The following is a 55,121-nucleotide window of genomic DNA, read 5'->3' as shown; positions in this document are numbered from 1 at the left end:
GGCGCGTTCCGCTACGGCCTGTATGACCTGGCCGACGTACGGCGCAACCGATTCGTGCCGCTGGCGGATGTCGCCCAGCCCGCGCTCTCCTACTCCTTCCAGGGCTACACCTCCTACGGTGACCGCCTCTACCTGCTGGAAGGATCCTCCTACGGCAGCGGCGGCTCCACGCCGGGCATCGGCAACACCTACCTCACCTGTGTGGACTGGGTCACCGGCGCCGTGCTCGACCGCCAGTTGGTCACCGACGCGCAGTCCCTGCCGTTCCGGGAGCCGGAGGGGTTGGCCATTCAACTGCCCGACATCCGGCGGCCGGACCTGCCGCGCCTGGCCTTCTCCTTCGCCTCGGGCGTGGCCGGTGCACGGGTGACCAGCGTCTGGTATAAGGACGTCCTGGTGTAGGACGAACGCTGTTGATCATTCCGGACCGCGGCGGGCACTTCCGGTCAGGGGCCCGGACCGGCCCGGCGACTGCCGGGAGTTGGCGGTCCGGGTGCCGGTGACGCCCCGGTTCGCGTCTGGGCGCAGTGGTGGGAGGGATCCACCTTCAGGCACCCCTCCCACCATCGACCCCACGTCCATCCCCACCGCGCGTCGGGGCAGGCAGCCGCACCGGCCGAATGCCGGTTAGGGTCGGCCGATGTCAGCGCACACTCCACCGCCCGGCCCGGTCACCGCGGACGACGTCCTGCACGTGACCCACGCGGCGGCCGACCTGCTCACCACCGCCCTCGACCTGGACTGGCGGGTGCCCGCCGGCACCCTGGACTGGGACTGCTGGGAAACGATCGAGCACGTCGCCGACGACCTCTTCGCGTACGCGGGACAGCTCGGCCCGCGTCGGCCACCCCTGGACGGGCACGTGCCGTTCGGTTTCGAGCGGCGACGGCCGGACGGGCCGGCCCTGACGATCTACGGCGACCCGAAGTACGGCAACGCGGGTCTGGTGCAGGTGCTGGAGGCGAGCGGGGCGTTCCTGGCCGCGATGGTCCGCGCCACGCCGGCGCACGTCCGCGCGCACCACATCTTCGGCGCCGCCGACCCGGAGGGGTTCGCCGCGATGGGCGTGGTGGAGACGCTGGTGCACCTGCGGGACGTGGCCGCCGGTCTCGGCCTGGACTGGCGACCCGACGCGGACCTGTGCGCGCGGGTGCGGCACCGGTTGTTCCCCGACGCGCCCACCGACACCGAGCCGTGGCCGACGCTGCTCTGGGCCACCGGCCGGGGTGAGCTGCCGGGGCGGGAGCGGCGGGACCGGTGGCGCTGGCACGGCGCGCCCGCCGCCGAACGGCAGCCGGACCCCGAGGCGTAAGACGACAGCGGGACCCGGAGACGGAGGCCGGCGGCGACCCGGGTCGACCTCGGGGCGGCGTCCGGGACCGGGTACGGGAAGACCCGGATGACCGGGAACGGTCACCCTGCCAGCCTCGGGGAATGACCGCCACCGATACCCGTGCGCCCGCACCGCTCTCCGCGTCGATCCGGCTGACCGCCGTCGCCGCCCCGCTGCTCCTGCTGCTCTACGGCCTCTGCCGGCTGGTCGACGGCCTCGACGGCGACCGCCACAACGGCCTCGCCTGGGACGTGGGGCACGTCCTGTTCCTGCTCGGCATCGTCGGCTTCGCCGCGCTGGCGGTCGGCCTGCGCCGGGTGCTGCGACCGGCCGGGTGGCGGGTCGCCGTCGACGTGGCGACGGCCGCCGCCCTGCTGGGCGCGGCCGCGTTCGGCTGGGTGATCCTCGGCGACCTGTTCACTCGCCTGGCCGACACCGCGCCGGACCCGGTGCTCACCGTCGGTCCGGCGCTGTTCCAGCTCGGCCTGCTCACCCTGCTGGTGCGGGCCGCCACCATCCGGCCACGCCTGCTGCCGGTCTGGGGACCGGTGCTGGTGTTCGTCGGGTTCGTCGCCCTCGCCGTCGACCTGGACCTGCTGCCGGTCGGCGCGGCGCTGGTCTTCGCCGGCCTCCTCCCGCTCGCCCGCGCCGGCCGCTGAGTTGCGCTACCCGTCGTGGCGGGGGCCGGCCGCTGACCGGGGCTACCCCTCGTCGCGGGGGCCGGCCCCGCGACGAGGACGAAGTGGACGGTACGGCCGGTCCGGCGGCGGCCGAGGCGGTGGGCGAGCGGGACGAGTACGCCGTGCAGCATCGGGTGCTTGCGGACCAGCAGCCGGGCAGCGCGGTCGTACTCGACGCCGGTGAGCCGGCGCGCGGTGGCCTCGACGGCCGGGCCGGTCGGTCGGCCACGGCCGGTGGACGGAGCGACGGTGACGGCGGGATCGTTCCGCAGCCGCCGGGTCTTGCCGGCCCGCTCGAAGGTGCGCACGTACGCGTGGTCGCCGTCCACGGCGATGCTCACCGCCGTGCCGACCGGGGTGCCGTCGCGGCGGAAGGTGGTCAGCAGCACGGTCTTCTGCCGGGTGAACCGCGTCCACGGTGGCGTTGCGGCACGCTCGACCGAGCCGAGCACCCCGCCCAGTTCCCGCCACCTCACCACCAGCGCCACCGCCGCCACCAACGCGGAGAGTCCGACCAGCCAGGTCTGCGCGTCACTACCGCCCAGGTGCCGGTCGACGGCGTGGGTGGCGGTGTGGGCGACCGCGCCGACCAGGTATCCGGCGAGGGCGACCGCGAGCGCGTCGGCCCAGATCGTGGCCAGCAGCAGGGTCAGGCCGATGCCCAACTGGAATGCGCCCACATCGTGGACGAAGTGGTGGCTGTCGGGAAAGCCGACCGCCGCGCTGAAGGAGTCCGGCCGCAACAGCGCCCAGCCCCCGACCAGCACGGCGGCCAGGCCGAGCAGGGTGGAGGCGGGGCGGACGATGCTTTTCATACCGACCTGACGGGCCGTCGGGCGCGGACGTCACACCCGGCGGCGGTACGGTCCGAGCATGGAGCAGCGGATCAGCCTGGTCACCCTCGGCGTCACCGACCTGCCCCGCGCCCGCCGGTTCTACGAGCGGCTCGGCTGGCGCGGCCAGGAGGTCGAGGAGACCGTCTTCTTCCAGGCCGGCGGCCTGGCCCTGGTGCTCTGGGGCCGGGACAAGCTGGCCGCCGACGCGGGCGTGCCGGACACCGGACCGGGTGCGATGACCCTGGCGCAGAACGTCCGCTCCCGGACGGAGGTCGACCAGACCCTGGCCCTGGCGGCCGAGGCGGGCGCGCGGATCACCCGGCCGGCGGCGGAGACCTTCTACGGCGGCTACGCGGGCTGCTTCACCGACCCGGACGGCCACGTCTGGGAGATCGCACACAACCCCGGCTTCCCGCTGGCCGCTGACGGCACCCTCACCGTCCCCGACTTCGGCGCCGGTTCCTGACCGCAGGACACCCCGGCCCGGCGCTCAGGTGTGGACGGTGCGGCGCACGCCCTCGTGCCCGGCGCAGGCGTTGCGCCGTCCGCCGGTCAGGCTGACCGACCCGTCCCGGCACTGCACCAGGTAGCCACGACCGGCCCAGAAGTCCTGCGCGCAGTCAAACCAGTCGCAGATCCGGTGGTCGGGTTCGCGGACCCGCCAGCCGTCGCCGCAGAAGTTGTACCCGAGCGGGTTGGCCGGCGCGCCGCAGAGCCGCTCGCGCGTCGCGGCGGGCGTGGGCGTCGGGCGCCGGGACGTCGGCGACGCGGACGGCGCGGGCTTCGCGCGGGGGGCGGCGAGCTTCGCCGGCACCGGCGTCGCGGCGGGGGTGGCGGCGACCGCGACCTCCGAGCCGGGACTGACCGGCGGGTCGGATTCGAAGAGCACCGCCGGCACGATCAGGGCGAGCGCGGCGGCGACGGCGACGGCGCGCGGACCGCCGGGGATCCGGGCGATGATCCGGGCCTGCCCGGGGGTGATGACCGGCGGCCGGAACGGCTGGGTCTGGGCGTGCTCGGCGATCAGCTCGTCGAGCTGCGCGACCACCGTGGCGCGCTGTTCGATGGCGTCGGCGAAGGCCAGGGTGAGGACGAACCGGAACTCGGCGGCCGCGTCCGTGGGCAGCAGCAGGCCGGAGGTGCGCCGTCGGTCGATCGCCTGGATCAGGGTCACCGGGGCCGCCGGGTCGTGGGACAGGCCGGTCATCTTCCCGTAGGCCCAGTCGCGCCGGCCGCGCCCGCCGAGCAGCAACAGCCGGCGGTTGGTGACCACCGCGATGCCGGCGTCGGTGGCCCGGACCCCGTCGGGAAGGCGGTGGCGCAGCGGCACCGCGTCCACCTCGACGGTGAGGTCGGGCGCGGGGAGCACCGCGGTGTGCCGGACCTCGACCAGCTGCGCGGCGGGCATCGTCCAGAGGACCGTCTCGCCGGGGGCCAGCTCCAGGGGCAGGCCGGCGCCCGCCGCCACCGTTCCCTCAAGGTCGACGGCGAGGGTACGCAGCCGCCGCAGCTCCTCGTCGCGCCGCTGCCAGGCCTGCTCGGCGCCGCGGTACGTCCGCTGCCGCTGCTCGTTCTGCCGCTGGGCCCATTTGTAACGCCAGGTGGAACCCGTCGAATCAGTTTCTGCCACGCCGACTCCTCCGCCGCGCGAGCCACCAACCGGGGTGTCGTTCGGGTCAACAGGCGAATCGGCCCGGCGGAACCGGCATTGCGAAAGTTTCATCCGATCGGTGGATCAACCAGCACGATTGGAGGAAGCGGCTGCGTCGACGTTCGGCCGCGGCACACCGGCGCTCCGCACGGGAGGCCGGTGTGCTGCGGCGGTCGTTCAGCCCCGGGGGCTGCCGCGCAGCAGCGGGGAGACCTCGACGCTCACCACCACACCCGGTGGGTGCGCAGGTTCGGGTCGGCCTGGATCTGCGCCTCGGTGTACTTGATGCTGTCCCAGCCCTTGCCGGAGTAGAGCAGGGTCTGGTCGGCGTACCAGGGCGAGTTCGGGTTGGACGACTGGCTGTAGGTGAGGATCTGCCGTCCGGACGGGCCGCCGGGGCCGAGCGCCACGGCCATCACGAAGGACGAGCCGTGCACCGTCCTGCGGTAGCCGTCACCGGGCGTCAACGGGTTGATGATCATGTTGAAGACGCCGGCCTCGGAACGTCCACCGTGGATCGGGATGCGCCGCTCACCGCGCGGCTCGGTCTGCACGTCGCCGAGCCGGGCGTCCAGCGGCACGCCGTCGAGCCTGCGCACCGCGTCAGCCAGCGCGGTGAGCACCCTCGGGTCGCCGACGGCGAGCCGGCGCGGGGTGTGCACCGGGTTGGTGACATCCAAGCCGTCGGCGAAGCGGACGCCGCCGGCCATGACGAATTCGGTGAACAGGTGCGCGCCCCGGCTGTCCAGGTCGACGTGCAGGTCCCAGCCCTTCAACACCGCGCAGGCCGCGGTCAGGTCGATGCTCACGCCGGCCGACGAGGTGGCGGTCGGGTGCGCGGTGCAGGCGGCGACCAGGTCGTCGCGGACCAGCTCCCCGGCGTACACGCGGTTGCCGAAGACGGTCTGCCAGAGCCGCTTCGTGGTGAACCCCCGCCCGGGCAGGTCGTCGGTGCCGGCGAGCCGCTGCTGCACCTGGTCCAGCCCGAGCCGGGTACGCAGGCTGCGCGGGGTGCCCTCGTCGCCGACGATCCGCGGGTAGCCCTCCAGCGGCGCGGCCGGGTTGGCCAGCCAGTAGCTGTCGTTGGAGTTGGTGACGTAGTCGTGCCGGTAGCGCACCGGCAGGTGCGCGGGGCCGAGGATGCCGGGCACCGCGGCGTCCGGGTCGGCGCCGAGCGCGCACGCCGACCGGGAGCCGTCCAGGACCGCCTGGCCGCTGGTGGCGTAGAGGGGCTTGAACGGGGCGGGGATGCAGGCGGCGGCGAGCTCGTCGGTCACCCGGGGCACCACCGAGTGATCGGCGTAGAGCGCCTCACCCTTGGCGTCGGCGGCGATCACGTTCACCCAGGGCAGGAACTGGTGCCGGTCCAGCACCTCGGTCAGCTCGCGCACGGTGCGGGCCTGCCCCATTCGCAGCCAGCCGTCGAAGGCGCGATTGTTGCCGGCGTTAACGTCGGTGATCGCGTACGCGCTGGTGGTGGTCCAGTCGAAGGTGCCGGGCACCACGACCACCGGCCCGAACCGGGTGTCGTGGAAGGTACGGCTGACCGGCACCGGGACGCCGCCCGGCCCGGGGACCTGGACGGTGACCGTGCGGCTGGTCATCTTCTCCGGCCGGCCGTCGTACAGGTAGGAGGTGGGGTCGCCGGGGACCAGCGTCAGCCGGTGCCAGGCGAAGCGGCGCGCGGTGGAGACGGTGTGGCTCCAGGCCAGCGTGCGGTTGTGCCCGATCTCCACGATCGGGTCGCCGATCAGGGCGGCGCCCTCCACGTCGTAGCGGCCGGGGACCTTCAGGTGCATCCGGTAGAAGCGCTCCGCGCCCTCCCACGGGAAGTGCGGGTTGGCCAGCACCATGCCGCCACCGTGCACGGTGGCCTGCCCGCCCAGGCCGTAGGCGTTGCTGCCGACGCCGGCCGGGGCACCATCGCGGGCGGCCACCACGGCCGCCGCGCCCGGCGCGTCCTGCGCGGCCGCCGGGCCGGCGGCGGTGGGTGGGGTGGCGGCGACGATGCCGTCGAGCAGCGCGCGCGAGCTGGCCCGGACCATGCTGGCCCAGGCGGTACGCCAGATGTCCAGCTCGGTGAGCGGGCGCAGCCACGGCTTGCCCGCGCACTTCGGGTCGGTGACCGGGGCGCGCCGCAGTTGGGCGTTGTAGCCGGCGACGAAGCCGCGGATCTGCTCCCGCACGTCGTCGGACGGGGAGTGGACGCCGTCGCGGCGGCCCTCCAGCAGCCGCTCGGCGGTCCGGTCGTCGATCGCCTTGCGGAAGAACAGGTCGCTGCGCACGTTCGGGTCGGTGGGGCCGGTCGCGCCGAACCAGCGGGAGCGTTCGGCGCTGACGGTCACCACCTTCTCGGCGATGACGCAGATGTTGTCCTCGGCCTGCGCCCAGCCGACGCCGAAGCCGAGGCCGCCGAAGTCGCGGGCGGTGATGTGCGGGACCCCGTACGAGGCCCGCCGGATCTGCGCGGCGTACCCGTGGTCACCGGCGGCGTACGCGGGCGCCGGCCCGACGGCCAGCCCCGCCGCGATCGTGGTGAGGGCGGTCAGCGCCGCGCCCAGCCGAGTCGGTCTCCCCGTCATCGCATCCTCCCCGTTGAGGCACGAACGTCACCTGCCGGCCGACATTCACGTTGATCGGCATTCTCGCCCCGGAAAGACCCTCGCGTACAGACCTGGCCGTGCTCGGTTTCATCCACCTGCAGGAGGCGGTGACCGTGGGTAACGTCAGGCGCAGCCGGGTGGCGACGGGCCGCGCGGCGCGTCGCGGGAGGTGGACCGTGGGCGACTCCGTGGTGCTCGGCGTCGACATCGGCACCACCAGCACCAAGGTGGTCGCGTACGACACCGACGGCGACCAGCTCGCCAGCCACTCCGTCGGCTATCCGTTGGACGAGCCGCACCCGGGCTACGCGGAGCAGGATCCGCAACTGATCTTCGACGCGGTCGTCGAGTGCCTCCGCACCGTGGCGGGCGAGCTGCCGGGCCGGGTCGCCGGCCTGTCGTTCAGCACCGCGATGCACAGCCTGATCGGGCTGGACCCCGACGGCAACCCGCTCACCCCGTCGGTGACCTGGGCCGACTCCCGGTCCAGCGCGCAGGCCGAGCGGCTGCGGGCCGCGCCGTGGGGGCTGGCCCTGCACCGGCGTACCGGCACCCCGGTGCACCCGATGGCGCCGCTGCCGAAGCTGGTCTGGTTCGCCGAGCAGGAGCCGAAGCTCTTCGAGCGGGTCGCGCACTGGGTCGGCATCAAGGACTTCGTGCTGCTGCGGCTGGCCGACGCGCTCGTCACCGACCACTCGGTGGCCTCCGCCACCGGGTTGATGGACATCCACCAGCTGGTCTGGGACGCCCGGGCGCTCGGCATCGCCGGCATCACCGAGGAGCAGCTGCCGCAGCTGGTCCCCACCACCACCGTGCTGCCCGGCCTCACCGCCGAGGCGGCCGCGGCGACCGGGCTGCCCGCCGACACCCGGGTCGTGGTGGGCGCCGGCGACGGCCCGCTGGCCAACCTCGGCCTCGGCGCGGTCAAGCCCGGCGTGGTGGCCTGCTCGATCGGCACCTCCGGGGCGATGCGGGTGGCCGTCGAACGCCCCGCCGTCGACCCGCTCGGCGGGGTGTTCTGCTACGCGCTCACCGAGGACCGCTGGGTGGTCGGCGGCGCGATCAACAACGGCGGCATCGTGCTCCAGTGGGCCGGGGACGCGCTCGCCCCGGAACTGGGCGAGCACCCCGAGGAGCAGCTGCTGGCGCTGGCCGAGCGCGCGCCGGTCGGCTCCGGCGGGCTGATCATGCTGCCGTACCTGCTCAGCGAGCGGGCGCCGCACTGGAGCGCGCTGCCCCGCGGCGCGTACGTCGGGTTGACCCACGGCCACCGCCGCGAGCACCTGGTGCGGGCCGCGCTGGAGGGGGTGTGCCAGCAGCTCGCCCTGGTGCTGGCCTCCGTCCGCGCGGCCGGCAACGAGGTCCGCGAGATCCGGGCCAGCGGCGGCTTCGCCCGCAGCCCGCTGTGGCGGCAGATGCTCGCCGACGCGCTCGGCATGCCGGTGCGGTTCCCCGCCGGGCACGAGGGCTCCAGCTTCGGCGCCGCGCTGCTGGGTATGCAGGCGCTCGGCATGATCCCGTCCATCGACGTCGCCGCCGACCTGGTGGAGATCGACGAGACGGTACGCCCCGAGCCCGCCGCCGCCGCCACCTACGCCGCCCTGCTCCCGCTCTTCTCCGAGCTCTACGACGCCCTGGTCCCCACGTTCGCCTCGCTGAGACGGCTGGCACCCAGCCTGCCGCCGGAACCAGCACCCACCGCGCCACCCATGTGATCGCCCGTCCCGCAGTCACGGACGCCTACCGAAGGTCGTGATAGCCGTGGTCACTCTGCTCGCCGCTCCAGCGGAACCACTCAGCAGCGCCGGTGACGCCCAACTCATCCTGGCCGCCCTGCTGGGCATCGCCGCGGTGGTGCTCCTCATCGCCTGGGCGAAGGTGCACCCGTTCCTGTCGCTGATCCTCGGCGCGGCCGTGCTCGGCGTGGTCGCCAGCGTGGCCCCCGACAACATCGTCAAGTCGTTCAGCGGCGGTGTCGGCTCCACCGTCGGCGGTGTCGGCCTGCTGATCGCGCTCGGCGCCATGATCGGCGGCCTGCTCGCCGAGTCCGGGGGCGCGGACAGCATCGTCGAACGGGTGGTCAGCCGGGTGTCCGGCAGGGCCCTGCCCTGGGCGATGGCCGGGGTGGCCGCCCTGATCGGGCTGCCGCTGTTCTTCGAGGTCGGCGTGGTGCTGCTGGTGCCGATCGTGCTGCTGGTCTCGTTGCGCACCGACGTACCGCTGATGAAGATCGGCATCCCGGCGCTGGCCGGCCTGTCGGTGCTGCACGGCCTGGTACCGCCCCACCCCGGCCCGCTGGTCGCGATCGACGCCCTCGGCGCCAACCTTGGCCAGACCCTCGCGCTGGGACTCCTGGTCGCCATCCCCACGGTGATCGTCGCCGGTCCGATCTTCGGCAACTTCATCGCCCGCTACGTGCCTGCCACCGCCCCGGAGGCGTTGCTGCCCACCCGGCGACCGCTGGTCGTCGCCGGCGGGCGGGGCCCTGCGGCCACCGGCCGCGGCCGGATCGACGTCGACGGGGACCTGGTCGACCAGGACGACCTGGTCAACCCCGGCACCGGCCGCCCCGGCGAGCCGATCGACGAGGCCGCCACCGAGGCGGTGCGGGCGCGCCGCGCGCCCGCCCTGTGGGCCGCGGTCATCACCGTCCTGCTCCCGGTGGCGCTGATGCTCCTGCGGGCGATCGGCGAGCTGGCCCTCGACGAGGGCACCGGGGGTCGCAAGACGCTGGACATCATCGGCACCCCGATCGTCGCCCTGCTGGCCGGCGTCATCTTCGCGATGATCTTCCTCGGCTACCGGACCGGTTTCAGCCGCAGCCAGGTCTCCGGCTTCCTCGGCGGGTCGCTGCCGCCGATCGCCGGCATCCTGCTGATCGTCGCGGCCGGCGGCGGTTTCAAACAGGTTCTGGTCGACGCCGGCGTGGGGAACCTGGTCGCGAACGCCGCCGAGGGCGCGAACCTCTCGCCGCTGCTGCTGGGTTGGCTGGTCGCGGTCGGCATCCGGGTGGCGACGGGCTCTGCCACCGTCGCCACCATCACCGCGGCGGGCATCGTCGCGCCGCTGGCAGCCACGCTCCAGGGACCGGAGGTGGCGCTGCTGGCGCTGGCCATCGGCTGCGGGTCGCTGTTCTTCTCGCACGTCAACGACGCCGGTTTCTGGCTGGTCAAGGAGTACTTCGGGTTGACCGTCGGGCAGACCATCAAGAGCTGGTCGGTGATGGAGACGGTCATCTCGGTGGTCGGCTTCCTCGGCGTGCTGGTGCTCGACCTGCTGCTGTAGCAGGCTGGTGCACGACCCTGCTGTTGCAGTCCGACGCGTTCCCGTGCCGGCCACCTGGTGGCCGGCACGGGCGTGTCGGGAGACGGACGCCGAAGCGGTGGAGGAACGGTGGCGCGACTGACGGGGACGGCTGTCGGACGGGCGAGGGCGGCCCACCGGCTCCTCTTCATCCTCGGCACCGACTACACCAGCGACTTCGTGCCCGAGTTCACGTCCGACCGGTTCTGCTACGCCGACCGGGACATCATCTACCTGACCAGCATCAGCCAGGTGCACGAGGCGACGGTGATCCTGGAGGCGTGGGACGGCGAACCGCCGACCGGCCCGGACGCGGAGTCGGCCGAGACGACAGAGCTGGAGCTGACCTCCGGACGGGTGTACGTCTGCGCGATGCTCGAGGTACGCGTCAGCCCGGTGCTGACCGTCGGCCCTCCGGGCAGGTACGCGATGCGCGCCGAGGTGGCGGGTCGCGCCGAGTTGCGCGAGCGTCTGGCCTACCAGGACATGACGGAGAGCCTCAACGACATCGAGCACTTCCGGGTCCGCTTCTGGCCGGTGTCGAGCGCCGGCTGACCGGTGCTCGCGCTCAGGCGCCGGGGATGTTGCTCGGCGGGTCCTCGCCGATCAGCTCCGCCGCCGGCCGCTCCGCCGGCACCGGCAACCCGAAGTCGGCGTACGCCAGGTCGAGCGCCGAGGCCCGGCCCTTGTCGCTGGCGAACTCGATCCGGTAGTGGACCAGCCGGCCCTGCTCGTCGACGCGGACGGTGAACGGCACGGCGGCCGCCCGGTCACCGAGCACCCCGCCGACGCCCTCACCCAGGACGGCGGCGCTGTCGCGCAGGTCAAGGGTGCCGGCGTACGCGCGCTCGCCGGTGCGGCGGACCCCGGCGGAGGTGCGGAGGGTGCTCGCCATCCGGGTGGTGTCCAGGCCGCTGCCCCTGACGGTCGACGCCGCGCCGACGTGCCACCAGGTGCGCCCGTCCCAGGCCGGCACGCGGCGGTCCGGGGCGGTGATCTTCACGTAGACGTCCGGGCCGGTGGTCAGTCGCTCGATGGTCACCGTCCCGTTCGGCACCGCCAGCGCGGTGGTCTCCAGCCCCCGGCGGCCCTTCGGGTCCCAGACCAGGGTGGTGCCGTCCCCGCCGGCGCCGGCGCCCGGGCCGAGGGTGAGCCGGTAGGTCTGCTGGTCGACCTTCGCCGCCGCGTCGGCGAGGACGGTGGCCGGGTCGGCCTCGGCGGCCGCCCCGGTCGAGGTCCGGCCGGGGTTCGGCTCGTCGCCGCGGTCCGCCGCCGTGCAGCCGCCGGTGGCGACGAGGACGGCGGCGAGGACCACGCCGGTGGTGGCCAGCTTCGGGTGCTTCACGGACTTCTCCCCCGTGGGTGCGCCCGCCGGCAGAGCCGATCGACGCTGATGACAGTGCGTCCGGGCAGCCTAGTGGGACCGCGTCCGGACGCCCCGGCGAGCGGCGCCCCGAAGACCCGACGAGGCCGCCGACATCATCGCCATCCGAATCGCCGACGACCGGCTCCTCGTGCGCCTGTTCCACTGCAACTCGTCCGTCACGGCACGCCCATGACATGCGCGTTGATGACGCGTACCTGGTCGGCGAGGTCTGGCATCTCGACCACCTCGACACCGGCCGCCTCGAGAAGTTCGACTCCCTGACAGTCGACGAAGAACGGCGGTTCCCGCATCGCCAGCACCACCCGACGGATACCCGAGGCCCGGATCAGCTGGGTGCAGGTTGGCGACTGGTGGCTACGGACGCTGCACGGCTCCAACGAGCTGTAGATCGTCGCTCCGGACAGGTCGATCCCGGTTCCCTGGAGCTTGATCAGTGCGGACTCCTCGGCGTGGACATGGGCGTCGGTCTCCCGGGAGTAGCCCCGGGCCAGCTCCATCCCATCGCGGTCGACCACGATCGCACCGACCGCGTACGCGGTCGCCTTCGGCGGGCAGCGCCGGGAAAGGTCGATCGCGTCCTGGAGCCAGCGGCGGTCGAGGGCAAACGGCACGGTCATGTAGTGCCGAACCGGTCCGACAACGCATACCGCAGCAACACCACGTCCCCCATCTCGCGTACCTCAGCCAGGCGAGCCCGGTGATCCGGGTTCCACGGATACCGGCCGTCACCGATGAAGCGCGGCGCCCGGCTGTCTCCCACGAAGAACGGGGCGACCACCAGGTGCAGCTCGTCGGCCAGGCCGGCCTCAAGGAACTGAGTGTGCATGCTTCCGCCGCCTTCGACCATGAGCCGGTGCACAACCCGCGCGGACAGATCCGTCATGACCCGCCGGAGGTCGACGGGTTCTCCCCCGTCCACGACGCTCGCCACCCGGCCCAGTCGCTCCCGCGCCTTGTCAAGGGCGGAGCTGGAGCAGTACACGAGCTTGTCGGTGTCCCCGGCGACGAAGAACTGCGCCGTCGGCTCCAGGTCGCCTCGACCGGTGATCGTCACCTTGACCGGCGACGACGACACGCCACGCGCCACCCGCTCGGCCCGACGAGCTTCGGACCGCACCAGCAACCGCGGATCGTCCCGCCGGATCGTGTTCGCGCCCACAAGGATCGCGTCGCAACCCGCCCGCACCTCGTCCACCCGGTCGAAGTCCGCGTCGTTGGACAACAGCAGCCGACCGTCCGTCGCGTCGTCCAGGTAGCCGTCGATCGACGTCGCGCAGCTGAGCAGTACGTACGGTCGCTCACTCACTGTGGCGCTCCCCTTCGGTGGAGATGATCTTCTCAACGAGTCGGACCAAGTCCTCCGCCTCCCGGCATGCGTCAAGGCTCTCGAACACATCGGACGGCAGCCAGGACCGCAGCAAAGCGCTGCCCGATCCACACCCTGTTCGAGGCGTACCAGCGCGACTGCCGTCACCGGCTGAGAGCATTGAACCCCATTTTGGGCGCATTCGAGCTCGTGCCACAGCGGGCGTACGCCGACCTCATCGCCGGCAATCCACCTGGAGATCAAGACCGGCTACGTTGAGGTCGACGACATCGAACAGGTCCTCACGTACGCCCTGCAGATAGGGTGGCTGGCGTGTCTGAGTCCGCGATTCGTCTTCGGTTCGCCCCTTCCCCGACGGGCATGTTCCACGTCGGAAATGCTCGCTCGCTGCTGCTGAACTGGGTGGCGGCCCGTCAGTCGGGCGGGACGCTGGTGCTTCGGATCGAGGACACCGACGCGGAGCGCTCGCGCCCGGAGTGGACCGAAGGCATCGTACGGGCGATGGCCTGGCTCGGCGTCGGCCCTGACGAGTACGAAGGACCGCTGTTCCAGTCGTCGTACGCGGCCGAGCATGCGAAGGCTGCTCAGCAGCTGTTCGATGCGGGGAGGGCGTATTACTGCGACTGCACGCGGGACGCCGTTCACGCACGTTCGGGCAACCAGTACGCCGGCTACGACGGCTTCTGCAGTGATCGTGCCCTGGAGGCCGCCGAGGGCAGAGCTCTACGGTTCCGGACGCCCGACGAGGACGTGACGGTCGTCAAGGATCTGGTGCGTGGAGAGCCGACGTTCGAGAACCGGCTGATCGAGGACTTCGTCATCGCCCGTGGCGACGGGTCCCCGGTGTTCCTGCTAGCCAACGTGGTGGATGACATCTCGATGAGGATTTCTCATGTGATCCGAGCCGAGGAGCACCTGCCGAACGCGCCTAAGCAGCAGTTGCTCTGGCAGGCCCTCGGACACCAGCCGCCCGCGTGGGCTCACACTCCGATCCTGGTCAACGAGAAGCGGCAGAAGCTGTCCAAGCGCCGGGACAAGGTCGCGCTGGAGATGTACCGCGATGAGGGCTTCCTCGCCTCGGCGATGTGCAACTACCTGATGCTCCTCGGCTGGGCGCCCTCCGGCGATCGCGAGATCGTGCCGTGGTCGGTGATCGAGGACGAGTTCCGCCTTGCTCAGGTGAACTCGGCTCCAGCGTTCTTCGACCTCAAGAAGCTGACCGCGTTCAACGGGGAATATATCCGTTCGCTGAGCACCGGGGAGTTTGTTGCGGCCTGCGCACCGTGGCTGACGGGCCCGTTCGTAACCGAGGCGGAGAAGGCCGACGCCGGGTTCGGCATCACGGCCCCGCCGTGGCAGCCGGACGCCTACGACCCGGCGGTCTTCGCGAAGGTCGCTCCGCTGGCACAGACGCGTATCAGTCTGCTGGCCGAGATCGTGCCCAACGTCGATTTTCTATTCCTCGACACAGTCGAGCTGGACGAGGCTTCGTGGGCGAAGGCGAGCAAGGACGCCGGAGTCCTGCCCGACGTCATCGCCGCGTTTGAGGCCCTACCGACCTGGCAGGCCGAGCCGCTGAAGGGGGCGTTGCTGTCGGTCGGTGAGGCGCACGGGCTGAAGCTGGGCAAGGCACAGGCGCCGGTGCGCGTGGCTGTCACTGGCCGGTCGATTGGCCTGCCGCTGTTCGAGTCGCTGGAGGTGCTGGGCCGGGATCGGGCCCTGGCACGGCTGCGCGCCGCGGCGGTACGAGCTGCCGCGTGAGGTTCCGGTATGCCGTGACCTGGTCGGCCAGGGGTTTGCGCTGTTCGGCGCGTACCCGCTCGACCGGGTCGCGGTGCTCTGCTCCGACAATGCGCGACAGCTCCCGAGTAGCAATGAGCGGGTCCAGCACGGCGGACATCTTCCGGTCGAGCGCCGCCAGCCGGGCCGCGTCGAAGTAGGAGTTGCGTGGAGCTGGCAGGACCGGTCGCAGCCGGTCGAGCAGGTGCTGAAAAGTGGGCGGTGGCGTGCCCTCGGTGAGGTAGGGCTCGGTCAGATACGAGCGGATGGTCGAGGGCCGGACGTGGGCCGACTCCGGGTGCGGGAGCAATTGTCAATACCTGTGGATCAAGATCTTTAGGCGGATTCCGACCATGTCGCTGACCGGAGCACCGATCACCGGGTCGGTCCAGCTCGCGACGACGGGGGACGCGGCGGGGCGTCCTCGCCGGCCGATCCCGGTCGTCACGGCGGTTGCCCTGCTCGGCGTGGTGGTGCTCGGCATCGCCGCGTACGTCGCCGTCCAACTGGAGGACGCGGACCGGCTGGCCCGCGACGTGGCCGAGGCCGAGGCGCGCTACCCGCATCTGACGGACAACGGCTCCGGCGGCCTGTACTGGCACGTCACCTACCTGTTCGTTGCGGCCCTGGTCACCGGCGCGGGCGTGCTGGTCGTACTCGCGGCGCTCACCTGGCGGGGCTACGGCTGGGCCCACGTGCTCGCCGCCCTCGCGGCGTTCGTCTCGGCGACCGGCGGCGCGGTCGTCCTGGGACCGTCGGCCCTGATCATCTCCGCCGACCGCGTCGAACACGGAATCGACACCAGCAGCTTCGGCTCCGCACTGTCGGGCCTGCACTCGCTGAGCCGGCCGGACTGGGTCCTGCCGCTGCTCGCCGCCGACGCGGTGGTGCTGCCGTTGGCCGCCCTGGCGGCCCTGGTCTGCCTCGTGCTCCCCGCCTCGACCACCTTCTACCGCCAGTCCCGGGCCGCCCGACCCGGTCAGCGCTGAGCCGGCACGCACACCCCGCTCAGGGGCCCTCGACGCCGGAGATGCGGTACCGGTGCACCTCGGCGCCGAGGATCGCCGCCGCCTGCTCCTCGGCCGGGCCGGAGCCGCGGAAGTCCAACAACTGCTCCAGGGTGTCCCAGCGCTCGTAGACGTTGATCCGGCCCGGCTCGACCAGGTCGGCGCTGATCGCGAAGTCGACGCAGCCGGGCGCGGAGCGCGCCTGCCGGACCACCTCCGCGCAGGAGGCCAGGTAGGCGTCCCGCCCGGCCGGGTCGACGTAGATGCTGCCGGCGACGATGAGCACTGCGGACCTCCGGTGGCCTGTCCGGTCGTGAGCGTGATACCTCAGAGTCATATTGATACCCCAGAGGCATCACGCTCACCGGCGCGTTCGCCGCCCGGCCCGTCGGTTCTCACCGAACCTTCCGGTGCGCGGTCTGTGGGCTTTCACAGCGGCAGGGCGTAGGCGAGGAACCTGCGACCGTCCCATGACCAGTCCGCCGCGGGGATGCGATGGAACCCTTCACTGGCGTACAGGCGTTGCGCGGCGGTCATAGTGGTCTGGGTTGCCAGGACTATGCGACGGGACCCACCGGACCGAGCCTTCTCGATGGCGGCCTGGATGAGGGCCCTGCCGACGCCCTGTCCGCGCATGTTCGCTGCGGTTGCCAGCAGACGGATCTCGGCCTCGTCGGCGGCCGCGAGCTGAGCCAGCGGGCTTGCGGAGGTGCACACGACGACATGGCCGGCGATGAGACCGTCGTCGCCTGCGGCGACCAGGATTGTGGTGCCGGGGGCCGCGTGGCGGGCCGCGACGTCGGTCAGGACGTCGGCGTACTGCGCAGCGGTGTACCCCTCGCCGATGTAGACCTGGCGCAGCATCACGCTCACCGCATCGAAATCGCGTGGATCGAGGTGACGCAGCCGCATGAACGGGACCTTAGTCGATCATGGCTGCGTCAGCCGATGGTGGCGAAAGGCTGGCGAGTTGTTGGTGGACTGCGGCCGTGGCGCGATCGACGTCTCCGGTGGCGAGCAGGTCGAGTAGGGCTCCGCGCAGGACGGCAAGCACCAGGGTGCGCTGAGCTGCACCGGCTGGGGTGTGACGCTCCTGCGGTGGTTGGGCGGCGGCGAGCACGTGGAGCCAGTCGTCGACGGTGGCGCGGGCGAACCCGGCCCATGGACCGTCGAGGTCGACCAGGGACCGCGCGTAGCCCTCGACCCACAGGGTGAGCAGAGCTCGATGGTCCTCGGCGGCCAGCCACCTCCACACCTCGGCGGCCACCACGTTCAACGCGGTCGGCTGCTTCTCGGCCGTCGCTTCGCGCAGGCGCGCCAGCAGGTCCAGTTCGTCGGTACGGGCCCGGGCCAGCAGCGCCCGGATCAGCGCCTCTTTACTGCCGAACAGGTAGAGCAGGACGCGAGGGCTGGATCCGACGGCGGCGGCCAGAGGTCGCAGCGACAGGTCGGCCAGACCGTGCTCCAGGGCGTATCGGTACGCGAGGTCGAGCAGCTCCGCCTGCCGCGCCGAAGGGGGTGGGCCGTCACCGGTCATGGCGCTATTCTGACAGACTGAAACAGTCGTTTCAGTAGCGCTCCGAGAAGACATGTGGGGAACCGGCATGGTTGACCGAGAAGGCACGCAAGCGGTCATCCGACCGCTGGGCCAGCCCGGCGACCTGGGCTGGGTGGTCATGGCGCACGGAGAGGTGTACGCGGCCGAGTTCGGCTGGGACTCAAGCTTCGAGGCCCTTGTCGCTCGCATCGTGGCGGACTACGCCGCCAACCGCGACCCCAGGCGCGAAGCCGCGTGGATCGCCGAAGTCCACGGGCGCCGAGTCGGATGCGTCTTCTGCGTCAACGGCAGCGACCCCGAAGGTACGACCGCGAAACTGCGCATCCTGCTGGTGCATCCCGACGGGCGCGGTCACCGCCTCGGCGGCCAACTGGTCGACACGTGCATGGGGTTCGCCCGCGCCGCCGGCTACTCGCGGATGCAACTGTGGACCAATGACGTGCTGGCCGCGGCTCGTCACATCTACCTCCAACGGGGCTTCACACTCACCCGACAGGAGAGTCACCACAGCTTCGGCGTCGACCTCGTCGGCCAGACATACACCGTCGACCTGACCAACACGTCGAGCACGCCAACCGAGGTCGAGGTTGGCCGCGGCCAGCCGTGACCGAGGTCGACTCGACAGGTCGTCAGTATGAACGGACACAGCGCCACAACCTCCGCTTCTCGGCATGACCGCGCTCGTCGCGGCCAGATGAGGGTGTCGCCGTAGAGGCGAGCCTCGGCCAGCACGGTCAGGTTCTGGCAGTAGCCCGGCCCACACCGAGGCGGCGTGCAGCGTGACTCATCGTCTGAGCCATGCGAGAGGGCAGCGAATCCGGGGCCGGAATCTGCACCGGACGCACCCGCCCGTTGTGCAATGCGGTGAACCGCCAGCCGCGATCGGTACGTACGGCGACCAGTGTCTGCCGGGACAGGCGTCGCTTGGGCAGCGTCGAGCGCCAGGGCATCAGCACCGACGCGGTGCCGTGGACGATCGCCACCCCCGCAGCGACGTGCCGGATCGACTCGACGTCACCGACGAGAGCAGAACCGGCAAGCACGCCGCGGAAGAGCCGGTCGTGAGCGTCTTGCATGTCGAGGCGCCCGATGGTGCGGGTGCCGTCGTAGGAGACGTAGTCGGAGTCCTCGGTGAAGCAGGCCCCGTAGGCAACGGCGTCGTTGTCGGTCCAGGCCTGCATGAGCCGGCCGAACAGGTCCCCGATTTCACGGTCGTCGGTGGTCATCTTGTACTCCCTGGGCTGCTATCGTTCGACTGTCGGACACTACGATAGCCGAAGGTTTCGAATGTCGAAAGATGATCTGATCCGTGACGTAGCGATGCAACTGCGCCTGCTCCAGCAGAGCTTCGACGCCTTCGACGAAGCTGCCGCCGCTCGGCTCGGTCTCAACCGCACGGACCTGCGCGCGATGGATCTCGTCCTCGCCACCGGCGGCCCGCTGTCGGCGGGGGAACTCACCAGCGCCCTCAAACTCAGCCCCGCCGCGACCACCACGGTCATCGACCGCCTGGAACGCGCCGGCCTGGTCCGCCGTACCCGAGACGCCGAGAACCGACGGCGGGTCCTGGTCATCGCAACGGACGCCGCGCACACCATCGAACAAGACATCTACATTCCGGTCGGCGCCGCCGGCGCACAGGCCCTCGGCAGGTACGACAAGGATCAGCTTTCGGCGATCCTCGACTTCCTGCAGACTGCCCGCCAGGTACAGGAAGACCAGACGGCACGGCTCAGCATGACCCCCGCGCAGCCCCAGGGCCGCTGATCCGCTCATCTGCACGAGCGACTGTCAGGTGCCGGAAGCCATGTACCCGGCGGGGCCCGCGGCCGGCGGACAGCTGGCCTGCCTCGGCGCAGCGCTCAGCTACGCGGCCGGCTTCGTTTACCTACGCAAGTACCTGTCGCCCCGAGGGCTCGCCCCGCTATCGCTGGCCGCCTCACAACTCGCCGCAGCGGAGGCGCTTCAGATACTCGTGACTCCGCCGAGCACCGGCAGACCCCACCCCACCCGTAACCGGAGACCTCGCGGCCCAGTGCGCCTGCTGAAAATTCAGTGGGAGAAGATCCAGCGAGCAGCCCTCCGGAGTGATCTCAAACCGCAGGTCACAGGCGCTGCCCACGGCAAGCTCCGGTGAGCGCGGACACGGCCGACAGGGTCAGGCACGGCTGATCGCGTTGGCGTGGATCGCCTCGCTCAGGTAGGCCGCCATCCCCGGCGCGATCTGCTCGTAGTGCGCGGTGAACCGCGGGTCGGCCAGGTACATGTCGGCCAGCCCGGTGTGGATCTCGTACGAGCAGTCGTAGAACCAGCGGCCGATGATCTGCCGGTGCTCCTCGGCCAGCGCCATCGCCTCCGGCGAGTCGGCCGGCGCGCCCGAGGCCATCACCGCGACGAGCCGCCGCCCCCAGTCCTCGTTCTCCGCCTTGATCCGCAGCCAGTCGTCCTTGGTGTAGCGGGCGGCCCGCTGGTTCGACTGCCGGTACGCGTCGCTGCCGCCCCACCGCCGCTCCGCCTCCTCGGCGTGCGCGTCCGGGTCGAAGTCGCCGAAGACCTCGAACCGCTCCTCCGGGGTCAGTTGGATCCCCATCCTTCTCGCCTCCATCGCGAGCTCGATCGCGGCGGCCATCTCCTGGAGCTTGCCGATCCGTTCGGTGACCAGCTCGTACTGCCGGCGCAGGTGCGCCGCCGGGTCCGCGCCCGGGTCGTCGAGGATCGCCGCGATCTCGTCCAACGGGAACCCCAGCTCCCGGTAGTAACGGATGTGCTGCAACCGCTCCAGGTCCGCGTCGTCGTAGCGCCGGTAGCCCGCCGCCGTGCGGCCACTGGGCGAGAGCAGCCCGATCTCGTCATAGTGGTGCAGCGTTCGGACCGTCACCCGGGCCGCCTTCGCCACCTGTCCCACCGTGTACGCCATGGTTCCCTCCCTTCCGCGACCAAGGCTCCCGCCTGCCGTTGCGTGAGGGTCAAGCCCGATTCTGCGGCTCCGGTCACACCGTCCGCGCGGATACGACCGCCCCCGGTCTCCGGAGGGGGCAGGAGATCGGGGGCGCCGGGTCTTCAGCGGGTCACGTGGTAGCCGGCTCCTTCGCCGGCTCGGGGGCGGCGAACGCCTCGGTGGTCGGGGTGCGGAAGGCGTGCACCAGGCCGGCGATCGACAGCAGCAGGAGCAGCGCCGCGCCGACGAACACCACCAGGGCCGCCTGCCCGGCCTTGCGGCCGAACTCGCTGAAGCCGTACGAGGTGAGCAGCAGGCCGCGCAGCGTCTCGCCCTTGAACACGGTGTCCCGCTGGCCGCTGACCTCCGCGAGCTGCTTCTCCAGGCCGGCCAGGGCCGGATCGTTGGCCTTCGTGGCCTGCTCGACCTGGGCACGCAGCGCGCTCTGCGGCTCGCCGAGGTCGGCGTACGTCTTGCCGCCGGCGATCGACTTCAGGTGCAGGCCGATGAACTCGTTCGCGTAGCACTCGGCCTGCTTGCCGGTGGTCAGGTCCTGCCCGGCGTACTCGACCAGGCAGTCGGCCTTCTTCTCCTCGTCGGTGAGCTGGTCGGCCGCCTTGAAGGTGATGTGCTGCGCACCCAGCTGGTCGCGTACGTAGTCGTTGGCGAAGCTGGCGTTGGTGGTGAGGACGATGCCGGCGACCAGGAGCAGGACCGCGAGGCCCAGGCCTCCGATGCTGAACAACAGGTCCACAGTGCGTCGCTTCATGTCATGCTCCCGGCGCGATGGTGGGGGGTCATCGAGGTTCGTCCCAATCGTCGGCCGGAACCGTCCACCCCGGTCAGGGCCGAACCCCCTGTACTGCCCGGGACCTTCGACTCTCCGCGCCCCGGGCCGTCCGGCCGCCGGAGTGCCCGCTCCCGAGCAGCGCCGCGACGACGCCGACGCGGCCGGACAGCGTGGGACGGGCCGGGGCCACGACGGCGCGGCTCACGTCCTGGGGCGGCACAACTATTCGCTCCGGCTCTCGCTCAGGCGTGCACCCTCGACGGTGGGGACCGGTTGCGGACGGCGAACGGCGCAAGCTTGACATCCTCCGCCGCCATGAATGGCGGGGATTCCCTCCGCGCTGCGCGCGGAACGCGCAACGCCCGGGTGGGTTCCTGCTTCACCGCACGGTGCCGGAATCGCTTCCGGCACTGGCCCGCATCCCGGTAGCCACCACCCGGTGCCGCCGCCAGAGTCGTTCGCACCCGGCCACCGGGTCGCATCAGGACGGTGACGCGCTGTCGTGCTGCCGGTAGAGGGCCACCAGGACGCCGTACCGGGAGGCGTCCTCGCCGGCCTCCTCGGCGTCACCGACGAGGTCGTCGAGGGTGGCCCGGAGCCGTTCCGCCTGGGCGGGGGTGAGCCGGAGGTGGCGCAGGTGCAGCAGCGTCTCGTCGGCGGCCGCGGCGATCTCCTCGGCGACCGCGTCGAGCAGCGCGCCGGTCGCGCCGGGATCGCCGGATTCGCCGACCAGGCGGCGGAAGCTGCGCTGGTGGTACTGCTCGGTGCCGCCGCGCACCTGGCGGGAGTGGGCGACCCGGACCATGCCGGCCTCGGTCAGCACCTTGAGGTGGTGGGCGACCGTGCCCTTGGCCGCACCCAGGTCGCCGGCGAGCTGGCTGATGGTGGCGGGGCCCGTGCCGAGGGCGAAGAGCAGCCGGTGGCGGAACGGGTGGGCCAACGCCTTGAAGTGGGCGGGGGTGCTGACCGTCAGCACCTCGTCGGGGAACTTCTCGGTCACCGCCAAAGCGTCTATTTTTCTTGACGCTTTGTCAATCGACCTGCTCTACTTCGGGCACCACGGTGGAACGGGGACAGGAGCAGCCGATGCCGCAGGAAGAACTCACCGAAGTCGTCGAGCGGGCCGCGAAACTCGTCGCCGAGCACTACGTCTTTGCCGACGTCGCCGAACGGATCGCCGTCCACCTGGGCGACCGCCTCCGCGACGGCCGCTACGCCGAGGCCGACGACCCGGGCGAGCTGGCCGGCCTGGTCACCGAGGACCTCCAGTCGGTCAACGGCGACCTGCACCTGCGACTCAAACACCACGTGCGGACGCTGCCCGAGCGGGACGAGGATCCCGACCAGGAAGCGTGGGCCACGCTCGCCGCCACCGCCATGGGCGGGGTGGCCCGGGTGGAACGCCTGGCCGGCAACGTCGGGCTGTTGGAGATCCGGCCGTACCTCTTCCCGCCGCAACTGGCCGGGGAGGCCGTGACGGCCGCGCTGCGCCTGCTCGCCGGCACCGACGCGCTCCTGCTCGACCTGCGCGGCAACCGGGGCGGCAGCCCGGACATGGTGGCGCTGGTCTGCGGCTGGTTCTTCGCCGAACCGGCGCATCTGCACACCATGTACGACCGGGGCGGCGACGGCCGGCAGTTCTGGAGCGCCGCCTACGTGGCCGGCCCGCGGTACGACGCCGGCAAGCCGGTGTACGTGCTGACCGGCGCGGAGACCTTCTCCGGCGGGGAGGAGCTGGCGTACGACCTGCAGCAGCTCGGCCGCGCCACGGTGGTGGGCGAGCGGACCCGGGGTGGCGCCCACCCGTGCGTCGGCTTCCGGACGCACCCGCACCTGGAGCTGACCGTGCCGGTGGCGCGGCCGGTCAACCCGGTGAGCGGCACCAACTGGGAGGGCTGCGGGGTGCAGCCGGACGTCGAGGTCGCGGCGGGCGGGGCGCGCGACCTCGCGTACCGGGGGGCGTTGGAAGCGCTGCTGGCCGCGGCCCCGGAGCGGCCGACGGCGGACGAGGTGCGGGGCGCCCTCGCCGCCCTCGGCTGACCGACGGCCCCGAGGGACGGGGCGGGTCGGCCACCGAGTCAAGCATGTGGATATATCGCTGCGATCACTCGCCGTCGCCCGCGGCCGGCGCGTCGTCGGCGCGCCTCGGCGGCGGGCCGCCGTGCGTCCACGGGGTCTCCTCCGGCGCGGGGAACGCCCCGGCCGGCATGAACCCGTCCGACAGGGTGGTGTAGCAGAGCCGCTCCCCCACCTCGGGCAGGCTGCCCGGCGGCGCGGTCAGCCCCCGGCCCATCCCGCCGGAGAGCTCCAGCACCACCTCGGTCTTGCCGTCGGCGGCCGGGGTCACGAAGACCACCCGGGCCTTCTGCGCCGGCCGGGCCGGCGACCAGAGCGTCGCCCCGACCGGCATCGGCACCGGTTCGGTGGTGACCACCTGGATCCGGGGCCGCAGCACCGGCCGCTTGCCGCTGTCGTCCACCCGCTTCGCATCCGCCAGGGTCACGTCCCCGACGAACGCCTCCCCGGCCAGCCGGTGCTCGGCCATGACGAGGGGGTCGTCGTAGGCGCGCTGCACCGCGTACGAGGTCAGCGCACGTTCCAGCCGATGCAGCCGCTGGGCGGCCGCGACCGCGCCGTCGCGCCGCGGCTGCGGCCCGCCGCCGGCGTCGACGTGCTCGGAGTGGCCGGTGAAGGCGTCCTTGTCGCCGTCCCACCGGCCGGCCACCCGGGCCCCCGCCGGCACGGCGCGGAGCAACCCGACGCCGCGCCACATCAACTCCCAGGTGGGCGCGAGCTGGTCGCGCAGCACCCTTTCCAGCTCCGCGTACGCCCCGGCGCGCGCGTCCGGATCGTCCGCGGCATCGGCGTACCCGGCGATGGCCGGGGCGAGCACCCGGTTGTCGAACTCCGGGTCGGTGGCCGGGCCGGCCGGTGGGCAGACCGTCGGGTCCTCCGCCCGGGCGGCCGCCTGCGCCCCGGTCGCTCCGGCCGGCGGGTCGATCCAGCCGAGCAACGCCGGCAGGTGCAGGTCCTCCACCGCGCTCTGCCCGGTGGCCCAGTGCAGGGTCAGCGCGTCGGTCATCGCCACCAGCGCCGCCGAGCCGGGCTGCTCGGCCCGCTCGGCGAAGAAGGTCAGCCAGCGCCCGAGCAGCGGCACGTCGGGGTGCACCGGGTAGTCGCCGTCCGGGCGGCGGAACCGGGTGGAGCGGCCGAGCAGCCGCAGGAAGGTGATCCCGGCCGGGTTCGGCACCAGCAGCTGCGGCGCGTCGACGTACCGGTACCGGACGTCCTTACCCCGGTCCACCGGCACCGCCTCGCTGACGCCCCGGAAACCGTCCAGCCAGGGCAGCACGATCGCGGCCAGCTCGGCGGCGAAGGCAAAGCGCTGATCCCGGTTGCGGGGCTGCGGCACGACCAGCAGCCGGGCGTCGTCGGGGGCGGTGCCGACCAGCGCGGCGAGCGGGGCGTTGGCCTCGCCGGCCATGGCCAGCGGCACCAGCACCAGCGGCCGCTCCGAGAGGTGCAGGTGCCGGACGGTGGCCACCGGCTGGGCCACCCCGGCGGCGAGCGCCTGCGCCTTGGCCAGCGCGCGGAGCGTACTCATGCCGGATTGCCGGTGAGGGCGTCGGCGCGCAGGCGGGCGGCGGACCGCAGCAGCGCGGCGGCCTCCTCCTGCTCCGGGTCGGCGGCGCGCTCGCCGGTGGCCAGCGCCAGCACCTCGTCGACGGTGCCGATGCCACCGAGCGCCTCACGGACCGGACTGCCCAGCGCCCCGGTGTGCCCGCGCGCCTCACCCCGGCAGAAGTACGCCAGCTCGCAGCTGGCCAGGCACTCCGGGGCGTAGCGGGCCTCCACCCGGGACAGCGCGGCGACCAGCGTCGACGGTTCGGCGGTCAGGTCGGCGGTGAAGTCGGCCGGTACGGCGTCGAGCAGGGTGTCCAGCCGGGCCATCCGGTCCAGCTGGCGGCGCAGCACCAGCAGCTGCTTGCGCACGTCGAGCAGGCTGGCCACCGGCCGGTTGGCGAAGTCGCGCGGACAGACCAGCACCACGTCGTGCGAGACCAGCTCCGGGTCGTGACCGGCGGCGGCGAGCAGCTCGCGCAGCGCCAGCACGTAGACGGCGGACTGGATGGCGGCGGCGGAGACCTTCGCCGGGTCGGCCTGCCCGTCGACGACCGGGAACGACTTGATCTCCACCACGTGGAACCGGCCGGCGAGCCGGGCCGCCACCAGGTCCGGTTCCAGGTGCACCCGCCGCCCGGCCACCTCCAGCCCGAGCAGCGGATGGTCGAACAGCGCCGCCTCCGGCCCCGTCGCGATCAACGCCGCGCGGGACCGCTCCTGCCGGTCCGGCAGATCGTCCGCACCGCCCAGGTCCGTCCAGCTCGCCCGCTCCGGCACTGGTACGCCCAGCCGCTCGGCGACCAGCCGCAGCAGCTCCACCCCGCCGTCGGCCTTCACCTGCGCCTCGAAGGCGTTGCCCCGGGTGATGGCGAACCGGGACTGCCCGAAGCGAGCCGGGAAGCCGATCAGCTCGACCAGCTTCGGCTTGTCCACCCCGGCGCCGTCCAGCACGGCCCGGCGGGCGCAGCCGGGGTTGCCGGTCAGCGCGGCGATCGTCCGGGCGTTGTGCCGCTTCGGCGGCACGTCGCCGCGGATCTCGGCCAGGCGTCGGGCGGTGCTCGTCATGATCCGCCAGGATAGGCGCTCATCGCCGGTTCGGCCCGGAGCGCGCCGCGCCGGACCAGCACGGCGGTGAGCACCGCGGCGGCCAGCGCCACCGCGGCCATCGACCAGAGCACCGTACGCAGCCCGCCGGTGAAGCCGGGGTCGGCGAGCCGGCCGGCGGTGGTGCTGGCCAGCACCGCACCGACCACCGCGATGGCGACCGTCTCGCTGGCCAGCCGGGCCGTGTTGATCATGCCGGCGCCGGTGGCCGCCCGCCCCGGGGCGACACTGCCGATCGCCAGGGCGTCGAGCAGGCCGATGGACAGCCCCACCCCGACGCCGATGGTGAGCAGCGGCCCCGCCAGCGCGGCGGCGCCGACGTCCGGGCCGAGCACGGTCGCCCAGGCCGCGCCCACCGCGACCACCGCCACCGAGGTCACGATCACCACCGGGGCCGGCACCAGCCGGGTCAGCACGCCGGTCAGCAGCGGCAGCACCAGGGTCGGCGCGGTCAGCAGGATCAGCGTCGCGCCGGCCGCGCCCGGGCTCATCCCGACCACCGTGGTCAGGTACGACGGCAGGTAGACCAGCAGCGGCACCAGCACCGCGACGATGGTGGCCGCCGCCAGGCAGATGCCGAGGAAGCGGGGGCTCGCCAGCAGGGCCAGGTCGAACATCGGCTCGGCGCGCCGCCGCTCCACCCGGACGAAGGCCACCAGCAGGGCGAGCGCGGCGCCGAAGGCGGCCACGATCACCGGCGCGGACCAGCCCAGCTCGGGGCCCTGCACGAAGCCGAAGATGAGCAGCAGCAGCGCGGCGGTGAAGGTGAACGTCCCCGCCCAGTCGATCCGGCCGGCCTGCGGCTGGCGGGACTCCGGCAGCAGCGGGGTGAGCGCGAGCACCGCCAGCGCGGCCAGCGCCGGCGCGGCGAACACCGCCCGCCAGCCGAAGACGGAGATGAGCAGCCCGGCGATGGAGGGGCCGAAGGCCAGGCCGACGCCGATGGTCGTACCGAAGACGCTGAACGCGCGGGCCCGGGCCCGGCCCTGGAACGCATGGGCCAGCATGCCCGAGGCGCTGGTCGCGGTGGCGGCCGCGCCGACGCCGGCGAGGGCGCGGACGACGTCGAGCAGCACGATGTTCCCGGCGACCGCGCCGAGCAGCCCGGACCCGGCGAAGATCGCGAGGCCGATGGCGAAGACCCGGCGCCGGCCGAACAGGTCGGCGAGCGCCCCGGTGGCCAGCATGAAGCTGGCGAAGGTGGCGTTGTAGCCGTTCACCACCCACTGCACGCCGGCCAGTCCGGCGTCGAGGTCCCGACCGATGTCCGGCAGCGCGACCGAGGCGCCGGTCAGCGAGACCGGCAGCGAGAGGGTGGACAGCAGGACGGCGACCAGCACGACGGCCGGGTGGTTGCGCACGATTCTCCCCGTTCGGACGGCGGCCCCAGCCTAGAACGGGCAGGTCGGCGCGGGTCCGGTACGGGGTGGAAGATCACAGGGTCAGCGTCCGGCCGACCGGTTCCAGGGCGAGCGGGGCGACTGGGCCCCGGCGACCGGGCGGCTGCGGCGGCGGTGCCGACGGCGACCCGGGGTGCAGGGCGGGCGGGAGACGGTGTGCACCGGCGCGGGCGCCGGTACGCCCGGTTGCCGGCCGATCAGCCAGCAGAGGAATCGGGCCATCGCTCAGCCGACCGGGAGGCGCTGCGCCTCGTCCTTGGCGACGGCGTACTCGGTGCCACAGAACGAGCACTGCTGCACGTAGCGGGTCCGGATCGGGATCAGCGGGATGAAGAAGAGGGTGAACTTCGTCGACCGGCGGGTGATCACCTGCGCGGCCTGGTTGCCGCAGTTGCGGCAGACCGCGGTGACCACGCCCGACCGGGCGACCTTGGTACGGAGTCCGAAGATGAAGAACATCGTCCGGCAGTACCCAGCCGGCCACCGATAATCACCTCCGATTCCCGGGCGACGATGGAATGATCCGCCCGTGCCCGGACCCGACCCGGTGAACCCGCCGTTCCGGTGGGATCTCGTCGCCCCCGACAACCTCGGCCACCTGCTCGACGACGTGCCGCCGCCCGACCTCTGGTAGGTCGACGAGCTGGTGGTCTGCGCCGCGAAGGTGCTGGCCCGCTCCGGCGGCGGTGACCTGTGGTTCGTGGGCCGCTCGGCCGACTCGCTGTTCGACCTGCTCAGCGGTGCGCTGGAGGGGACCGGCCGGGCGGGGCGGCTGCACCGGCTGCCGTTCGCGATGCCCCGCTGGCGTCACCGGATGACGATCACCGAGCGGGACCTGCGCAGCTTCCGCAACGCCTTCGAGGCGGCCGGGTTGACGCCGCGACGCCTGGCCCGGTCGGGAGAGCCGGCGGCGCTGGTCGACCTGGTCCATCCGGAGCAACCTTGTTCGACCTGCACCGCCTGCTACGGGATTGGGTGGAGGAGAAGCGTGAGCCGTGGGACGTGGTACGCCGTCCCGGTCGCAGGGTCGGTCCGGGTGAATCGTCTGCGACATCAGCTCCAAAGCCTCGGACCGCGGACCCGCCAGGGGCCGGTTCGGCTCCCGCCGAACTGGGCTCGGACCGAGGGACCGAGGGACCGAGGGACCGAACCGGATCGGGCCGGATCGGACCGGGGCCGGCCGTCCGGACCAAAGCGGCCAGGACCGAGGGGGCCAGGACCGAGGGGGCCAGGACCGAGGGGGCCAGGACCGAGGGGGCCAGGACCGAGGGGGCCAGGACGAGCCGCCAGGGCTGCGGCAGCCGCCCGGACTGAAGCGGCCGAGGGGCAACCGCCGGAGCCGACGCCAGGTGAGCCGAGGGACACCCCGCGCACCCGGCGTCGGCTCCGGGTGCCGTCAGGCCCCGGCGGGCAGCTCCGCGGGCAGCCAGATCGGCTGCCAGTCGGCCACCTCGTGGAACCGGCGCAGCTCGAAGAGGCCGGACACCGACCCGCTCCACGCCGCGTACGGCGGGTTGCCCTCGTCGAAGCCGCTCTGCACGAAGGTCAGCTTCGTCTTCCCGTCGGACTCGGCCAGCTCCCAGGTGCTCACTCCGGTCGGTCCCCAGTCGACGGACATCCGCCGGCCCGCCTCCAGGTCGATCACCTTGGCCGCGTAGCCGCTCTCGAAGCCGCCCATGGCGTACCGGCCCCCGACCCAGGGCTCGATCCCGATCGGGTAGCCGAACCAGGCGCTGGCCTGCGCGGAGTCGGTCAGCGACTCCCAGACCTTCGCCATCGGGGCGCCGATCAGCAGCTCGCCGCGCAGGTCGGCCGAGGTGAAGTCGGTCCTCGGCAGCAGCGGACGCCCCTCCAGGTGGGAGGCGAGGTTGGCGATCGACAGCGCCCACCAGGTCTGCAGCACGCCGCGGATGCTGCTGCCGCTCATCGCCTCGGCGAAGTCGAAGTGGCTCTGGGTGAGGGTCAGCACGGTGGCGTCCGGGCCGTCGGGAGCCAGGGATATCTCGCTGGTGGTCTCCACCCCGTCCAGCAGCCAGGCGAAGCGGAGCGTGTCGTCGTCGGCGTGCAGCAGCCGCTGGTGCGGCGCGTCGCCCTCGGGCGTGTGCCGGCCCCAGAACTCGTACCGCGTGGGCAGCTCGACCTCGGCGTGCTCGGTCAGCCAGACGCGCAGCTCGGCGGGGTCGGTGAGGGCGCCCCAGACGGCCTCGACCGGTGCGGCGAGACGGGCACCCAGCTTCATCGGTTCAGTCACGGTCGTTCCCCTTGGGATAGCAGGCCACGGCGAGCTTGAAGGCGTCTCCCTCGGCGCCGCCGTAGCGGGTGAACAGGTCCTGCAGCGTGGACTGCAGGTCGTGCAGGAACTCCTGCCGGCGCTCGGCCGGCACCTGGATCTCGCCGGAGATCCCGATCGAGGGCAGCTCCGGCGCGGTCCGGTCCAGCGCCGCGACGTCGGCCTGGACCTCCTCCATCAGGTCGAGCAGGTAACCCAGGCTCAGCTCGTCCCGCGCCCGGCGCAGCCCGCCGATCCGCCCCACCAGCCGTGGCGACAACCAGTAGGACCGGGCCACGGCCTGGTAGATGCCCTCGCTGATGCCGCGCACCTTGCGGGTCGACACCTGCTCGACCAGACCGGCCGCGACCAGCTGCTTGACGTGGTAGTAGACGCGCTGCGGGGTCTGCGCCAGCCGGGCGGCGACCTCGGTGCAGGTGCCGGGCTCGGCCAACTGCCGCAGCACCTCGATGCGCTGCGGTTTGAGCAGGGCCTCGGCCTGCTCGATCTGCTCCAGGTACAGGACGTCTCTCATGGCAAAAACAAGCTTGTACGTAAAAACTCTCTTTGTCAATCGGTCCCGCCGAACAACTTCGGGCCGGTGCCCGGGCCCCCCGTCGACCTCGGCGTGGGGCCCCAGCACGTCGGCTGACCCGCCGGGTCAGGGCGTCCAGTCCGGCCGCAGCGGGTAGCTGGTCTTCCCCTCCGGCCCGTTGCGGGTGGCCAGCACCTGGTGCAACTGGATGCCGTTGCGCTCGAAGGCCATCCGGGAGCCGGCCATGTAGAGCCCCCACACCCGGGCGGTGCCCGCCCCCACCTCGCGCACGCAGAAGTCCCAGTGCTCGACCAGGTTGCGGCACCAGGCGGCCAGCGTCAGCGCGTAGTGCTGGCGCAGGTTCTCCTCGTGGTGCACCTCCAGCCCGGCGTCGTGCACCTCGCCGATCAGCCGGCCCGGCCCGGGCAGCTCGCCGTCCGGGAAGACGTACCGGTCGATGAAGGCGCCGGACCGGTGCGGGGCCCGGTTGTCGGCCCGGGTGATGCAGTGGTTGAGCAGCCGGCCGTCCGGGCGCAGCCGGTCCCGCAGCGCCCGGAAGTACGCCGGGTAGTTGCGCACCCCGATGTGCTCGGTCAGACCGATCGAGGAGATCGCGTCGAACTGCTGCCGCGGCGCGTCCCGGTAGTCCAGGTGGCGCACCTCGGCCAGCTCGGTCAGCCCCTCCCGCTCGATCGTCGCCTGCGCCCACTGCGCCTGCGCCTTCGACAGGGTCACCCCGAGCGCCTGCACGCCGTACTCCCGGGCGGCGTGCCGGACCATGCCGCCCCAGCCGCAGCCGACGTCGAGCAGCCGCATCCCCGGCTTGAGCGCCAGCTTGCCGGCGACCAGGTCGTACTTGGCCGCCTGGGCCTGCTCGAGGGTGTCGGTGGGGCTGCGGAAGACCGCGCAGGTGTAGGTCATGGACGGGCCGAGCACCTTCTCGTAGAAGGCGTTCGAGACGTCGTAGTGGTGCGAGATGGCGGTGCTGTCCCGCAGCCGGGAGTGCCGCAGCCCGTTCATCACCCGCCGCCAGCGCGGCTGGGCCTCCTGCGGCGGGGGCGGCGGGGGCAGCAGCCGCTCCCAGCCCAGCCCGCGCACCAGGTTCAGCCCCTCGGCCAGCGACGGCGTACGCAGCCGCAGCTCGTCCTTGAGCACCTGCAACGCCTCGTACGGGTCGCCGGGATGCACGCCGTCCAGCCCGAGGTCGCCGCTGACGTACGCCCGGGCCATGCCCAGGTCACCGGGGGCGGTGAGCAGGTACGTCAGACCACGCTCGGAGCGGATGGAGAGGGTGATCCCGCAGTCGGCCGGGCCGACGGCGCTGCCGTCGTACCCGTTGATGCGGACCGGCAGGTCGCCGGAGGTCAGCGCGCGGACGACGTCCGCGACGGTGGGGCCCGTACGCCGGCCTCCCGGCGGCGGTGTGGCGGGGGAACTGCTCGCCCCCTGTTCTCGGTCGGTCAGGCTCATGAATTGCGCGGCGTGGGCTTCCGGCCACTCAGGGCCGGGAGGAAGCACCGCTCCCCCCTTTCAGACAGGACTGTCACAGGCAGTGAAACAGGAAGACCAACGGGTGACCGTGGGAGTCCTTGGCTCAAGGGCCAGGACGATGTCAATTTCGTGCAACCGCCTTCTCGTAGAGTCCGGTGAGCCGGTGATCCGGGTCGTAGCGGTCCTTCGCGGCGCGCCAGGTCTCCCCGCCGTAGAGCCGGTCGAAGGCCGCTCGGTCGTAGTACGCGTCCGAGTAGAGGGACTTGTGACCACCCGCCTCGGACACCGCCCGCTCGATCGAGCGGTTCACGTCGCCGTCCGCCGCACCCTCGGCGATCGGCACACTCCCCCAGAAGCCGATGTTGACGTAGCTCTGCCCCGGCCGGAGCGGATACAGCGGCCAGACCCGGGCCGAGTCCGGCCCGGACGGCTCCCGCAGCCGCAGTGGGCAGAGCCACACCGGGGTCATCCCCACGTTGCGGGCGAACCAGCGCAGGAACTCGGCCGTCCCGTCGAGCGGGATCTCCACGTCCTGCACCACCCGCTCCCGGGCCGGCTGGCCGCGCCAGCGGTCCACCCGGGCGGCCACCTGGTGCCGGTGCTCCAGCCGGACCAGCCGGTGGTACACGTCGCTGCGCCGCCACCGGGCCGGCCAGAGCCGGCGAACCACCGGATGCTGCACCCCGAACGCCGCCGAGCACCAGAACCAGTCGGTGTCCCAGCGCCAGAGGTAGTGGTAGGTGCTCAACGCGTCCCGGGTGCGTTGACGCAGCGAGCGGTAGTAGATCGCCTGGCCGGTGTAGTCGCTCAGCGGCGGCGCGTCGTCGGTGAAGGTGCCGAGCGTCAGGTACGCCTCGCCGGGGCTGAACATCACCCCGTCCATCGCGTCGACGGGCTGCCCGTCCCACTCGCCCTTGGCGATCACGTCGCCGATCGCGTCGGTGAGCTCCTCCAGCCGGGTGAACCGGACGTTGCGCAGGGCCACCGCGTGGCGAACCGGCTGGAGCTCGATGCGCAGCCGGGTGGCGTAGCCGAGGCTGCCCAGCGAGTTGGGGAAGGCGGCGAAGAGGTCGTCATGCGCGCCGCCGGGGCGGGCGGTGACGATCTCGCCGGCGCCGGTGAGCACGTCGAACTCGGTCACTGACTCGTGCGGCAGGCCGTTGTGGAACGAGGTCGACTCGATGCCCAGCCCGGTGACCGCGCCGCCCAGGGTGATCGTGCGCAGCTGCGGCACGACCAGCGGCATCAGCCCGTGCGGGAGGGTGGCGTCGACCAGGTCCTCGTAGGTGCACATGCCCTGCACGTCGGCGGTGCGGGCCTTCGGGTCGACGGCGAGCACCCCGCTCAGCCCGCTGACGTCCAGGCCGGGGCTGCTGGTGGCCTGGCGTGGGCGGAACAGGTTCGAGGTGCGCTTGGCGAGGCGTACGGGTTGTCCGGGAGGCACTGCGGCGTACGACCGCCGCAACGTGTCCACCGCCTGCTCATGATCACGCAGCGCGCGCATGAGATCACCTTACGCGCGAACCGAGGTCCGCGTGGGATGTCCACGATGGCCATTTCGCATCCAGATTCGGACGACGATCGCCGCGCTCGGGGCGACCGTCGGCGACGTCACCGATCCGGAGCCGCCACGCTGAACGGCGGGTGGCCCGGGCGACCCGGGCGGCATAGCGTGGGGTCATGCCGAAAGCCGTATGGAACGACCTGATCGTCGCGGAGAGCGACGACACCGTCATGGTGGAGGGCAACCACTACTTCCCCCGTTCCACGCTCCGCGACGACCTGATCACCGAGTCGTCCACCCACACGGTCTGCCCGTGGAAGGGCACCGCCTCCTACTACACGCTCAGCCACGACGGCCGGACCAGCGCCGACGCGGTCTGGTACTACCCGGAGCCGAAGCCGGACGCCGAGATGGTCCGCGACCGGGTGGCGTTCTGGAAGGACGTCAAGGTCGTCGACTGAGTCACCCCGCTGGACACCCGGCTGGCCGTCGGGCCGGCCGGTGGGTCAGGATGCCCTCATGTCCGTCCCCGACGAACACCACGATCCGTCCGGCACCGTCTACGGCGCCCGTCGGGCTGCTCGGCCCGGACTGCCGCGGGACCCGCTGATGCGGTTCGCGCTGGCCTCCGGGCTGGTCGGCGTACTGCTGGGGGTCTTCTTCGCCACCGGGGTGCTCGGCGGCGGCGACGAGCCGGTGGTGCCCGCGGCGGCCGCGCCCGCGCCCCCGACGGCGGCGCCGACGTCCGCCCCCGCCCAGCCGGCGCCGACCACCACCCCGCCGGCCCCCGCGCCGACGGCCGCCCCCACCACGCCGCCGGCCCCCGCGCCGGTGACCGGCCCGAAGGTGATCCGGACGGTGACCTCCGGGCTCTGCGTGGGCACCGACGGCGACGGCGAGAAGGCCGAGGCGGAGCTGGCCGCCTGCACCGGCGGGCCGGAGCAGCAGTGGGTGGCCAACCCGGTCGCCCCGGACCTGGTCACCCTCACCAACGCGGCGTACGGCCAGTGCCTGGACGTCTCCGGTGGCGGCGCCGAGGACGGCGCGAAGCTCCAGCAGTTCGGCTGCCACGGGCAGCCCAACCAGCAGTGGCGGGTCACCCCGGTCGGCACCGGACCGGTGCTGCTGGTGAGCGTGCAGTCCGGCCGGTGCGCGCAGGTGAAGGACGGCGGCACCGAGGCCGGCGACGAGATCATCCAGACCACCTGCACCGGCGCCGCCGACCAGCAGTGGGTGCTCGGCTGACCGTTCAGCCCCGGAAGCTCCAGGCCCGGGCGGCCGGCGCCACCACCGGCAGCGGCGTCGGCACCGGCTCCCGCCGCCGCATCAGCAGGGAGAGCCCGGCGGCGCCGATCGACAGCGCCCCGGCGACGTACCAGGCCAGCGCGTAGTCGCCGAGCTGGTCGCGGACCAGGGCCGCCCCGGTCGCGGCGGCCGCCGCGCCGAGCTGGTGGGCGGCGAAGACCCAGCCGAAGACCACCGCGCCCGACGTGCCGAAGTACTCCCGGCAGAGCGCGACGGTCGGCGGCACGGTGGCCACCCAGTCCAGGCCGTAGAAGACGATGAAGACCAGCATGCTCGGCTCGGCGGTGCCGGCGAAGAGACCGGGCAGCACCAGCAGCGACCCGCCCCGCAGCGCGTAGTAGGCGCCCAGCAGCAGCCGGCTGTCCACCCGGTCGGTGAGCCAGCCGGAGGCGATCGTGCCGACGATGTCGAAGAGCCCGACCAGCGCGAGCAGGCTCGCGGCGGTGGTTTCCGACATGCCGTGGTCGTGCGCGGCCGGCACGAAGTGCGTGCCGACCAGCCCGTTGGTGGTCGCGCCGCAGATCGCGAACCCGCCGGCGAGCAGCCAGAACGGCCGGGTCCGTGCGGCGGAGGCCAGCGCGCCGACCGCCCGGGACGCCGCGCCGCCGGCCGGCGGCGCGGGCGGCAGCACCTCCGCCGCGCCGTAGGCGGGCAGGCCGAGATCCGCCGGGTGCTCGCGCAGCAGCCAGGCCACCAGCGGTACGACCGCCAGCGCGGCCCCGGCCACGACGAGCGCCGCCGCCCGCCACCCGTGCTCGCGCACCAGGACGGCGAGCAGCGGGAGGAAGACCAGCTGCCCGGCCGCGCCGCCGGCGGTCAGCACCCCGGTGACCAGGCCGCGGCGGTGGACGAACCAGCGTCCGGTGACGGTGGCGACGAAGGCCAGCGCCATCGAGCCGGTGCCGAGCCCGACCAGCACGCCCCAGCAGAGGACCAGCTGCCAGCTGGCCGTCATGAACACGGTCAGCCCACTGCCGGCGGCCACCAGCACCAGCGCCGTGGCCACCACCCGGCGGATGCCGAACCGATCCATCAGGGCGGCGGCGAACGGCGCGGTCAGCCCGTAGAGCAGCAGGTTGACCGAGACGGCGGCGGAGATGGTGGCCAGCGGCCAGCGGAACTCGGCGTGCAGCGGATGCAGCAGCACCGAGGGGGTGGCGCGGAAGCCGGCGGCGCCGACCAGCGCGACGAAGGCCACGGCGGCGACGGCCCAGGCCGGGTGGAAGCGGCGGTTTCGGGTCACCGTTCGAGTCTCGGCGTCGGGGCGGGCCACGACGAGTGGCCGGAAAGCCATCATGCGCAATAATCGGGCCATGGCCCTCGTCCCGCACCGCATCGCGGTCCTCGCCGTCGACCAGGTGGTCGGCCTCGACCTCGGCACCCCCGACCAGGTCTTCAGCACCGCCCGCACCGACGCCATGGAGCAGCTCTACACGGTCGGCACCTGCACCCCCGGTGGCCGGCCCGTCCGCAGCACCGCCGGCTTCCAGGTGCTCCCCGACCACGACCTCGACCTGGTGCGGACCGCCGACACGGTGGTCGTGCCCGGCATCCACGGCGGGGCGCCGCTGGCCGACGGCACCGTCGACCCGGAGGTGGCCGGGGCGCTGCGGTCCGCCCACGAGCGCGGCGCCCGGATCATGTCGATCTGCACCGGCGCGTTCGTGCTCGCCGCCGCCGGCCTGCTCGACGGCCGCCGGGCCACCACCCACTGGGCGTACGCGGACCGGTTCCGCCGGCTGCACCCGGCGGTCGACCTGGACCCGGATGTCCTCTTCATCGACTCCGGCAGCGTGCTGACCTCGGCCGGGGTGGCCGCCGGCATCGACCTCTGCCTGCACGTCATCCGCTCCGACCACGGCAGCGAGGTGGCCAACCGCTCGGCCCGCCGCTGCGTGATGCCGCCGTGGCGGGACGGCGGTCAGGCCCAGTACATCGAGCGGCCCGTCCCCCGGGGGCCGGAGGACGGCACCGCCGCCACCCGGGAGTGGGCCCGGCAGCGGCTGCACGAGCCGGTGGCGTTGCGCGACCTGGCCGCGCACGCGCGAATGAGCGTACGGACGTTCACCCGGCACTTCCGCTCGGAAACCGGCCTGAGCCCGGCCCAGTGGCTGCTCCAGCAGCGCACCGACCACGCCCGGCTGCTGCTGGAGACCACCGACCTGACCGTCGACCAGGTGGCCCACCGCTGCGGCTTCGGCACCACTTCCGCCCTCCGCCAGCAACTCCACCACCGCATCGGCGTCTCCCCGACCACCTACCGCCGCACCTTCCGCGGCGCCTGACCCCGCCCCAGGCCCCGCGATCTTGCACTTTCGGCCCCCGGAATGCCGGGATTCGCGCCTTTCGCCGGGGCGGTAACTCCAAGATCGGCGCCGGATGAGGGGCGGGTCAGGGCGGGGCGGTCGGGTGGGCAGGCGGGGCGGTCGGGCCGTCGGCCAGCGCTGTCAGCCGGGACGGCAGCGGGTCGGGCGTCGGGGCCGACCGCGCGAGTCCGGCGCGTACGTCCTCGCAGAGCAGCAGGACGGCGGCGATCAGCAGTTCCACGTCGTCGAGCGGCTGGTCCGCCTGCCGCAGCCGGGCCGCCCGCCGCCACACCCGTACGGTGCGGCCGGTGACCCGCTGGGCGGCCGCCCGGGCCCGGGACAGCTCCCCCAGCCGGGCGTGCGCCTCCCGGGCGTGCCCGCAGGCGGTGTGCGCCAGCACCCCGACGAGCAGGTCGACGGCCTGCCGCCCCCGGCCGCCCTTGCCGACGGTCAGGCAGATCAGCGCGGCGGTCGCGGCGAAGACCGGAGTCCGGTGGTCGAAGAGCGACTGGGCGATCCACCACGCGGCGCCGGCCAGCAGCGCGCACTGGACGATCAACGGCGCCGCCACCCGCATCCGGTGCCGGAACAGGCCCGGACCGGCGATGTCGAACGCCGACCGACGGGCGGAGGCCCAGGGGCGGCGCTTCACCCGACCCGGGCGCTCACGACCCCGGCGCGGGCGCGCGGACCGGACCGTCGCGCAGCATCCGCAGCTGGGCCAGGTGCTTGGGCAGGTGTACGCGCGTGTGCAGGTCCAGGGTGCGGCCCCAGGGCAGCGGGTCGTCCACCACCAGGTCGAAGCCCTCGCGCAGGTGGGTCTCCACCGGGGTGTCGGCCGCCGGGCCGAGCCGGTCGACCAGGGTGCAGAGCTTCTGGCTGGTGGCCCGCAGCAGGGTGGACAGCCCGTCCAGCCCGCCGCACTGGGCGACCAGCGCATCCACCTGCGGGCGGTGGATGGTCTCCAGGTCGTAGTACGCGAAGGGCGACCCGGCCAGGACCGCCTCGGTGGCCTCGCTCATCAGCTCGTCGTTCGCGGCCAGGTGCGCCACGATCTGCTCGGCGGTCAGCTGCCCCTCGGGCGGCGCCCCGAACCCGCCCGCCTCCACCTCGGCGAGCACCGCGCCGTACACCTGCCGCAACCCCCCACTCTCCACATCCCCAGTCAACCCCGCCCGCCCGCGTGGATCATGGAGTTACCGCCCCCGGATCACCCGGACGGGCGGGTCAGCGGCGGCCGTGGCGGGCCCGGAGGTAGTCGGAGACCACGTACTCGCCGAGGTCGTCGAGGTCGGGGGTGAACATCCGGCCCCGGGAGCGGCGGGCCACCGCGTCGACGAAGCGGCGCAGGCCGGGGTCGTCGCCGAGCATGAACACGTTCAGCGTGGCGCCGTAGCGGGTCAGCTTGTCCACCTCGCGGATGGTCGCCTCGATGGTCTCCGGCAGCGGCGGCCAGTGGAACAGCGCCTCCCCGTCGTCGGGGTCGAGGTGGGCGGTCGGCTCGCCGTCGGTGACCACCAGGACCACCGGCTCGGCGCCCGGGTGCCGGCGCAGGTGCCGGCCGGCAAGCCGCAGCGCGTGCTGCAGGTTGGTGCCCTGCTGCATGTCCGGCTCCACCGCGGCCAGCTCCTGCTGGGTCAGCGGCATCGCCTCCCGGCCGAAGCCGACGATCTGCAGCGCGTCCTGCGGGAACCGGGTCGCCATCAGGTGCGACAGGGCGAGCGCCGTCTGCTTCATCGGCCCCCACCGCCCCTGCGAGATCATCGAGTACGACAGGTCGACGCAGAGCGCCACCGCCGCCGACGCCCGCCGCTCGGTCTCCACCACCTCGAAGTCCTCGACCGCGAGCTGCACCGGCACGGTGGGGCCGGCCCGGCGTACCGCCCGGGTCAGGGTGCGCACCACGTCGAGGGGCTGCTCGTCGCCGTACTCCCACTGCCGGGACGCGCCGCTCACCTCGCCGGCGGCGCCCGCCGAGCGCAGGTCGTGCTGGCCGCGCGGCCCGGCGGTGAGGTCGGCGAAGACCCGCCGCAGCGCGGTGCCGGCGAGCCGGCGCAGCGCCTTCGGGCTCAGCGTCAGCCCGTCGGCGTCCCGGGTCACCCAGCCCTGCCGGCGCAGCTCCCGTTCCAGGTCCCGCAGCCGGCGGACGTCGTCGGCGGCGTCCCGGCCCAGCGTCCGGGCCACCGCGTCGACGTCGACGTCGTCCACGGTGGCGCCGGGATGCTCCTGGTCGAGGGAGTCCAGCAGCTCGTCCAGCTCGGCGATCTCGCCGAGCGCGCCGGTCGCCTCGCCGTAGCCGAGCGGCTGGTCACCGCGGACCCGCTCGCCCCGCTGCCAGTTCAGGTCGGGGCGCAGCGAACGCAGGTGGGCGTCGAGCGCGGACAACTCGCCGGCCAACTGCTCGCCGAGCGACTGGCGCATCAGCCCGGCCAGCTCCTCGCGCTGCCGGTCCGACAGCGACCGCATCAGCCGCTCCCCGGCCGCCGCCCGGCGGGCCAGCACGTCGACCAGCTCGTCGACGGTCTCCGGCCGTTCCGGGAAGAACTCGCCGTGCCGGCGCATGAACTCGGCGAACGCGTCGGTGGTGTCCTCCGACCGGGCGTGCCGGGCCAGCAGGTCGTTGAGGTCGCGCATCATCTCGGCGAGCTGCTGCTGGGCGGCCGGGTCGGCGGCGGCCCGCGCCGCGTCCCGCAGCCCGGCGAAGCGCTGTTCCAGCACCTCGCCGCGCAGCCCGTCGAGGATCCGCTGGTACGTCTGCCGCGCCTCGTCGCTGGCCCAGTCGTAGCCCGCCAGCTCCTGCACCGCGCGGGCGGTGGAGCGGGGCAGGTTGTCCAGCACCGCCTCGGCGAAGCGCGCGTCGTCGTCCGCGCGGCCGCGCAGCTCGTCGCGTTCCGCCGCGAGCGCCTGGTCGAGCAGGGCCTGGGACCGGGTCACCGCCCCGTCCAGGTCGCCCCGGCGCAGCGCCTCCCGGCGCAGCCGGCGGGCCCGGGCGGCCAGGTCCTCCAGGCCGCCCCGCCCCTGTGGGCCACGCCGCAGCAGGTCCCGCAGTGCCTCCCGCAGGCTGCCGCCGGCCAGCACCTCCGCGCCGACGGAGTCCACCGCGGCACGGACGTCGTACGGCGGGGCGAGCGGGTCGGGGCCGCCGCGCCACTGCCCGTACCGGAACCGGTTGCCGGCCACGGTCAGCCCCGGCCGCCGTAAACGGTACGGCCCGACTCGGTGACGTCCTTGCCGAGCCGGCGGGTCAGGTGCAGCCCCTCCAGGACGAACTCGACGCCGGCGGCGGCCTGCTCCGGGGTGGGCGCGTCGCCCAGCCCGAGCCGGTCCAGCGCCTTGGCCAGCCCCGGCACCGTGCCCACCTGGCGCAGCAGCTCGATCGAGGAGACCAGCTCACCGGTCTCGATCACCGCGTCCTCGGCGACCAGCGCGGTGAACCCGGACAGGTCCAACCCGGCCAGCCGGGCCCGGAACGTCTCGGCGGTGGCGGTGCGCAGCAGGTGGGCGAGGATCTCGATCTCCCGCCCCTCCTCGCCGCTCTCGAACTCCACCTTGCCGCGCAGGGTGGAGGTGACGGAGACGGCGTCGCCGACCCGGGCCACGGGCGCTTCGGGGCGTACCCCGTCGGGCGCGGAACCGGCGGCGAGCAGGCCGGCACGGCGCAGCGCGGCGGCGGCGACCGTCTCGGCGGCGGCGATGGCGAACCGGGCGGAGACCCCGGAGCGCGGGTCCACCGACGGCGACTCGCGGACCGCCCGGGCGAACCGGGCGAGAACCTCCAGCACGTGCTCGGGCACCTCGGCGACCAGGTCGGCCTCCTGCCGGATCAACGCCAGCTCCAGGTCGAGATCGACCGGGTAGTGGGTACGGATCTCCGCGCCGAACCGGTCCTTGAGCGGGGTGATGATCCGGCCCCGGTTGGTGTAGTCCTCCGGGTTGGCGCTGGCCACCAGGAACAGGTCCAGCGGCAGCCGCAGCTGGTAGCCGCGGACCTGGATGTCCCGCTCCTCCAGCACGTTGAGCAGCGCCACCTGGATCCGCTCGGCCAGGTCGGGCAGCTCGTTGACCGCGAAGATCCCGCGGTTGGTACGGGGCACGAGTCCGAAGTGGATGGTCTCCGGATCGCCGAGGCTGCGCCCCTGGGCGAGCCGGATCGGGTCGACGTCGCCGATCAGGTCGCCGACGCTGGTGTCCGGGGTGGCCAGCTTCTCGCCGTAGCGCATCGAGCGGTGCAGCCAGCTGATCGTCAGGCCGTCGCCGGCCTCGGCGACCAGCGCCCGGGAGGCCGGGGTGAGCGGGTGCAGCGGATGCTCGTTGAGCGCCGAGCCGGGGATCACCGGCGTCCACTCGTCGAGGAGCGCTGCCAGCGAGCGGATCAGCCGGGTCTTGCCCTGGCCCCGCTCGCCGAGCAGCACCATGTCGTGGCCGGCGAGCAGCGCCCGCTCGACCTCGGGGAGGACGGTGTCGTCGTAGCCGACGATGCCGGGGAAGCGGTCCTCGCCCGAACGCATCCGGGCGAGGAGGTTGTCGCGGAGTTCCTGCTTGACGGTGCGGTACCGGTGCCCGGACGCGCGCAGCTCGCCGAGCGTGCCGGGCAGGTCGGCGGGCGGGACCGGGAGAACCTGGTTGGGCTCAGTCACCCGACCCACGCTAGCTCAGGAATTCGCCCGCCCCCGCCGATCGCTGATCATCCCCGGCCGCAGCGGCGGCAGGCGCCCCGGCGGCGCAGGTGGTAGGCGTAGGTGGCCGCGCCGAGCGCCACCCCACAGAACGGCCAGAGCAGCATCGGCGCGCTGGCCAGGCTGAACCCGCCGGTCAGGTGCCAGAACCCCGGGTTGGTGACCAGGCCCAGGGTGGCCGCGGTCACCGCCAGCGAGACCAGGGCGGCCGGGACCACGGCGAGCGGCACCGGCACCCGGCAACCGGCCAGGCCGACCATCCAGCCCGGGAACCGCTCACCCCAGCGCCGCACCAGCCCGAGGGTGAGGATCGCGCCGACCACGGCGAACGCCCCCAGCCCGGCGCCGGCCCAGACCAGGCCGCTCTCCTGCATCTCCTCGAGGAAGCCGCGGGAGATGCCGAGCGGGATGCCGGCAGCCCAGGCGAACCGGGTGAGCGCGTACAGGGTGGGGACGGCCGCGGCGACGTACGTCGCCCACCGGCCCCACCGGGCCGCCGCGGCCGGGGTGGTCCAGCCGTGGTCGGCGCCGTCCCGGCCGCAGGCGGGGCAGGCCCCGGCGGTACGGCGCTGCCAGCCGAGCACCGCCAGGGCCAGCAGCACGCCGCCCGCCATGGCGGCGGTCTTGACGAACAGCGCCCAGGTGAAGACGTCGGAGTAGTGGACCGGCGGCCAACCGAACGGCGCGCCGAGGACCAGCATCGGCGCGTAGCCGAGGACGATCAGCACCCGGGCATCCGGCACGACCACGGCCAGGACGAACGCCACCGTCCAGCCGTAGCCGAGCAGCAGGGCCCGCAGCGGCCGGGACGGGTGCGCCGACGGTCCGCTCATGGCCAGCGCGGCGACCGCCGCGGTCAGCAGCAGCGCCGCGACGAGCGGCGGCCCGACCGACACCGGGACCAGCCGGAGCAGATTGGCGTCGCCGCCGTCCGGGTCGGCGGCGCCGAACGGGTAGCCGGCGCCAGTGACCGTGGCGACCAGGGCGAGGACGCCCCAGAGGCCGAGCCAGCCGGCGGCGAGCGGCGCGGCCCGCGAGGGGCGGTGGGTGGGAACGATGGTTGTCGTCATGGCTCCAGCCTCGGCCGGCGGGCGCCCCGATCCCTCCCGTGCGGCGGTGAACCCGCTCCCCCGGCCGGGGGACGCTTGGCGGCATGGGCGACCCGCGCCGGGGCCGCGAGGCCGGGCGCGACAGAGACCATCAGTCGTCAATGTAGCGTTGACATGTGACGCCGGAGATGGCTCGGTTGGCCGACGTGGCGGCTGCCCGTCTGCGACTCGACGAGCAGGAGCTGGAACTCATCGACCGCGCGCGCTACGCGGGCGCGACCTGGGCGCAGGTAGCCGCCGCGCTGGGCCTGAGCAGCCGGCAGGCCGCGGAGCAACGCCGGCAACGCCTGGCGGCCGCGCGCAGATCGCGGAGGCAGAACCTCGATCTCCGCTATTCGTCGCGTATCGCGGCGCTGCGGACCGCCGTGGCCGATCTACAGCGGTGGATCGACGCGGACCGACGGTGGGACGGGCGGTTCCGCCGGGCGGCGCTCGTGCGCAGCACGACAGAGGTCGCCCTCGATGCCCCTCCCGGCTCGCTGTACGCGCTGGCGTCGCACATCGCCGCCGATCTGGCCGAGGCGGGACGCGAACGGTTGCCGGCCCCCGTCCAGGCTGTCGCGGCCACCCTGGACACCCTGTCAACGCATCATTGACAGGTGCGACCAGCATTGCCTTGGCGTCACTCAAGATTGAGGATGTGAGTCATCTCCGCTCAACCTTGGGGGGCTCATGCGCCGCAATGCCGGACTGTTCGTGGCGATCTCGCTGGTGTCCGGCTTCGGCAGCAGCGCCATGTCCCTGGTGGCCGGAATCTGGATCCTGGACCTCACCGGTTCCAGCAGCCTCGCGGCGCTCGCCGGGCTCTGCGTGTACACCCCCGTGCTCGCCGGTCCGTGGCTGGGGGGTCTGCTCGACCGGGCGCCCAGGCGCCCCCTGGTCATCGCCGTCAACCTCACGCTGGCCGTCGTCCTGCTGAGCCTCCTGGCGGTACGGGGGCCGGGCGAGACCTGGCTCATCTTCGCCGTCTCGTGCGCCTACGGGGTCAGCTACGTGTTGATCGACGCGGGCGAGACGGCACTGCTGCCGTCCGCGCTGTCACCCGCGGAACTCGGCGATGTCAACGGGTGGCGCTCCAGCGCTCAGGAGGGCATGAAGCTGGTGGCTCCACTCGCCGGCGCGGGCCTATACGCATGGCACGGCGGCCACGCGGTCGCCGTGCTCAGCGCGGCCATGCCGGCCCTGGTCGCCATCCTGTACGCGGCGGTGCGACTGACCCGGACGCCATCCGACCCGCCGCCGGACCGGCAGCGCGGTCTCCGCGCCGGACTTGCCGTCCTGTCCGGGCAACGGACGACGCGCGTCACCGTCGCGCTCGCCGCCGCGTCGATCGCCATGTCCGGCTTCTCGACCGCGGCCGTCTACGCGATCGTCATCACGGAACTGCGCCTACCAGCGACGTTCCTCGGCATCCTGGTCAGCGCCCAGGGTGCCGGGTCTGTCGTCGGCGGCCTGATCGTCGGCCGCCTCATCGCCCGGCGGGGCCCGGTCGCCGTCGCTGTCGCCGGGACAGTGCTGTTCGGCGCCGGCTGCCTAGCGCGCTGCCTGCCCTGGTGGCCGGTCACGATCGCCGCCTCGATGGTCGCGGGCATCGCCCTGCCCTGGACCCTGGTCGCCGCGGTGACCGCGGTGCAGACGCACACGCCGGCGGCGTTGCTCGGCCGGGTCGCCGCGACGGCCAACACCGCGATGTTCGGACCCATCGCCCTGGCGATCCCACTCGGCTCCGCAGCCGTCCACCTCGGCGCCCGCCCGCCGCTCATCGCGGCTGCCGTCATCTGCCTGGGGGCGGTCGTCGCCACGTCCCGCCGCAGATCGACGCGGCGGAACGCCGACCGTCCGGCCAGAAGTCCGTCAACAGGCCGGGAGACACCGGCCCCGGGACACCGGTCAGAACGGCACGGGGTGACCGGCGCACGGACGACCCTCACCGAGCAAGGCCGATGAGCCCCCGCGCGGTACAGCTACGCCCGATCCGACGCCAGGACGCGCCACGACTGGCTGTCCTGTTGGGACAGCTCGGCTACCCGGCCGACACCGCGGCGGTCGACGAGCGTCTCGACTACTGGCTGGAAGATCCGCTGAGCTACCTGATCGGTGCCGACAGCGGTCACCAGCTTGTGGGAGTCGCCGGCATGCACGTCTGCCCACTGCTGGAGGTGACCGGCAGGTCAGGGCGCCTGCTGGCGCTGGTGGTCGACGACCGCTGCCGAGGCCAGGGCGTCGGGCGGTCCCTGGTCACCGCGGTCGAGGAGTTGGCACGGGAGGCAGGCTGTGCCTTGACGGAGGTCACGAGCAGCCGCCGACGGACATCCGCGCACGAGTTCTACCGGCGGTTGGGATATGCGGACACGTGCGGCGCCAAGGCACGCTTCGTCAAGCACCTTCGCGGCGGAGCCGGTTCATAGGCGGGTTCAGCCCGACGGGGTGACGAAGCCCGACTCGTACGCGGCGATCACCGCCTGGGTGCGGTCCCGGACGCCGAGCTTGGCCAGCACGTTGCCGACGTGCGTCTTGACCGTCTCCGTCCCGACCACCAGGTGCGCGGCGATCTCGGTGTTGGACAGGCCGGTGGTCATCAGCCACAGCACCTCCGCCTCCCGCTCGGTGAGCCGGGCGGCCCGCAGCCCGTCCCCGCCCCGCCCGCCGTACGCGCCGGCGAGTTGCCGGATCGCCGCCGGGAACAGCAGCGACTCCCCGTTGGCGACCACCCGGACCGCCTCGACCACCTCGGCGGGACGGGCCCGTTTGAGCAGGAAACCGCTCGCCCCGGCGCGCAGCGCGGCGTAGACGTACTCGTCGTTGGCGAAGGTGGTGATCACCAGGATCCGGGGCGGGTCGGCCGAGGTGGCCAGCAGCTGCCGGGTGGCCTGGATGCCGTCGATGGCCGGCATCCGGACGTCCATCAGCACCACCCGCGGACGCAGCTTCGCCACCAGCGTCGGCACCTCGGCGCCGTCGGCGGCCTCCCCCACCACCCGCAGGTCTGGATGCGCGTCGATGATCGCCCGCAGCCCGACCCGGATCAGCTCGTCGTCATCGACGACCAGCACGTCCGTGGTCATCGCGGCTCCCCCTCGGTGTCGGCAGCTGGACCCGGACCCGCCACCGTCCGTCCGCCGGCCCGGCGGTGATCCGGCCGCCGAGCAGCAGCACCCGTTCCCGCATGCCGTCCAGGCCGCGCCCGCCGCTGGCGGCGCGCAGCCCGGCGACCGGCCCACGTCCGCCGCGCGCCGGCCCGGTCGCGCCGGCGAGGCCGTTGACCAGCTCGATCTCCAGACCGTCCGGGGGTACGTCGACCCGGAGCGTCACCTGACCCAGCCGTACCGGGCGGCGTTGGTCAGCCGTTGCATCTGAGTGCTTGTTAGCGCTCGGGCAGTCCTGCCTTGCGGCGGGACGGTCCCGGTCTTGCCCCGGTAGGGGTGCCGGGTTGACGTTTCGTTGCCACCGGCCCGCCGGGGCGGGTCTTACGGTCGGCTCCACGTCCTGCCACCGGGCCACTCCCGGCGGTGTCAAACTGCGCCGCGAGGGCGGCGAGGTTGCGTGCGGCGTTGACGTCCCGGTCGAGGACGAGGCCGCAGGTGTTGCAGGTGTAGGTGCGCTTGGACAGGGCCAGTTTGGTTTTCGCCGTGCCACAGCCGGAGCAGGTTTTCGAGGACGGATACCAGCGGTCGGCCACAACCAGCCGGCCGCCGTTCCAGGCGGTTTTGTACGCCAACTGTCGGCGTAGTTCGCCGAAGCCGGCGTCGGCGATGCGCCGCGCGAGGCGCCGGTTGCGCAGCATCCCGGCCACGTTCAGGTCCTCGACCACGATCGTGCCGTACTCGCGGGCGAGGCGGGTGGTGAGCTTGTGCAGGCCGTTGCGGCGCAGGTTCGCCACCCGCGCATGTGCCCGGGCGACCTGCCGCCGGGCTCGTTCCCACCGGTTCGACGGCCGCCGTCCGAGGCGCCGGTCCGGGCCCACGCGGCGGGACATGCGCCGGGCGAGGCGGCGCATCCGCCGGCCGGCGGTGTCGAGGTGGCGCGGGTTGGGTTCCATTTTGCCGGTGGACAGCACCGCCAGATGCTTCACGCCGACGTCCACGCCCACCACGGTGTCCGGACGCGCCGGGGTTCGTTCGGCGCGGTCGACCTCGACGCAGAACGCGACATGCCACCGCCCGGCGTCCCTGCGGACGGTCGCGGACAGGATCCGGGCCGTCCCGGCCTCCACCCTGCGGGCGAGCTTACGGGTCGACTCGTGCGTCTTCAGCCGCCCCAACCGGGGCAGGACCACATGCTTGCGGTCCGGCTCCACTCGAATCGCGCCGGTGCTGAACCGGATGCTCGGCGTGGCACGGCGGCGGGACTTGAACCGGGGAAACCCGACCCGCCGACCCACCCGTTTGCCTGTGCGGGAGTCGGACCAGTTCTTGAGCGCGCGGGCAAGGGCGTCCAGGCCGGTGTTGAACGCCTCCTTCGAACACTCGGGCCACCACGGCGCCACCTCCGGCTTCGCCTGATTCCACGCCTTCCGCAACGCCGGCAGGGACCACCCGAGCGTCGGGGTCAACTGCTGCTCCGACACGCCGTAGCTGCGTTCGGCGGCGCGCTGATCCATCACCGCCTTCACCCGCGCCAGCGCCCAATTGTGCGCCACCCTGGCCGCGCCCGCGTGGGCCAGCACCGCCCGTTCCTGCGCGGGAGTCAGATCGAGCGCGAACCGGTACGCCTGAACCGTCCTCACGCCACGACCCCCACGGCAGCAGCATCCCGACCACCAGGCACGAACCCAAGCCAACACCACCCGTACGACACTTTCCCGCAGCCACGGACCGGCGAAGAAGGCCGGGTTTCCCGGTCCACCGGGTGACCGGCCGCTGGCTCCGGCAGGTCGACCGCGAGCAACGCCCGCGCGGCGGCGATCTCCAGGGCGCGGCTGCCGTCCAGGAAGACCGGTGCGGTGGCGATCGCCAACGCCACCGCCAGCAGCGGGAACACCAGCGGCCGGGGCACCTCGCCGCGGGTGAGGATCTGGACGAAGGTCGCGGCCAGCAGCACGTACGGCAGCACCAGCACCCCGCCGAGCAGCAGGAACACGCCGCGTCGCCAGGTGCTGCCGCGGACCAGCGGCGCCAGCACCGCCCGAGGACCCATCCGGCCATTGTCCCGCCGCGTCCCGCCGTCCCGACTCCCCCGCACCGGGGAGATCGCGGGCGGTCCAGCCTCAGCGGTGCTCTTGGACGTACTTCTCCGGGTCCTTGTCCTGGAAGCGCAGGTTACGGCCGTTCTTGTGCTCGCCGTAGAAGGTCAGCCAGCGGGCGCCCAGCTCGGCGCGGAGTTCGACGCTGGCGTGCCGGCGGAAGTCCGGCAGCGCCTCGTCCTCCTCCTCGGCGAGGTGTTCGCTGTTCTCCCGGCGGGCCTTCCCGACGGCCGCCCACCACTCGTCGGAGCCGACCGGGTGCAGCTTGGACTCGGCGACCGCGTCGCGGATCTTGTTGTGGTCACCGATCGCGTCGGTGGTCTCGTCCTCGCCGTCGTCGCCGTGCTTGACCAGGTGCGGGTAGAGGATCGCCTCCTCCGCCTCGGCGTGGATGTCGAGGTGCAGGGCGAGCGCGTCCCAGATCGCCAGCAGTTCGGTCTCGTCGCGGGCGTCGTCGAGCCGGGCGAAGCCGCGCCGGAAGGCGGCGTGGTCGTCGAGGATCAGTGCGGTGATGTCGTCCATGCTGCTCACTTCCTCGCTCGGGCGCGGATCAGCCGGGGCAACGCGGCCAGGCCGGTGACCGGCTGGAACTGCCGGGCGGCGGTGGCCAGCGCCGCGTACTCGTCGTCGGTCAGGTCGATCTCGGCGGCGGCCGCGTTGCGCTCCATCTGCTCCACGCTGGACGCGCCGGGGATGGCCACCACGTTCGGGTAATGCAGCACATACGCCAGGGCGATCTGGCTGGGGGTGGCGTCGTGCGCGTCGGCCACCTCGCGCAGCGTGGCGATCAGCGCGGCGGCGCGTTTCAGGTTCTCCGGCAGGAAGTACGGGTTGGCCCGGCGCACCGCCCCGGTGGGCGGCGGCGTCGACGCGTCGTACCGGCCGGAGAGGAAGCCCTGGGCGAGCGGGCTGTACGCGATGACGATCCGGCCGGCCTGCTCCGCGTACGGGATCAGCTCCTCCTCCGGACCCCGATCGATCATGCTGTAGCGGACCTGGTTGCTCAGCACCCGGCGCCCCAGCGCGGCCTCGGCGAACCGCCAGCGGCGCAGGTTGTAGTTGCTCACCCCGACCTCGCCGACCAGCCCGACGTCCTGCAGGGCGCGCATGCCACGCATGGTGGTGGTGTCGGCGACCACCGGATTGGGCTGGTGCACCTGGTAGAGGTCGATGCTGCCGACGCCGAGCCGGGCCGCCGAGGCGACCGCCCGCTGCTGCACCACCGGGGCGACCGGCAGCACCGGGAAGACCTTGCTGGCCACCACGACCTTTTCCCGCTCGTCGCCGAGCGCCGCGCCGAGGATCCGCTCGCTGCGGCCGAAGCCGTACAGCTCTGCGGTGTCGAAGAGGGTGACGCCGAGGTCGAGCGCGCGCCGGACGATGTCCGCCGCCCGGCGCTCGTAGTCGGGACCGTAACCCCACTCCTTCGAGCCGAACTGCCAGGTGCCGAGGCCGATCTTCGAAATGGGCTTGGGGGTGTCGAGCGTGACGAAACGCATGGCCTCGAAGCTACCCGGGTCGGCGCGACGGCACGCCCGTTCCGACGTCCCGGGCCCACGTGCCCGGTGGACCGGAGGCCGACCACCTGGCGCGGGACTAGGCTCATGATCCGTGACCTACCTCGCCGCGGACGACCGCTACGACCAGATGACCTACCGCCGCAGCGGACGCAGCGGGCTGCGGCTGCCCGCCATCTCGCTCGGGCTGTGGCACAACTTCGGCCCGGACCGGCCCTTCGAGCGGCAGCGGGACATCGTGCGGCGCGCCTTCGACCTCGGCGTCACCCACTTCGACCTGGCCAACAACTACGGCCCGCCGCCCGGTGCCGCGGAGGAGGCCTTCGGCCGGCTGCTCGCCACCGACCTGAAGCCCTACCGGGACGAGCTGGTCGTCTCCAGCAAGGCGGGCTACCTGATGTGGCCCGGCCCGTACGGCGAGTGGGGCTCGCGCAAGTACCTGATCTCCTCGCTGGACCAGTCGCTGCGCCGCCTCGGCCTGGACTACGTGGACATCTTCTACTCGCACCGCTTCGACCCGGACACCCCGCTGGAGGAAACGATGGGTGCGCTGGACGCCATCGTCCGCTCCGGCAGGGCGCTCTACGTCGGCATCTCCAACTACGACTCGGAGCAGACCGCCCGGGCCGCGGCGATCCTGCGCGACCTGGGCACCCCGCTGCTGATCAACCAGCCCTCGTACTCCATGTTGAACCGCTGGACGGAGGACGACGGCCTGCTGGACACCGTCGACGAGGTCGGCGCGGGTTGCATCGCGTACAGCCCGCTCGCCCAGGGCCTGCTCACCGACCGCTACCTCGGCGGCATCCCGGAGGACTCCCGGGTGCGCACCAGCATCTTCCTCGACGAGAGCGCCCTGACCGACGAGAAGCTGGCCGCCATCCGCGGGCTCGGCGCGGTGGCCGAGCGGCGGGGCCAGTCGCTGGCCCAGCTCGCGCTCGCCTGGGCGCTACGCGACCCGCGGATGACCAGCCTGATCATCGGCGCGAGCAGCGTGGCGCAGCTGGAGGGGAACGTCGCCGCCGTGCGCAACCTGGACTTCACGGCCGAGGAACTGGCCGAGATCGACCGGCTGCTCGGCTGAGCCGCCGCCGGGCCGCCGCCGGTCACCCCACGGCGGCCCGGCGTCACCAGATGCGGCGGCGGCCGGCGCGGTGGTTGCGCACCTCGCAGGGCCGGCCCGGGGATACGGTGCCGGCCCGGCGCAGCCGCATCGCGACCATCGCGGCGAGCAGCACGGTGACCGCCGCCGCGCCCACCACCAGTCGGAAGCTGTCGCCGCCGACGTGGGTCACCGACGCCACCGGTACGCCGGCACGCTCGACCGGCACCGCGGTCAACCCGGGTACGGCGGAGGCGGCGGCCGCGGCGCGCCACGGCCGCGGGGCGGCGGGCGGCGGGGGATCGCTCTAGAGTGACCGCACTTTCAAATGACCAAGGAGCGCGCGTTGTCCGAGCCGCCACCGACGCCAGACTCCCCCGGGGACGCCCCACCGCCCGGGACGACCGGCGACCCCCACCCCACCGGCGGGACGCCGTTCCTGCTCGTCATGCCCACCGCCGAGGGCGCACCACCCGGCCTGGTGTGGCCCGGCCGGGAGGGCGAGCCCGCCTGGGCCATCCCCGTCCAGGTCCCGGCCGGCACCCGGGGGTACGCGCTGTTCGTGCCCCTGGTGCCGGCGAACACCGGACCCACCACCCCGACCGCCGCCGCACCGACGACCGGCGGGCCCGCGACGCCGACCGCCGCGGTACCGGCGACCGCTGGCTCGCCGGCCACAGTGGAGCCGGGCCCGCCGACGTCCGGTCCGGCGGTCCCGATGCAGGCCACCGGCGACGTCCCGTCCCGGGTCCCGGGCGACCCCGGGTCCGCACCGGCCGGGACGCCGCCGACCCCGACCGCGAGCGGGACCCTGTCGCCGTCGGCCGCGACCCCGGGTGTCCCGTCACCCCGCGCCGAGGCTCTTCCGGCCGGCACGACGCCGGCCCCCACGGACCCGACCGCCACGACGCCGACCGCCACGGACCCCGCCCCTACGGCGCCGCGCACTCCGGCGGGCACCCCGTCCGGCGCGCTGCCCGGCACCTGGCCTGGACCGGTCCCGCAGGCCCCCGCACCGTTTCCCGGTGCGCGACCGGCACCGCAGTGGGGCGGCCCGCCGGTGGCCTGGACTTCTCCACCACCGGTACCCCGGACGTCGTTCCTCGGCGCGCGCTGGCCGGGACCCGAGCGCGCCACCGGGAGGGCCGTCCCTGCCGCAGTCCTCGCCGGGGCCCTGGGGGTGGCGTTCTTCGTCCCCCTGAGCCGCACCGGCATCGGCTGGTTCCTCGGCTGGCTCACCCTGACCGTCGGGGTGCTCGTCGCCGTCCGGCGGAGCACCGCTGCGCTGCCCCGCACCGATCGGCTGGTCCGGGCCGGCTGGGCGACGGCCGCCCTGGCGCTGCTCTCCGTGCTCACCTTCCGCAACGCCTGGTGGCTGGTGACGTTCTGCGTGCTCGGCGCGCTCGGCTGCGCGGCGCTGGCCATCGTGGGCGGGCGGCTGATCCGCTCGATCCTGTTCAGCATGGTCGCGGCCCCGTTTGCGGCGTTCCGCGGGCTGCCGTGGGTACGCCGGCACGTCACCGCGTCCCCCGACGCGGGGATGGTCCGCCGGGTCACCGGCTCGGTCGTCGCCACCGTCGCGGTGCTGCTGGTCTTCGGCCTCCTCCTCTCCTCGGCCGACGCCGCCTTCTCCCAGGTCCTCGGCGCGATCGTGCCGGAGGTCAGCGTCGGCGCGGTGTTCCGCTGGGTCTTCCTGGCCGCCGTGGGCGGCCTGGTTGCGGTCGCCGCCACCTACACCCTGGCCGCCCCGCCGGACCTGTCGACCGTCGACCGGGACGGCCGGCGTCGGCTGGGCATCCTGGAGTGGGCACCGGCCATCGCCGCGTTGACGGCGCTCTTCGGCGGCTTCGTCGCCGTGCAGTTCACCGTGCTCTTCGGTGGCCAGCGGCACGTCCTGCGCACCGCTGGGCTGAGCTACGCCGAGTACGCGCGCAGCGGCTTCTGGCAGCTGCTCTTCGTCACCCTGCTGACGCTGGCGGTGCTGGGCGGGGTGAGCCGCTGGGCGCGGCGGGAGACGCCGACCGACCGTCTCCTGCTGCGGATCCTGCTCGGGCTGCTGAGCGCGCTCAGCGTGGTGATCGTGGTGTCGGCGTTGTCCCGGATGTACACGTACCAGAAGGCCTACAGCTTCACCGGCGAGCGGATCTTCGTGATGGCCTTCGAGCTGCTGCTCGGCGCCGTCTTCCTGATGATCCTGGTCGCCGGCGTCCGCTGGCGGGGCCGGTGGATCCCGGGGGCCACCGTCGGCCTGGCCGTGGTGATGCTGCTCAGCCTGGCCGTGCTCAACGCCGAGGACTACGCTGCCCGGCGCAACGTCGCCCGGTACGAACAGACCGGCAAGATCGATGCCTGGTATCTGCGGGCGCTCTCCGCCGACGCCACGCCCGCCCTGGCCGGCCTGCCCGACCCGGTCCGCCGCTGCACGCTGAGCTGGGTCGACGACGACCTCGCCGAGCCGGAGCCGTGGTACGCCTGGAACCTCGGCCGGGCCCGGGCGCGTGCCGAACTGAAGCGGCTCGGGCCCGGCGCGACCGGTGGACAGCAGGACTGCAAGGCCGCTGACCGGTACGACCTGCCGAAGAGTCCCCGTACGCCCCGGTGACATGGTCCGACCCGCGCCGCCACGGTCCCGTCCGTGGCGGCGCGGGTCGGGTGACGGGGCTTGCACGCGTGATCCGCGCACCACGAGTCGGTTCCGGGCTCCTGCTCCGACGAGTGCTCGGCACGCGTCAGCTGATGTCCGAGTACGTGATCGTTCGCCCCTGCTCGCTGGTTCGGCTGCTCGGTTGGCTTCTGTCGGGGGCGCTGTTCAGCAACAGCGGTGGGATGATCTGTGGGTGACTCGTCGATACGTCGTCTGGCTCGGGTTGGCGTTCGGGCTACTCGCCGGCTGTTCCGAGCCGCAGTACGCGTTGCCTGATCGGGGCACGGCTGCCGTCCAGGCTGAGGAGGAGCGGCTCGCCTCGCTCCTGCCTGGCGAGTTACTCAGCGGGCGGGGCACGTGCAAGGTCCGACTGCTCGGACGGGAAGGTTCCTCGTCGTTTGCCTGGGCGCGGTGCGAAGGTGTACCAGAGCCGGGGGTTACGTCTGGTGTCTCCATGCCGGTGCGGGTAGACGGCGATCAGGTACGCCGGCCTCTGGACGGGCAGGAGTATGCCGCGAGCGTGAAGCGTATGTTCCCGCGGCAGCTGGCAGATGCGATTCTCGACTCTCCCGACAGGCTGCGCCCTTGAGCTGAGGGAAGCCCCGGCGGTCCTGGGAGCCGCCAGTCCCGCCCCACTGCGCATGGCCCGCGACGAGCCGTTTACTCCTCCAGGCCCTGACGTCCCTCGCGCCACAGTTCGTGTTCCCGAAGCACCCAGGCGAGCAAGTAGAGGCCGAAGGAGATCAGGAAGACGCCAAACGACAGCGTCATTCCGAGGCCCGCGAAGCCGTTCGTCTCAGGACCGGCGGCGAGAAAGAGGACCGCGCCGAGGAAGAGTGAGGTCAACATCAGCGACCGGAAGGCCGGTTGTTCGACGGGGTGCGTGGGCGGGGTTGGCATCGGCGCTCCTTCGCGAGGTGCGCTCATCCTGACGGCTGCCCAATGTGCTTGCAAGGGACTGATCATCGGGCGGCCGGTGCCGGCTCCGTCCTGGCCCTGGTCATGAAGGGTGGAGCCGAGGGGACTCGAACCCCTGACCCCCACACTGGCAAAAGCCGGCGAAGGACCGCCAGCCTCGCCCGGCTGCCTCCTACTGCCGGCAAGCAGCCTTCATCTGAATCGTGGTTAGTTGACCGCAGGCGGGGTACGCACCCGCGACGCGTGTGGGGGCCTGTTGAACCCCGGCCTCTCTTGCCGACGACCTGTCCGAGAGGAACAGCGGTGTCACACGAGTATCGCAAGGACCCCGAGACAGTTTCCCGGCTGTCGCCGGAGCAATATCGAGTTACTCAGGAAGCTGGGACAGAGCCAGCCTTCGACAACGCCTATTGGGACAACAAGGAGCCGGGCATCTACGTCGACGTCGTGTCCGGTGAACCTCTTTTCGCTTCCGTCAACAAGTATGACAGCGGTACCGGCTGGCCGACTTTCACCATGCCGATCGAACCGAAGAACGTGGTCGAAGTCCAAGACTCGAGCCTCGGCGTGATCCGCACCGAGGTCCGGTCGGCACACGGGGACAGCCACCTTGGCCATGTGTTTGACGATGGTCCCGTGGAAACCGGCGGGTTGCGTTACTGCATGAACTCGGCTGCACTTCGGTTCATCCGGCGCGACGACCTTGAGCATGAGGGCTATGGCGAGTACCGCAAGATGTTCTGAGCACCCAAACGGGGAGCAAAGCGATGACCGACACGACTGAGAAGGCGATCCTGGCTGGCGGCTGCTTTTGGGGAATGCAGGACCTCATCCGGAAACGCGCCGGCGTGCTCACCACCAGGGTCGGATACAGCGGCGGGGACGTGCCGAACGCGACTTACCGGAACCATGGTTCCCACGCCGAGGCGATCGAGATCGTCTTCGACCCCGAGAAGCTGTCCTACAGAGAGCTTCTCGAGTTCTTCTTCCAAGTCCACGATCCGACAACGAAGAATCGCCAAGGCGGCGATGTCGGAACCAGCTACCGGTCAGCCATCTTCTACAGCAACGAGCAGCAGCGGCAGGTCGCAGAGGAGACGATCGCCGACGTCGACGCCTCTGGCCTGTGGCCAGGGAAGGTGGTCACCGAGGTCAGCCCTGCTGGGCCCTTCTGGGAGGCCGAGCCTGAACACCAGGACTACCTGGAGCGGTATCCCGCGGGTTACACGTGCCACTACGTCCG

Annotated in this window: 56 protein-coding genes and 1 pseudogene (1 of these 57 running past the window's edge); 22 read left to right on the top strand and 35 right to left on the bottom strand. The window is 72.8% G+C overall.

The annotated features are described in order from the left end of the window. The 3 genes from ACLQ2U_RS17415 to ACLQ2U_RS17405 form a co-directional block, all read left to right on the top strand. Positions 1–402, top strand: partial view of a hypothetical protein gene (locus ACLQ2U_RS17415; RefSeq protein ID WP_425751717.1) — the 3' end only. It extends 681 nt beyond the left edge of the window; 402 of the gene's 1,083 nt are visible here — the last part of the coding sequence; its start codon lies beyond the left edge, outside the window; the stop codon is at positions 400–402. A gap of 238 nt (positions 403–640) precedes the next feature. Beyond that, positions 641–1,312 carry a hypothetical protein gene (locus ACLQ2U_RS17410; RefSeq protein ID WP_425751716.1) on the top strand — a complete coding sequence of 224 codons (672 nt, stop codon included), beginning with the start codon at positions 641–643 and terminating at the stop codon, positions 1,310–1,312. Positions 1,313–1,434: 122 nt separating this feature from the next. After that, positions 1,435–1,992, top strand: coding sequence for a hypothetical protein (locus tag ACLQ2U_RS17405; protein WP_425751715.1), 558 nt, complete (start codon positions 1,435–1,437; stop codon positions 1,990–1,992). A 140-nt stretch (positions 1,993–2,132) separates the two neighbouring features. On the opposite strand, the pseudogene ACLQ2U_RS17400 reads toward ACLQ2U_RS17405, so the two are convergent. After that, positions 2,133–2,828: pseudogene (locus tag ACLQ2U_RS17400) on the bottom strand (PPOX class F420-dependent oxidoreductase); the annotation flags it as partial. Between the two features lie 58 nt (positions 2,829–2,886). On the opposite strand from ACLQ2U_RS17400, the gene ACLQ2U_RS17395 reads away from it, so the two are divergent. Beyond that, positions 2,887–3,315, top strand: coding sequence for a VOC family protein (locus ACLQ2U_RS17395; protein ID WP_425751714.1), 429 nt, complete (start codon positions 2,887–2,889; stop codon positions 3,313–3,315). Between the two features lie 24 nt (positions 3,316–3,339). Here the strand turns inward: ACLQ2U_RS17395 and ACLQ2U_RS17390 are convergent, their stop codons facing one another. Both ACLQ2U_RS17390 and ACLQ2U_RS17385 read right to left on the bottom strand, forming a co-directional pair. Then, the gene (locus tag ACLQ2U_RS17390) at positions 3,340–4,479 is read right to left on the bottom strand and encodes a hypothetical protein (RefSeq protein ID WP_425751713.1); all 1,140 of its coding nucleotides are present in this window, start codon (positions 4,477–4,479) and stop codon (positions 3,340–3,342) included. 242 nt (positions 4,480–4,721) lie between these two features. Continuing rightward, entirely contained in the window at positions 4,722–7,082 is a 2,361-nt protein-coding gene (locus tag ACLQ2U_RS17385) for an acylase (protein ID WP_425751712.1), read from the bottom strand. A 197-nt stretch (positions 7,083–7,279) separates the two neighbouring features. On the opposite strand from ACLQ2U_RS17385, the gene ACLQ2U_RS17380 reads away from it, so the two are divergent. The 3 genes from ACLQ2U_RS17380 to ACLQ2U_RS17370 all read left to right on the top strand — a co-directional run bounded on the left by ACLQ2U_RS17380 (position 7,280) and on the right by ACLQ2U_RS17370 (position 10,961). Beyond that, complete coding sequence (locus tag ACLQ2U_RS17380) at positions 7,280–8,818, top strand: gluconokinase (protein WP_425751711.1); 1,539 nt, start codon at positions 7,280–7,282, stop codon at positions 8,816–8,818. A 46-nt stretch (positions 8,819–8,864) separates the two neighbouring features. After that, positions 8,865–10,388 (top strand): GntP family permease, encoded by a 1,524-nt coding sequence (locus ACLQ2U_RS17375; RefSeq protein WP_425751710.1) that lies wholly within the window; start codon positions 8,865–8,867, stop codon positions 10,386–10,388. Positions 10,389–10,496: 108 nt separating this feature from the next. Then, entirely contained in the window at positions 10,497–10,961 is a 465-nt protein-coding gene (locus ACLQ2U_RS17370; protein WP_425751709.1) for a hypothetical protein, read from the top strand. A gap of 13 nt (positions 10,962–10,974) precedes the next feature. On the opposite strand, the gene ACLQ2U_RS17365 is transcribed toward ACLQ2U_RS17370, so the two are convergent. The 3 genes from ACLQ2U_RS17365 to ACLQ2U_RS17355 all read right to left on the bottom strand — a co-directional run bounded on the left by ACLQ2U_RS17365 (position 10,975) and on the right by ACLQ2U_RS17355 (position 13,099). Further along, a complete protein-coding gene (locus ACLQ2U_RS17365; RefSeq protein ID WP_425751708.1) occupies positions 10,975–11,751 on the bottom strand; it encodes a hypothetical protein in 777 nt (258 codons plus the stop codon). 197 nt (positions 11,752–11,948) lie between these two features. Further along, positions 11,949–12,410 carry a deaminase gene (locus tag ACLQ2U_RS17360; protein WP_425751707.1) on the bottom strand — a complete coding sequence of 154 codons (462 nt, stop codon included), beginning with the start codon at positions 12,408–12,410 and terminating at the stop codon, positions 11,949–11,951. After that, positions 12,407–13,099: a RibD family protein gene (locus tag ACLQ2U_RS17355; RefSeq protein WP_425751706.1), complete on the bottom strand. Its 693-nt coding sequence runs from the start codon at positions 13,097–13,099 to the stop codon at positions 12,407–12,409. The genes ACLQ2U_RS17360 and ACLQ2U_RS17355 overlap by 4 nt, the downstream gene beginning before the upstream one ends. A 333-nt stretch (positions 13,100–13,432) precedes the next feature. Between ACLQ2U_RS17355 and gltX the strand changes: the two genes are divergently transcribed. After that, positions 13,433–14,881, top strand: coding sequence for a glutamate--tRNA ligase (gene gltX, locus ACLQ2U_RS17350; RefSeq protein WP_425751705.1), 1,449 nt, complete (start codon positions 13,433–13,435; stop codon positions 14,879–14,881). Between the two features lie 371 nt (positions 14,882–15,252). Next, positions 15,253–15,888, top strand: a complete 636-nt coding sequence (locus ACLQ2U_RS17345) for a hypothetical protein (protein WP_425751704.1) — start codon at positions 15,253–15,255, stop codon at positions 15,886–15,888. Between the two features lie 19 nt (positions 15,889–15,907). Here the strand turns inward: ACLQ2U_RS17345 and ACLQ2U_RS17340 are convergent, their stop codons facing one another. The 3 genes from ACLQ2U_RS17340 to ACLQ2U_RS17330 all read right to left on the bottom strand — a co-directional run bounded on the left by ACLQ2U_RS17340 (position 15,908) and on the right by ACLQ2U_RS17330 (position 17,443). Next, positions 15,908–16,243: a putative quinol monooxygenase gene (locus ACLQ2U_RS17340; RefSeq protein ID WP_425751703.1), complete on the bottom strand. Its 336-nt coding sequence runs from the start codon at positions 16,241–16,243 to the stop codon at positions 15,908–15,910. 92 nt (positions 16,244–16,335) lie between these two features. After that, entirely contained in the window at positions 16,336–16,818 is a 483-nt protein-coding gene (locus ACLQ2U_RS17335; RefSeq protein WP_425751702.1) for a GNAT family N-acetyltransferase, read from the bottom strand. 10 nt (positions 16,819–16,828) lie between these two features. Continuing rightward, positions 16,829–17,443 carry a TetR family transcriptional regulator gene (locus ACLQ2U_RS17330; RefSeq protein WP_425751701.1) on the bottom strand — a complete coding sequence of 205 codons (615 nt, stop codon included), beginning with the start codon at positions 17,441–17,443 and terminating at the stop codon, positions 16,829–16,831. Between the two features lie 67 nt (positions 17,444–17,510). Here ACLQ2U_RS17330 and ACLQ2U_RS17325 point away from each other — a divergent pair, with 67 nt between their 5' ends. Further along, the gene (locus tag ACLQ2U_RS17325) at positions 17,511–18,071 is read left to right on the top strand and encodes a GNAT family N-acetyltransferase (RefSeq protein WP_425751700.1); all 561 of its coding nucleotides are present in this window, start codon (positions 17,511–17,513) and stop codon (positions 18,069–18,071) included. A 127-nt stretch (positions 18,072–18,198) separates the two neighbouring features. Here the strand turns inward: ACLQ2U_RS17325 and ACLQ2U_RS17320 are convergent, their stop codons facing one another. After that, positions 18,199–18,690, bottom strand: coding sequence for an SgcJ/EcaC family oxidoreductase (locus ACLQ2U_RS17320; protein WP_425751699.1), 492 nt, complete (start codon positions 18,688–18,690; stop codon positions 18,199–18,201). Positions 18,691–18,751: 61 nt separating this feature from the next. Here ACLQ2U_RS17320 and ACLQ2U_RS17315 point away from each other — a divergent pair, with 61 nt between their 5' ends. After that, positions 18,752–19,231, top strand: coding sequence for a MarR family winged helix-turn-helix transcriptional regulator (locus ACLQ2U_RS17315; RefSeq protein WP_425751698.1), 480 nt, complete (start codon positions 18,752–18,754; stop codon positions 19,229–19,231). Between the two features lie 391 nt (positions 19,232–19,622). Here ACLQ2U_RS17315 and ACLQ2U_RS17310 read toward each other — a convergent pair whose 3' ends face one another. From ACLQ2U_RS17310 to ACLQ2U_RS17300, 3 genes are all read right to left on the bottom strand, one after another. Beyond that, positions 19,623–20,381 carry a MerR family transcriptional regulator gene (locus ACLQ2U_RS17310; RefSeq protein WP_425751697.1) on the bottom strand — a complete coding sequence of 253 codons (759 nt, stop codon included), beginning with the start codon at positions 20,379–20,381 and terminating at the stop codon, positions 19,623–19,625. Positions 20,382–20,532: 151 nt separating this feature from the next. Then, positions 20,533–21,171, bottom strand: coding sequence for a hypothetical protein (locus ACLQ2U_RS17305; RefSeq protein ID WP_425751696.1), 639 nt, complete (start codon positions 21,169–21,171; stop codon positions 20,533–20,535). A gap of 502 nt (positions 21,172–21,673) precedes the next feature. Beyond that, complete coding sequence (locus ACLQ2U_RS17300) at positions 21,674–22,192, bottom strand: ArsR/SmtB family transcription factor (protein ID WP_425751695.1); 519 nt, start codon at positions 22,190–22,192, stop codon at positions 21,674–21,676. A gap of 86 nt (positions 22,193–22,278) precedes the next feature. On the opposite strand from ACLQ2U_RS17300, the gene ACLQ2U_RS17295 reads away from it, so the two are divergent. Continuing rightward, on the top strand, positions 22,279–23,232 hold the full coding sequence (locus ACLQ2U_RS17295) for a S41 family peptidase (protein WP_425751694.1): 954 nt from the start codon (positions 22,279–22,281) through the stop codon (positions 23,230–23,232). 64 nt (positions 23,233–23,296) lie between these two features. Here the strand turns inward: ACLQ2U_RS17295 and ACLQ2U_RS17290 are convergent, their stop codons facing one another. From ACLQ2U_RS17290 to ACLQ2U_RS17255, 8 genes are all read right to left on the bottom strand, one after another. Continuing rightward, positions 23,297–24,796 (bottom strand): hypothetical protein, encoded by a 1,500-nt coding sequence (locus tag ACLQ2U_RS17290; RefSeq protein WP_425751693.1) that lies wholly within the window; start codon positions 24,794–24,796, stop codon positions 23,297–23,299. Next, positions 24,793–25,881 (bottom strand): hypothetical protein, encoded by a 1,089-nt coding sequence (locus ACLQ2U_RS17285; protein WP_425751692.1) that lies wholly within the window; start codon positions 25,879–25,881, stop codon positions 24,793–24,795. Before ACLQ2U_RS17285 ends, ACLQ2U_RS17290 begins: the two co-directional genes overlap by 4 nt. Beyond that, on the bottom strand, positions 25,878–27,281 hold the full coding sequence (locus ACLQ2U_RS17280) for an MFS transporter (protein ID WP_425751691.1): 1,404 nt from the start codon (positions 27,279–27,281) through the stop codon (positions 25,878–25,880). The genes ACLQ2U_RS17285 and ACLQ2U_RS17280 overlap by 4 nt, the downstream gene beginning before the upstream one ends. 264 nt (positions 27,282–27,545) lie before the next feature. Next, positions 27,546–27,779 (bottom strand): zinc-ribbon domain-containing protein, encoded by a 234-nt coding sequence (locus tag ACLQ2U_RS17275; RefSeq protein ID WP_425751690.1) that lies wholly within the window; start codon positions 27,777–27,779, stop codon positions 27,546–27,548. A gap of 937 nt (positions 27,780–28,716) precedes the next feature. Next, positions 28,717–29,571: an SRPBCC family protein gene (locus ACLQ2U_RS17270; protein WP_425751689.1), complete on the bottom strand. Its 855-nt coding sequence runs from the start codon at positions 29,569–29,571 to the stop codon at positions 28,717–28,719. Further along, entirely contained in the window at positions 29,564–30,124 is a 561-nt protein-coding gene (locus ACLQ2U_RS17265; protein ID WP_425751688.1) for a helix-turn-helix domain-containing protein, read from the bottom strand. Before ACLQ2U_RS17265 ends, ACLQ2U_RS17270 begins: the two co-directional genes overlap by 8 nt. Positions 30,125–30,250: 126 nt before the next feature. Continuing rightward, positions 30,251–31,594, bottom strand: coding sequence for a class I SAM-dependent methyltransferase (locus tag ACLQ2U_RS17260; RefSeq protein ID WP_425751687.1), 1,344 nt, complete (start codon positions 31,592–31,594; stop codon positions 30,251–30,253). Positions 31,595–31,736: 142 nt separating this feature from the next. Continuing rightward, positions 31,737–33,119, bottom strand: coding sequence for an FAD-binding oxidoreductase (locus ACLQ2U_RS17255; RefSeq protein WP_425751686.1), 1,383 nt, complete (start codon positions 33,117–33,119; stop codon positions 31,737–31,739). 176 nt (positions 33,120–33,295) lie between these two features. On the opposite strand from ACLQ2U_RS17255, the gene ACLQ2U_RS17250 reads away from it, so the two are divergent. Together ACLQ2U_RS17250 and ACLQ2U_RS17245 are read left to right on the top strand one after the other, a co-directional pair. Continuing rightward, on the top strand, positions 33,296–33,580 hold the full coding sequence (locus ACLQ2U_RS17250) for a DUF427 domain-containing protein (RefSeq protein ID WP_425751685.1): 285 nt from the start codon (positions 33,296–33,298) through the stop codon (positions 33,578–33,580). A gap of 58 nt (positions 33,581–33,638) precedes the next feature. Further along, on the top strand, positions 33,639–34,364 hold the full coding sequence (locus tag ACLQ2U_RS17245) for an RICIN domain-containing protein (protein WP_425751684.1): 726 nt from the start codon (positions 33,639–33,641) through the stop codon (positions 34,362–34,364). 4 nt (positions 34,365–34,368) lie between these two features. On the opposite strand, the gene ACLQ2U_RS17240 is transcribed toward ACLQ2U_RS17245, so the two are convergent. Further along, on the bottom strand, positions 34,369–35,667 hold the full coding sequence (locus tag ACLQ2U_RS17240) for an MFS transporter (RefSeq protein WP_425751683.1): 1,299 nt from the start codon (positions 35,665–35,667) through the stop codon (positions 34,369–34,371). Between the two features lie 70 nt (positions 35,668–35,737). Between ACLQ2U_RS17240 and ACLQ2U_RS17235 the strand changes: the two genes are divergently transcribed. Continuing rightward, positions 35,738–36,709, top strand: coding sequence for a GlxA family transcriptional regulator (locus tag ACLQ2U_RS17235; protein WP_425751682.1), 972 nt, complete (start codon positions 35,738–35,740; stop codon positions 36,707–36,709). 106 nt (positions 36,710–36,815) lie between these two features. On the opposite strand, the gene ACLQ2U_RS17230 is transcribed toward ACLQ2U_RS17235, so the two are convergent. The 5 genes from ACLQ2U_RS17230 to ACLQ2U_RS17210 form a co-directional block, all read right to left on the bottom strand. Further along, positions 36,816–37,382, bottom strand: a complete 567-nt coding sequence (locus ACLQ2U_RS17230; protein WP_425751681.1) for a hypothetical protein — start codon at positions 37,380–37,382, stop codon at positions 36,816–36,818. 13 nt (positions 37,383–37,395) lie between these two features. Beyond that, positions 37,396–37,887, bottom strand: coding sequence for a hypothetical protein (locus tag ACLQ2U_RS17225; protein ID WP_425751680.1), 492 nt, complete (start codon positions 37,885–37,887; stop codon positions 37,396–37,398). Between the two features lie 70 nt (positions 37,888–37,957). Next, positions 37,958–39,910, bottom strand: a complete 1,953-nt coding sequence (locus ACLQ2U_RS17220) for a vWA domain-containing protein (protein WP_425751679.1) — start codon at positions 39,908–39,910, stop codon at positions 37,958–37,960. A gap of 2 nt (positions 39,911–39,912) precedes the next feature. Further along, entirely contained in the window at positions 39,913–41,376 is a 1,464-nt protein-coding gene (locus tag ACLQ2U_RS17215; RefSeq protein ID WP_425751678.1) for a magnesium chelatase, read from the bottom strand. A gap of 38 nt (positions 41,377–41,414) precedes the next feature. After that, positions 41,415–42,476 carry a hypothetical protein gene (locus tag ACLQ2U_RS17210; protein WP_425751677.1) on the bottom strand — a complete coding sequence of 354 codons (1,062 nt, stop codon included), beginning with the start codon at positions 42,474–42,476 and terminating at the stop codon, positions 41,415–41,417. A gap of 155 nt (positions 42,477–42,631) precedes the next feature. Between ACLQ2U_RS17210 and ACLQ2U_RS17205 the strand changes: the two genes are divergently transcribed. The 3 genes from ACLQ2U_RS17205 to ACLQ2U_RS17195 all read left to right on the top strand — a co-directional run bounded on the left by ACLQ2U_RS17205 (position 42,632) and on the right by ACLQ2U_RS17195 (position 44,923). Further along, entirely contained in the window at positions 42,632–43,111 is a 480-nt protein-coding gene (locus ACLQ2U_RS17205; protein WP_425751676.1) for a hypothetical protein, read from the top strand. Between the two features lie 76 nt (positions 43,112–43,187). Then, on the top strand, positions 43,188–44,462 hold the full coding sequence (locus ACLQ2U_RS17200; RefSeq protein ID WP_425751675.1) for an MFS transporter: 1,275 nt from the start codon (positions 43,188–43,190) through the stop codon (positions 44,460–44,462). Further along, a complete protein-coding gene (locus ACLQ2U_RS17195; protein WP_425751674.1) occupies positions 44,459–44,923 on the top strand; it encodes a GNAT family N-acetyltransferase in 465 nt (154 codons plus the stop codon). Before ACLQ2U_RS17200 ends, ACLQ2U_RS17195 begins: the two co-directional genes overlap by 4 nt. Before the next feature lie 6 nt (positions 44,924–44,929). Here ACLQ2U_RS17195 and ACLQ2U_RS17190 read toward each other — a convergent pair whose 3' ends face one another. From ACLQ2U_RS17190 to ACLQ2U_RS17165, 6 genes are all read right to left on the bottom strand, one after another. Further along, positions 44,930–45,580 carry a response regulator gene (locus ACLQ2U_RS17190; RefSeq protein ID WP_425751673.1) on the bottom strand — a complete coding sequence of 217 codons (651 nt, stop codon included), beginning with the start codon at positions 45,578–45,580 and terminating at the stop codon, positions 44,930–44,932. Further along, positions 45,552–45,827 carry a hypothetical protein gene (locus ACLQ2U_RS17185; protein WP_425751672.1) on the bottom strand — a complete coding sequence of 92 codons (276 nt, stop codon included), beginning with the start codon at positions 45,825–45,827 and terminating at the stop codon, positions 45,552–45,554. The genes ACLQ2U_RS17190 and ACLQ2U_RS17185 overlap by 29 nt, the downstream gene beginning before the upstream one ends. A gap of 52 nt (positions 45,828–45,879) precedes the next feature. Further along, a complete protein-coding gene (tnpB, locus tag ACLQ2U_RS17180; protein ID WP_425751671.1) occupies positions 45,880–47,241 on the bottom strand; it encodes an IS607 family element RNA-guided endonuclease TnpB in 1,362 nt (453 codons plus the stop codon). Further along, positions 47,238–47,651, bottom strand: coding sequence for a hypothetical protein (locus ACLQ2U_RS17175; RefSeq protein ID WP_425751670.1), 414 nt, complete (start codon positions 47,649–47,651; stop codon positions 47,238–47,240). Before ACLQ2U_RS17175 ends, tnpB begins: the two co-directional genes overlap by 4 nt. Before the next feature lie 70 nt (positions 47,652–47,721). Further along, the gene (locus ACLQ2U_RS17170; RefSeq protein WP_425751669.1) at positions 47,722–48,219 is read right to left on the bottom strand and encodes a hemerythrin domain-containing protein; all 498 of its coding nucleotides are present in this window, start codon (positions 48,217–48,219) and stop codon (positions 47,722–47,724) included. A gap of 5 nt (positions 48,220–48,224) precedes the next feature. Continuing rightward, on the bottom strand, positions 48,225–49,196 hold the full coding sequence (locus ACLQ2U_RS17165; protein WP_425751668.1) for an aldo/keto reductase: 972 nt from the start codon (positions 49,194–49,196) through the stop codon (positions 48,225–48,227). 112 nt (positions 49,197–49,308) lie between these two features. Between ACLQ2U_RS17165 and mgrA the strand changes: the two genes are divergently transcribed. Further along, the gene (gene mgrA / locus ACLQ2U_RS17160) at positions 49,309–50,298 is read left to right on the top strand and encodes an L-glyceraldehyde 3-phosphate reductase (protein ID WP_425751667.1); all 990 of its coding nucleotides are present in this window, start codon (positions 49,309–49,311) and stop codon (positions 50,296–50,298) included. A 43-nt stretch (positions 50,299–50,341) separates the two neighbouring features. Here mgrA and ACLQ2U_RS17155 read toward each other — a convergent pair whose 3' ends face one another. Next, on the bottom strand, positions 50,342–50,545 hold the full coding sequence (locus tag ACLQ2U_RS17155) for a hypothetical protein (protein ID WP_425751666.1): 204 nt from the start codon (positions 50,543–50,545) through the stop codon (positions 50,342–50,344). Positions 50,546–50,644: 99 nt separating this feature from the next. Between ACLQ2U_RS17155 and ACLQ2U_RS17150 the strand changes: the two genes are divergently transcribed. Continuing rightward, positions 50,645–52,918, top strand: coding sequence for a DUF4153 domain-containing protein (locus ACLQ2U_RS17150; RefSeq protein WP_425751665.1), 2,274 nt, complete (start codon positions 50,645–50,647; stop codon positions 52,916–52,918). A gap of 702 nt (positions 52,919–53,620) precedes the next feature. Here ACLQ2U_RS17150 and ACLQ2U_RS17145 read toward each other — a convergent pair. Beyond that, on the bottom strand, positions 53,621–53,860 hold the full coding sequence (locus tag ACLQ2U_RS17145; protein WP_425751664.1) for a hypothetical protein: 240 nt from the start codon (positions 53,858–53,860) through the stop codon (positions 53,621–53,623). A 321-nt stretch (positions 53,861–54,181) separates the two neighbouring features. Here ACLQ2U_RS17145 and msrB point away from each other — a divergent pair, with 321 nt between their 5' ends. Further along, complete coding sequence (gene msrB, locus ACLQ2U_RS17140) at positions 54,182–54,622, top strand: peptide-methionine (R)-S-oxide reductase MsrB (RefSeq protein WP_425751663.1); 441 nt, start codon at positions 54,182–54,184, stop codon at positions 54,620–54,622. Between the two features lie 23 nt (positions 54,623–54,645). Next, the coding region (gene msrA, locus ACLQ2U_RS17135; RefSeq protein WP_425751662.1) for a peptide-methionine (S)-S-oxide reductase MsrA at positions 54,646–55,121 on the top strand (476 nt) is incomplete at its 3' end.

It is taken from the genome of Micromonospora sp. DT47 (genome assembly GCF_049844475.1).
Taxonomy (GTDB): Bacteria; Actinomycetota; Actinomycetes; order Mycobacteriales; family Micromonosporaceae; genus Micromonospora.
This window is presented reverse-complemented; position numbering and strand designations above follow the sequence as displayed.

Excerpts from the sequence above, each read along its gene's own strand:
- ACLQ2U_RS17305 (WP_425751696.1), bottom strand. The coding sequence starts at position 21,171 with ATGAAGCGACGCACTGTGGACCTGTTGTTCAGCATCGGAGGCCTGGGC.
- ACLQ2U_RS17275 (WP_425751690.1), bottom strand. The coding sequence starts at position 27,779 with ATGTTCTTCATCTTCGGACTCCGTACCAAGGTCGCCCGGTCGGGCGTG.
- ACLQ2U_RS17265 (WP_425751688.1), bottom strand. The coding sequence starts at position 30,124 with ATGAGAGACGTCCTGTACCTGGAGCAGATCGAGCAGGCCGAGGCCCTG.
- ACLQ2U_RS17295 (WP_425751694.1), top strand. The coding sequence starts at position 22,279 with ATGCCGCAGGAAGAACTCACCGAAGTCGTCGAGCGGGCCGCGAAACTC.
- ACLQ2U_RS17325 (WP_425751700.1), top strand. The coding sequence starts at position 17,511 with ATGGTTGACCGAGAAGGCACGCAAGCGGTCATCCGACCGCTGGGCCAG.
- ACLQ2U_RS17405 (WP_425751715.1), top strand. The coding sequence starts at position 1,435 with ATGACCGCCACCGATACCCGTGCGCCCGCACCGCTCTCCGCGTCGATC.
- ACLQ2U_RS17170 (WP_425751669.1), bottom strand. The coding sequence starts at position 48,219 with ATGGACGACATCACCGCACTGATCCTCGACGACCACGCCGCCTTCCGG.
- ACLQ2U_RS17410 (WP_425751716.1), top strand. The coding sequence starts at position 641 with ATGTCAGCGCACACTCCACCGCCCGGCCCGGTCACCGCGGACGACGTC.
- ACLQ2U_RS17195 (WP_425751674.1), top strand. The coding sequence starts at position 44,459 with ATGAGCCCCCGCGCGGTACAGCTACGCCCGATCCGACGCCAGGACGCG.
- ACLQ2U_RS17255 (WP_425751686.1), bottom strand. The coding sequence starts at position 33,119 with ATGCGCGCGCTGCGTGATCATGAGCAGGCGGTGGACACGTTGCGGCGG.
- ACLQ2U_RS17345 (WP_425751704.1), top strand. The coding sequence starts at position 15,253 with ATGTCGCTGACCGGAGCACCGATCACCGGGTCGGTCCAGCTCGCGACG.
- ACLQ2U_RS17175 (WP_425751670.1), bottom strand. The coding sequence starts at position 47,651 with ATGGGTCCTCGGGCGGTGCTGGCGCCGCTGGTCCGCGGCAGCACCTGG.
- ACLQ2U_RS17320 (WP_425751699.1), bottom strand. The coding sequence starts at position 18,690 with ATGACCACCGACGACCGTGAAATCGGGGACCTGTTCGGCCGGCTCATG.
- ACLQ2U_RS17335 (WP_425751702.1), bottom strand. The coding sequence starts at position 16,818 with ATGCGGCTGCGTCACCTCGATCCACGCGATTTCGATGCGGTGAGCGTG.
- ACLQ2U_RS17290 (WP_425751693.1), bottom strand. The coding sequence starts at position 24,796 with ATGAGTACGCTCCGCGCGCTGGCCAAGGCGCAGGCGCTCGCCGCCGGG.
- ACLQ2U_RS17235 (WP_425751682.1), top strand. The coding sequence starts at position 35,738 with ATGGCCCTCGTCCCGCACCGCATCGCGGTCCTCGCCGTCGACCAGGTG.
- ACLQ2U_RS17165 (WP_425751668.1), bottom strand. The coding sequence starts at position 49,196 with ATGCGTTTCGTCACGCTCGACACCCCCAAGCCCATTTCGAAGATCGGC.
- ACLQ2U_RS17360 (WP_425751707.1), bottom strand. The coding sequence starts at position 12,410 with ATGACCGTGCCGTTTGCCCTCGACCGCCGCTGGCTCCAGGACGCGATC.
- ACLQ2U_RS17330 (WP_425751701.1), bottom strand. The coding sequence starts at position 17,443 with ATGACCGGTGACGGCCCACCCCCTTCGGCGCGGCAGGCGGAGCTGCTC.
- ACLQ2U_RS17260 (WP_425751687.1), bottom strand. The coding sequence starts at position 31,594 with ATGAGCCTGACCGACCGAGAACAGGGGGCGAGCAGTTCCCCCGCCACA.
- ACLQ2U_RS17150 (WP_425751665.1), top strand. The coding sequence starts at position 50,645 with ATGACCAAGGAGCGCGCGTTGTCCGAGCCGCCACCGACGCCAGACTCC.
- ACLQ2U_RS17340 (WP_425751703.1), bottom strand. The coding sequence starts at position 16,243 with ATGACTCTGAGGTATCACGCTCACGACCGGACAGGCCACCGGAGGTCC.
- ACLQ2U_RS17315 (WP_425751698.1), top strand. The coding sequence starts at position 18,752 with ATGTCGAAAGATGATCTGATCCGTGACGTAGCGATGCAACTGCGCCTG.
- ACLQ2U_RS17145 (WP_425751664.1), bottom strand. The coding sequence starts at position 53,860 with ATGCCAACCCCGCCCACGCACCCCGTCGAACAACCGGCCTTCCGGTCG.
- ACLQ2U_RS17190 (WP_425751673.1), bottom strand. The coding sequence starts at position 45,580 with ATGACCACGGACGTGCTGGTCGTCGATGACGACGAGCTGATCCGGGTC.
- ACLQ2U_RS17385 (WP_425751712.1), bottom strand. The coding sequence starts at position 7,082 with ATGACGGGGAGACCGACTCGGCTGGGCGCGGCGCTGACCGCCCTCACC.
- ACLQ2U_RS17285 (WP_425751692.1), bottom strand. The coding sequence starts at position 25,881 with ATGACGAGCACCGCCCGACGCCTGGCCGAGATCCGCGGCGACGTGCCG.
- ACLQ2U_RS17310 (WP_425751697.1), bottom strand. The coding sequence starts at position 20,381 with ATGGCGTACACGGTGGGACAGGTGGCGAAGGCGGCCCGGGTGACGGTC.
- ACLQ2U_RS17250 (WP_425751685.1), top strand. The coding sequence starts at position 33,296 with ATGCCGAAAGCCGTATGGAACGACCTGATCGTCGCGGAGAGCGACGAC.
- ACLQ2U_RS17395 (WP_425751714.1), top strand. The coding sequence starts at position 2,887 with ATGGAGCAGCGGATCAGCCTGGTCACCCTCGGCGTCACCGACCTGCCC.
- ACLQ2U_RS17200 (WP_425751675.1), top strand. The coding sequence starts at position 43,188 with ATGCGCCGCAATGCCGGACTGTTCGTGGCGATCTCGCTGGTGTCCGGC.
- ACLQ2U_RS17210 (WP_425751677.1), bottom strand. The coding sequence starts at position 42,476 with ATGACGACAACCATCGTTCCCACCCACCGCCCCTCGCGGGCCGCGCCG.
- ACLQ2U_RS17245 (WP_425751684.1), top strand. The coding sequence starts at position 33,639 with ATGTCCGTCCCCGACGAACACCACGATCCGTCCGGCACCGTCTACGGC.